Origin of the sequence: Tropicimonas isoalkanivorans (assembly GCF_900112335.1) — a bacterium.
GTDB lineage: Bacteria > Pseudomonadota > Alphaproteobacteria > Rhodobacterales > Rhodobacteraceae > Tropicimonas > Tropicimonas isoalkanivorans.
On the sequence record NZ_FOLG01000012.1, the window covers coordinates 111027 to 167902 of the forward strand.

At 64.9% G+C, this 56876-nt stretch carries 52 protein-coding genes, 1 tRNA gene and 1 riboswitch (1 of these 54 only partly in view); of the genes, 34 read left to right on the forward strand and 19 right to left on the reverse strand.

The window, feature by feature from the left end; translation table 11 throughout:
* The first annotated feature begins 21 nt into the window (after positions 1 to 21).
* Positions 22 to 438: a VOC family protein gene (locus tag BM075_RS17655; protein WP_093362020.1), complete on the forward strand. Its 417-nt coding sequence runs from the start codon at positions 22 to 24 to the stop codon at positions 436 to 438.
* A gap of 49 nt (positions 439 to 487) precedes the next feature.
* On the opposite strand, the gene BM075_RS17660 is transcribed toward BM075_RS17655, so the two are convergent.
* Positions 488 to 802, reverse strand: a complete 315-nt coding sequence (locus BM075_RS17660; protein WP_093362021.1) for a hypothetical protein — start codon at positions 800 to 802, stop codon at positions 488 to 490.
* A gap of 213 nt (positions 803 to 1015) precedes the next feature.
* Between BM075_RS17660 and trpA the strand changes: the two genes are divergently transcribed.
* The 10 genes from trpA to BM075_RS17710 all read left to right on the forward strand — a co-directional run bounded on the left by trpA (position 1016) and on the right by BM075_RS17710 (position 13480).
* A complete protein-coding gene (trpA, locus tag BM075_RS17665; protein WP_093362022.1) occupies positions 1016 to 1807 on the forward strand; it encodes a tryptophan synthase subunit alpha in 792 nt (263 codons plus the stop codon).
* A gap of 110 nt (positions 1808 to 1917) precedes the next feature.
* Complete coding sequence (locus tag BM075_RS17670) at positions 1918 to 3087, forward strand: alpha-hydroxy acid oxidase (RefSeq protein ID WP_093362023.1); 1170 nt, start codon at positions 1918 to 1920, stop codon at positions 3085 to 3087.
* A gap of 399 nt (positions 3088 to 3486) precedes the next feature.
* Positions 3487 to 5460 (forward strand): acetate--CoA ligase, encoded by a 1974-nt coding sequence (acs, locus tag BM075_RS17675; RefSeq protein ID WP_093362024.1) that lies wholly within the window; start codon positions 3487 to 3489, stop codon positions 5458 to 5460.
* 4 nt (positions 5461 to 5464) lie between these two features.
* On the forward strand, positions 5465 to 6145 hold the full coding sequence (locus BM075_RS17680; protein ID WP_093362025.1) for an adenylate kinase: 681 nt from the start codon (positions 5465 to 5467) through the stop codon (positions 6143 to 6145).
* 124 nt (positions 6146 to 6269) lie between these two features.
* Complete coding sequence (locus tag BM075_RS17685) at positions 6270 to 6509, forward strand: DUF4212 domain-containing protein (protein WP_093362026.1); 240 nt, start codon at positions 6270 to 6272, stop codon at positions 6507 to 6509.
* Between the two features lie 15 nt (positions 6510 to 6524).
* Positions 6525 to 8312 carry a sodium:solute symporter family protein gene (locus BM075_RS17690; RefSeq protein WP_093362027.1) on the forward strand — a complete coding sequence of 596 codons (1788 nt, stop codon included), beginning with the start codon at positions 6525 to 6527 and terminating at the stop codon, positions 8310 to 8312.
* A 119-nt stretch (positions 8313 to 8431) separates the two neighbouring features.
* Positions 8432 to 10273, forward strand: coding sequence for a DUF294 nucleotidyltransferase-like domain-containing protein (locus BM075_RS17695; RefSeq protein ID WP_093362028.1), 1842 nt, complete (start codon positions 8432 to 8434; stop codon positions 10271 to 10273).
* 162 nt (positions 10274 to 10435) lie between these two features.
* Positions 10436 to 10957 carry a hypothetical protein gene (locus BM075_RS17700; RefSeq protein ID WP_093362029.1) on the forward strand — a complete coding sequence of 174 codons (522 nt, stop codon included), beginning with the start codon at positions 10436 to 10438 and terminating at the stop codon, positions 10955 to 10957.
* Positions 10958 to 10962: 5 nt separating this feature from the next.
* Positions 10963 to 11364 carry a response regulator transcription factor gene (locus BM075_RS17705; RefSeq protein WP_093362030.1) on the forward strand — a complete coding sequence of 134 codons (402 nt, stop codon included), beginning with the start codon at positions 10963 to 10965 and terminating at the stop codon, positions 11362 to 11364.
* Positions 11357 to 13480 (forward strand): 3'-5' exonuclease, encoded by a 2124-nt coding sequence (locus BM075_RS17710; RefSeq protein ID WP_245758897.1) that lies wholly within the window; start codon positions 11357 to 11359, stop codon positions 13478 to 13480. Before BM075_RS17705 ends, BM075_RS17710 begins: the two co-directional genes overlap by 8 nt.
* Before the next feature lie 235 nt (positions 13481 to 13715).
* Here BM075_RS17710 and purD read toward each other — a convergent pair whose 3' ends face one another.
* On the reverse strand, positions 13716 to 14987 hold the full coding sequence (gene purD, locus BM075_RS17715) for a phosphoribosylamine--glycine ligase (RefSeq protein ID WP_093362031.1): 1272 nt from the start codon (positions 14985 to 14987) through the stop codon (positions 13716 to 13718).
* Positions 14988 to 15135: 148 nt separating this feature from the next.
* Here purD and BM075_RS17720 point away from each other — a divergent pair, with 148 nt between their 5' ends.
* Both BM075_RS17720 and xseA read left to right on the forward strand, forming a co-directional pair.
* Positions 15136 to 15369 carry a hypothetical protein gene (locus BM075_RS17720; protein WP_093362032.1) on the forward strand — a complete coding sequence of 78 codons (234 nt, stop codon included), beginning with the start codon at positions 15136 to 15138 and terminating at the stop codon, positions 15367 to 15369.
* A gap of 81 nt (positions 15370 to 15450) precedes the next feature.
* Entirely contained in the window at positions 15451 to 17001 is a 1551-nt protein-coding gene (gene xseA / locus BM075_RS17725) for an exodeoxyribonuclease VII large subunit (protein ID WP_093362033.1), read from the forward strand.
* A 51-nt stretch (positions 17002 to 17052) separates the two neighbouring features.
* On the opposite strand, the gene BM075_RS17730 is transcribed toward xseA, so the two are convergent.
* On the reverse strand, positions 17053 to 17457 hold the full coding sequence (locus tag BM075_RS17730; RefSeq protein ID WP_093362034.1) for a hypothetical protein: 405 nt from the start codon (positions 17455 to 17457) through the stop codon (positions 17053 to 17055).
* A gap of 181 nt (positions 17458 to 17638) precedes the next feature.
* Between BM075_RS17730 and ftsY the strand changes: the two genes are divergently transcribed.
* Positions 17639 to 18982 carry a signal recognition particle-docking protein FtsY gene (gene ftsY, locus BM075_RS17735; protein ID WP_093362035.1) on the forward strand — a complete coding sequence of 448 codons (1344 nt, stop codon included), beginning with the start codon at positions 17639 to 17641 and terminating at the stop codon, positions 18980 to 18982.
* Here the strand turns inward: ftsY and BM075_RS17740 are convergent, their stop codons facing one another.
* Entirely contained in the window at positions 18983 to 19483 is a 501-nt protein-coding gene (locus BM075_RS17740; protein ID WP_218152875.1) for an MgtC/SapB family protein, read from the reverse strand. It lies immediately after the preceding gene.
* A 150-nt stretch (positions 19484 to 19633) separates the two neighbouring features.
* On the opposite strand from BM075_RS17740, the gene BM075_RS17745 reads away from it, so the two are divergent.
* Positions 19634 to 20245 (forward strand): inner membrane-spanning protein YciB, encoded by a 612-nt coding sequence (locus BM075_RS17745; protein WP_093362037.1) that lies wholly within the window; start codon positions 19634 to 19636, stop codon positions 20243 to 20245.
* 13 nt (positions 20246 to 20258) lie between these two features.
* Here the strand turns inward: BM075_RS17745 and BM075_RS17750 are convergent, their stop codons facing one another.
* Positions 20259 to 21194 (reverse strand): alpha/beta hydrolase, encoded by a 936-nt coding sequence (locus BM075_RS17750; protein ID WP_093362038.1) that lies wholly within the window; start codon positions 21192 to 21194, stop codon positions 20259 to 20261.
* A 154-nt stretch (positions 21195 to 21348) separates the two neighbouring features.
* Positions 21349 to 21427, forward strand: a riboswitch (SAM riboswitch).
* A 43-nt stretch (positions 21428 to 21470) separates the two neighbouring features.
* On the opposite strand from BM075_RS17750, the gene metZ reads away from it, so the two are divergent.
* A complete protein-coding gene (gene metZ, locus BM075_RS17755; protein ID WP_093362039.1) occupies positions 21471 to 22649 on the forward strand; it encodes an O-succinylhomoserine sulfhydrylase in 1179 nt (392 codons plus the stop codon).
* Positions 22650 to 22694: 45 nt separating this feature from the next.
* Here the strand turns inward: metZ and BM075_RS17760 are convergent, their stop codons facing one another.
* The gene (locus BM075_RS17760) at positions 22695 to 22934 is read right to left on the reverse strand and encodes a DUF2061 domain-containing protein (protein WP_093362040.1); all 240 of its coding nucleotides are present in this window, start codon (positions 22932 to 22934) and stop codon (positions 22695 to 22697) included.
* 115 nt (positions 22935 to 23049) lie between these two features.
* On the opposite strand from BM075_RS17760, the gene BM075_RS17765 reads away from it, so the two are divergent.
* The 4 genes from BM075_RS17765 (at position 23050) to BM075_RS17780 (ending at position 27472) form a co-directional block, all read left to right on the forward strand.
* Entirely contained in the window at positions 23050 to 23913 is an 864-nt protein-coding gene (locus BM075_RS17765; RefSeq protein WP_342741262.1) for a helix-turn-helix domain-containing protein, read from the forward strand.
* 52 nt (positions 23914 to 23965) lie between these two features.
* On the forward strand, positions 23966 to 24712 hold the full coding sequence (locus BM075_RS17770) for a glutamine amidotransferase (RefSeq protein ID WP_093362041.1): 747 nt from the start codon (positions 23966 to 23968) through the stop codon (positions 24710 to 24712).
* Positions 24713 to 24815: 103 nt separating this feature from the next.
* Entirely contained in the window at positions 24816 to 25919 is a 1104-nt protein-coding gene (gene folE2 / locus BM075_RS17775; protein WP_093362084.1) for a GTP cyclohydrolase FolE2, read from the forward strand.
* 104 nt (positions 25920 to 26023) lie between these two features.
* Positions 26024 to 27472, forward strand: a complete 1449-nt coding sequence (locus tag BM075_RS17780) for a TrkH family potassium uptake protein (RefSeq protein WP_093362042.1) — start codon at positions 26024 to 26026, stop codon at positions 27470 to 27472.
* 34 nt (positions 27473 to 27506) lie between these two features.
* Here the strand turns inward: BM075_RS17780 and BM075_RS17785 are convergent, their stop codons facing one another.
* Positions 27507 to 29288: a serine protease gene (locus tag BM075_RS17785; RefSeq protein WP_245758898.1), complete on the reverse strand. Its 1782-nt coding sequence runs from the start codon at positions 29286 to 29288 to the stop codon at positions 27507 to 27509.
* A gap of 219 nt (positions 29289 to 29507) precedes the next feature.
* Between BM075_RS17785 and BM075_RS17790 the strand changes: the two genes are divergently transcribed.
* The 9 genes from BM075_RS17790 (at position 29508) to glmM (ending at position 41284) form a co-directional block, all read left to right on the forward strand.
* A complete protein-coding gene (locus BM075_RS17790) occupies positions 29508 to 30437 on the forward strand; it encodes a glycine--tRNA ligase subunit alpha (RefSeq protein WP_093362043.1) in 930 nt (309 codons plus the stop codon).
* A gap of 61 nt (positions 30438 to 30498) precedes the next feature.
* Positions 30499 to 31017, forward strand: a complete 519-nt coding sequence (locus BM075_RS17795) for a DUF6446 family protein (RefSeq protein WP_093362086.1) — start codon at positions 30499 to 30501, stop codon at positions 31015 to 31017.
* Positions 31018 to 31069: 52 nt separating this feature from the next.
* Entirely contained in the window at positions 31070 to 31957 is an 888-nt protein-coding gene (locus BM075_RS17800; RefSeq protein ID WP_177208403.1) for a DUF1206 domain-containing protein, read from the forward strand.
* Between the two features lie 84 nt (positions 31958 to 32041).
* Entirely contained in the window at positions 32042 to 34261 is a 2220-nt protein-coding gene (glyS, locus tag BM075_RS17805; protein ID WP_093362044.1) for a glycine--tRNA ligase subunit beta, read from the forward strand.
* 136 nt (positions 34262 to 34397) lie between these two features.
* The gene (locus BM075_RS17810) at positions 34398 to 36947 is read left to right on the forward strand and encodes a putative PEP-binding protein (RefSeq protein ID WP_093362045.1); all 2550 of its coding nucleotides are present in this window, start codon (positions 34398 to 34400) and stop codon (positions 36945 to 36947) included.
* Between the two features lie 321 nt (positions 36948 to 37268).
* Entirely contained in the window at positions 37269 to 37814 is a 546-nt protein-coding gene (locus BM075_RS17815; RefSeq protein WP_245758899.1) for a cell wall hydrolase, read from the forward strand.
* 160 nt (positions 37815 to 37974) lie between these two features.
* The gene (locus tag BM075_RS17820) at positions 37975 to 38889 is read left to right on the forward strand and encodes a dihydroneopterin aldolase (RefSeq protein ID WP_093362047.1); all 915 of its coding nucleotides are present in this window, start codon (positions 37975 to 37977) and stop codon (positions 38887 to 38889) included.
* A gap of 29 nt (positions 38890 to 38918) precedes the next feature.
* The gene (gene folP, locus BM075_RS17825) at positions 38919 to 39944 is read left to right on the forward strand and encodes a dihydropteroate synthase (RefSeq protein WP_093362048.1); all 1026 of its coding nucleotides are present in this window, start codon (positions 38919 to 38921) and stop codon (positions 39942 to 39944) included.
* Positions 39941 to 41284 carry a phosphoglucosamine mutase gene (gene glmM, locus BM075_RS17830; RefSeq protein ID WP_093362049.1) on the forward strand — a complete coding sequence of 448 codons (1344 nt, stop codon included), beginning with the start codon at positions 39941 to 39943 and terminating at the stop codon, positions 41282 to 41284. The genes folP and glmM overlap by 4 nt, the downstream gene beginning before the upstream one ends.
* Before the next feature lie 10 nt (positions 41285 to 41294).
* On the opposite strand, the gene BM075_RS24870 is transcribed toward glmM, so the two are convergent.
* Both BM075_RS24870 and ilvC read right to left on the reverse strand, forming a co-directional pair.
* Positions 41295 to 42083 carry a hypothetical protein gene (locus BM075_RS24870; protein WP_093362050.1) on the reverse strand — a complete coding sequence of 263 codons (789 nt, stop codon included), beginning with the start codon at positions 42081 to 42083 and terminating at the stop codon, positions 41295 to 41297.
* Between the two features lie 232 nt (positions 42084 to 42315).
* Positions 42316 to 43338 (reverse strand): ketol-acid reductoisomerase, encoded by a 1023-nt coding sequence (ilvC, locus tag BM075_RS17840; protein ID WP_093362051.1) that lies wholly within the window; start codon positions 43336 to 43338, stop codon positions 42316 to 42318.
* A gap of 133 nt (positions 43339 to 43471) precedes the next feature.
* On the opposite strand from ilvC, the gene BM075_RS17845 reads away from it, so the two are divergent.
* On the forward strand, positions 43472 to 43927 hold the full coding sequence (locus tag BM075_RS17845; RefSeq protein WP_093362052.1) for an Lrp/AsnC family transcriptional regulator: 456 nt from the start codon (positions 43472 to 43474) through the stop codon (positions 43925 to 43927).
* A complete protein-coding gene (locus BM075_RS17850; protein ID WP_093362053.1) occupies positions 43924 to 44379 on the forward strand; it encodes an Lrp/AsnC family transcriptional regulator in 456 nt (151 codons plus the stop codon). The genes BM075_RS17845 and BM075_RS17850 overlap by 4 nt, the downstream gene beginning before the upstream one ends.
* Positions 44380 to 44435: 56 nt before the next feature.
* Here the strand turns inward: BM075_RS17850 and BM075_RS17855 are convergent, their stop codons facing one another.
* From BM075_RS17855 to BM075_RS17865, 3 genes are all read right to left on the reverse strand, one after another.
* Positions 44436 to 45635 (reverse strand): FAD-dependent monooxygenase, encoded by a 1200-nt coding sequence (locus BM075_RS17855; protein WP_093362054.1) that lies wholly within the window; start codon positions 45633 to 45635, stop codon positions 44436 to 44438.
* 69 nt (positions 45636 to 45704) lie between these two features.
* Complete coding sequence (locus BM075_RS17860) at positions 45705 to 45941, reverse strand: hypothetical protein (protein ID WP_093362055.1); 237 nt, start codon at positions 45939 to 45941, stop codon at positions 45705 to 45707.
* Positions 45942 to 46040: 99 nt separating this feature from the next.
* The gene (locus BM075_RS17865) at positions 46041 to 46691 is read right to left on the reverse strand and encodes a pyrimidine 5'-nucleotidase (RefSeq protein WP_093362056.1); all 651 of its coding nucleotides are present in this window, start codon (positions 46689 to 46691) and stop codon (positions 46041 to 46043) included.
* A gap of 145 nt (positions 46692 to 46836) precedes the next feature.
* Here BM075_RS17865 and BM075_RS17870 point away from each other — a divergent pair, with 145 nt between their 5' ends.
* Positions 46837 to 47487, forward strand: a complete 651-nt coding sequence (locus tag BM075_RS17870; protein WP_093362057.1) for a GntR family transcriptional regulator — start codon at positions 46837 to 46839, stop codon at positions 47485 to 47487.
* Here BM075_RS17870 and BM075_RS17875 read toward each other — a convergent pair.
* Together BM075_RS17875 and carA are read right to left on the reverse strand one after the other, a co-directional pair.
* A complete protein-coding gene (locus tag BM075_RS17875; RefSeq protein WP_093362058.1) occupies positions 47484 to 49499 on the reverse strand; it encodes a glycosyltransferase in 2016 nt (671 codons plus the stop codon). The genes BM075_RS17870 and BM075_RS17875 overlap by 4 nt on opposite strands.
* Positions 49500 to 49586: 87 nt before the next feature.
* Positions 49587 to 50744: a glutamine-hydrolyzing carbamoyl-phosphate synthase small subunit gene (gene carA / locus BM075_RS17880; protein ID WP_093362059.1), complete on the reverse strand. Its 1158-nt coding sequence runs from the start codon at positions 50742 to 50744 to the stop codon at positions 49587 to 49589.
* A gap of 128 nt (positions 50745 to 50872) precedes the next feature.
* Here carA and BM075_RS17885 point away from each other — a divergent pair, with 128 nt between their 5' ends.
* Complete coding sequence (locus BM075_RS17885) at positions 50873 to 51349, forward strand: GatB/YqeY domain-containing protein (RefSeq protein WP_093362060.1); 477 nt, start codon at positions 50873 to 50875, stop codon at positions 51347 to 51349.
* A 61-nt stretch (positions 51350 to 51410) separates the two neighbouring features.
* Here the strand turns inward: BM075_RS17885 and BM075_RS17890 are convergent, their stop codons facing one another.
* The 4 genes from BM075_RS17890 to lipB form a co-directional block, all read right to left on the reverse strand.
* Entirely contained in the window at positions 51411 to 52385 is a 975-nt protein-coding gene (locus BM075_RS17890) for a hypothetical protein (RefSeq protein WP_177208404.1), read from the reverse strand.
* A 4-nt stretch (positions 52386 to 52389) separates the two neighbouring features.
* Positions 52390 to 52881 carry a DUF2244 domain-containing protein gene (locus tag BM075_RS17895; RefSeq protein ID WP_425445203.1) on the reverse strand — a complete coding sequence of 164 codons (492 nt, stop codon included), beginning with the start codon at positions 52879 to 52881 and terminating at the stop codon, positions 52390 to 52392.
* Between the two features lie 264 nt (positions 52882 to 53145).
* Entirely contained in the window at positions 53146 to 54819 is a 1674-nt protein-coding gene (gene ctaD, locus BM075_RS17900) for a cytochrome c oxidase subunit I (RefSeq protein ID WP_093362062.1), read from the reverse strand.
* 276 nt (positions 54820 to 55095) lie between these two features.
* A complete protein-coding gene (gene lipB, locus BM075_RS17905) occupies positions 55096 to 55809 on the reverse strand; it encodes a lipoyl(octanoyl) transferase LipB (RefSeq protein ID WP_281244961.1) in 714 nt (237 codons plus the stop codon).
* Positions 55810 to 56003: 194 nt separating this feature from the next.
* Here lipB and BM075_RS17910 point away from each other — a divergent pair.
* Positions 56004 to 56090: transfer RNA gene (locus tag BM075_RS17910), tRNA-Leu, on the forward strand.
* Positions 56091 to 56189: 99 nt separating this feature from the next.
* Here BM075_RS17910 and BM075_RS17915 read toward each other — a convergent pair.
* Positions 56190 to 56876, reverse strand: the 3' portion of a protein-coding gene (locus BM075_RS17915; RefSeq protein WP_093362064.1) for an ABC transporter ATP-binding protein. Its footprint extends 330 nt past the window's final position; 687 of the gene's 1017 nt are visible here — the last part of the coding sequence; the start codon falls outside the window, past its right edge — the gene reads right to left on this strand; its stop codon occupies positions 56190 to 56192.

A 56876-nucleotide genomic window follows, 5' to 3' on the forward strand; every position in this document is an offset into this window, starting at 1 on the left:
GCGAACAGGAGGAGACGCACCATGCCTTCCATCAGCCCGTACATTTTCTTCGATGGCACGTGCCGCGAGGCGATGACCGCCTACGCCGACATTCTCGGGGCGGAGATCCTTGCCATGATCCCCTACTCAGAGGCGCCGTCGACGGAAGGGATGCCGGATGTACCGCCCGAACACATCATGCACGCCGGAATTCGGTTTCACGACCAGCTGTTGATGGCGTCGGACGATATGCCGGGGCGCAACAAGGTGCCGGCCTCGACCTACATCATGGTCTCTCTGCCGGAAACAGAGGCGGCGCGGACGGCCTTTGACCGGCTGGCGGAGGGGGGCGAGGTTCTGGTTGCCTTCGGTCCGACGTTCTGGACGGAGGGCTTCGGCAGCCTGAGGGACCGCTGGGGCCAGCTCTGGATGGTTGGATCGGATACGACGGGCGTTTAATGGGGAGAGCAACGGGAGCAGCCGGTCCCTCGGCTGCAGGCGGTTGCCGTCACCCCGGAATGCCGAGATCGACCTTGGTGGGCGCGTCCTGCTTCATCCAGTTCCCGCCGGATGCCATGACGCAGCTTCTTCCGCTGGGGAGGGTCATCAGGATGGTCCATGTCCCGGTTTCCTCCGATGACCAGACCTCGACCATCCGTTGTTCGGATTCCAAGCCGAGCCCGCTTTGTTCCTCGCCGTAGAATGTCGCGAGGCGTTCCGCCACGATGGCCCGATCGCCGCAGTTCAGATCGTCCGACGCGGCCGGCGGGGCGGTGGCGGCGGTGCCGAAGATCACCGCCAGGGAAAGTGTGCGCTTGAACATGTGTGTCCCCTTACATGCCCGGGGCGGATCAAGTGCGGCCGGATACGCCGACGTGCCCCGTCTTCAAAGACAATCGCGACACGGCGGAGTTGTTCCCTGTCTGGGCGGGGCGCGCGAGCCGGCGCTGTGTGCCTGCGGCGCCGCCCTGGGCAAGGCCGCTTGATTTTCCCGGCGGCATTCTGCAAGTGGGCTGGAGCAAGTTGCGAGGATGCCATGACCCGGATCGACGACACGTTCCAACGCCTGAACGCCGAGGGCAAGAAAGCCTTTGTCGCCTACGTCATGGCGGGCGACCCGGACTACGACACGTCGCTTCAGGTCGTGAAGGGCCTGCCCGGCGCGGGAGTGGACATCATCGAACTCGGCATCCCCTTCACCGACCCCATGGCCGACGGCCCGACGATCCAGCGCGCCGGTCAGCGGGCGCTGGACGGGGGTCAGACGCTTCAGAAGACACTCGACATGGCGACGGCCTTTCGGGAAGGCGATCAGACTACGCCGATCGTCGCCATGGGCTACTATAACCCGATCTACAGCCGGGGTGTGGATCGCTTCCTGGAGGATGCAAAGGCCGCCGGGATCGACGGGCTGATCGTCGTAGACCTTCCGCCGGAGGAAGACGAGGAGCTTTGTATTCCGGCGCAGAAGGCCGGCCTCAACTTCATCCGCCTCGCGACGCCAACGACCGACGACAAGCGCCTGCCGCGCGTGCTGCAGAACACGTCTGGGTTCCTTTACTACGTGTCGATCACCGGCATTACCGGCTCGGCCGAGGCCCAGTCGGCTGACGTCGGCCCGGAAGTGGCGCGGATCAAGGCGGCGACCGACCTGCCGGTGATCGTAGGTTTCGGCATCAACTCCCCCGACAAGGCCGAAGCGATCGCCAGCGTCGCCGACGGCGCCGTGGTCGGCTCCGCAATCGTCAAGCTGATCGGCGAGGGCCGCCCTGTTCCGGAGATCCTCGACTTCGTGCGGGGTCTAGCAGAGGGCGCCCACCGGGCCTGACCCTCTGGCCGGGCTGTCGAAGCCATGGCGCTGCGGCGCCATCGGGGCCGTTGTGCACGATCCTCCTGATTGATACTCGATTGGTGTCAGTACCGCGGGGAGGAGCGCTCATGACCGTCATCACCAATATCGAGGACCTCAAGCGCATCTATCGCCGCCGCGCGCCGAAGATGTTCTACGATTACTGTGAATCCGGCAGCTGGAGCGAGCAGACCTTCCGCGAGAACGTTACGGACTTCGAGAAGATCCGCCTGCGCCAGCGGGTGGCGGTTGATATGACGGGCCGGTCAACGGCAACGCAGATGGTGGGGCAGGATGTGGCGATGCCAGTGGCGCTGGCTCCCGTGGGCCTGCTGGGGATGCAGCACGCCGACGGCGAGATCCTTGCCGCGCGCGCCGCGGAGGCCTTCGGTGTGCCCTTCACACTTTCCACGATGTCAATCTGCTCGATCGAGGATGTGGCGGAGCGCACCCAGAAGCCGTTCTGGTTCCAACTCTATACAATGACCGACGAGGACTACGTCCGGCGCCTGTTGCAGCGCGCGAAGGATGCCAAGTGCTCCGCGCTGGTGATCACTTTGGACCTCCAGATCATCGGTCAGCGGCACAAGGACCTGAAAAACGGCCTGTCCGCCCCGCCGAAGCCGACGCTCAAGAACTGGCTGGATCTGTCCCTCCGTTGGCGCTGGGGCCTGAACATGCTTCAGACGCCGCGGCGGCACTTCGGCAATATCGTCGGCCATGCGCAGGGGGTGGACGATCCGTCCTCGCTGTTCGAATGGACCGCCAAGCAGTTCGACCCGGCGTTGGACTGGAAGAAGGTCGCCAAGCTCATCGAGATGTGGGACGGCCCGACGATACTGAAGGGCATTTTGGACGAGGAGGATGCCCGCATGGCGGCCGAGGTCGGGGCCGACGCCATCGTGGTCTCCAACCATGGTGGCCGGCAGCTCGATGGCGCGCTCAGTGCCATCCGCATGCTGCCCCGAATCGTGGACGCGGTCGGGGACAGGATCGAGATCCACATGGACGGCGGCATCCGCTCCGGGCAGGACGTCCTGAAAGCCGTCGCTCTCGGGGCAAAAGGAACGTACGTGGGCCGCGCCTTCGTCTATGGCCTCGGCGCCATGGGGCAGCAGGGTGTGGAAAGCGCGCTCGAGGTCATTCGGAAAGAACTCGATACGTCCATGGCCCTTTGCGGGCGGCGCCGAATCGAGGACCTGGGGCGCGACGTTCTTCTCGTCCCGGAAGATTTCGAGGGGCGCTGGCAGGACGTGTGACCGCAAACGGTTCACGGACTGCGCGAGTCGTCGGCGCAACATTATTGCGGGTTCGCTGGCCGAATTTGAAGCCTATGGTTCCTCGGCCGAGGGACTGGGCCGGAAGATGTGCAAATCGCCCGGCGTCCGCCATTTGCAGCTCCGGCGCACCAGCGGTCTCTCAAGCCAATGTAATTGCGGGGGATTCTGCCCGCGTAGTGCAAAAAATTTACAGCATACAATGGTATGCCGTTAAAACATTTACAAAAAAAATGTTATCGAAAAAAGAGTTACACCCATTTTGACGACATCTGTTATGGTCCAGACAACGCATGGCTTGGGGAGGAGGTGCGGGCGGTAGGGCCATGGCCCGGAACCGGCTTTCCCCGCGTCGAAGTTGACAATTCAGGGAGGGACCCAATGACCGCCAAGGGAAAAACCACAGCCGACCAACAGATCGGTGCGATCCCCGCAGATTTTCAGGCCAACGCCCATATAGACGCCGACAGCTATGAGAAAATGTACGCGCAGTCGGTGCAGGATCCCGAAGCATTCTGGGGGGAGCACGGCAAGCGGATCGACTGGATCAAGCCCTTTACCAAGGTCAAGGACACGTCCTTCGAGCCTGGCAACATCTCCATCAAGTGGTTCGAGGACGGCACGCTGAACGTCGCGGCCAACTGTATCGACCGGCACCTGGCCAAGCGTGGCAACCAGACCGCGATCATCTTCGAGCCGGACGACATCCACGAGCCGGCGCAGTACATCACCTACCGACAGTTGCATAACCAGGTGAGCAAGCTCGCCAACGTGCTGGAGGACCTCGGCATCCGCAAGGGCGACCGTGTGGTCATCTACCTGCCGATGATCCCCGAGGCGGCCTATGCGATGCTCGCCTGCGCCCGCATTGGCGCCATCCATTCCATCGTTTTCGCGGGCTTCTCGCCCGAGGCGCTCGCCGCCCGTGTCAATGGCTGCGATGCGAAGCTTGTCATTACGTCCGACTACGCCCCGCGCGGCGGCCGCAAGACGCCGCTGAAGTCGAACACCGATGCGGCGCTGCTGCACTGCATTCACGACCCGAAGGTGCTCATGGTGCGCCGCACCCGTGAGCAGACCACCTGGGTCGACGGCCGCGACTACGACTACGGCGAACTGATGCTGGAAGCCGACGACCACATGACGCCGGTCGAGATGGACGCGGAAGACCCGCTCTTCATCCTCTACACCTCCGGCTCCACGGGTCATCCAAAGGGCGTCGTGCACACCACTGGGGGCTATCTCGTCTTCGCGGCGATGACCCACCAGTACACGTTCGACTACCACGACGGGGACGTTTTCTGGTGCACCGCGGACGTCGGCTGGGTCACCGGGCACAGCTATATCGTCTATGGCCCCCTCGCCAACGGCGCGACGACCGTGATGTTCGAAGGCGTTCCCACCTTCCCCGATCCCGGCCGATTCTGGGAAGTGTGCGAAAAGCACAAGGTGAACCAGTTCTATACCGCCCCGACCGCCATCCGCGCGCTGATGGGGCAGGGCGACGAGTGGATCGAAAAGCACGACCTGAGCTCGCTGAAGCTGCTCGGCTCCGTGGGTGAGCCGATCAACCCGGAGGCCTGGCACTGGTACAACGAGAAGATCGGCAAGGGGAAATGCCCGATCGTGGACACCTGGTGGCAGACGGAGACCGGTGGCCACCTGATCACCCCGCTGCCGGGCGCGATCCCGACAAAGCCAGGCTCCGCAACCAAGCCGTTCTTCGGGGTGCAGCCGGTCGTACTCGACCCGCACTCGGGTCAGGAGATCGACGCCACCGAATGCGAGGGTGTCCTCTGCCTCAAGGACAGCTGGCCCGGCCAGATGCGCGGCGTCTGGGACGACCACGGCCGCTTCGAGAAGACGTATTTCTCGGACTACAAGGGCTATTACTTCTCGGGTGACGGCTGCCGCCGCGATGCCGACGGCTACTACTGGATCACTGGTCGCGTCGACGATGTCATCAACGTCTCCGGCCACCGGATGGGCACCGCGGAGGTCGAAAGCGCACTGGTGGCTCACGTGAAGGTCGCCGAGGCCGCGGTCGTCGGCTACCCGCACAAGGTCAAGGGGCAGGGCATCTACTGCTATGTCACTCTGATGAACGACGTCGAGCCCAGCGACGAGCTTTACAAGGAGCTTCGTCAATGGGTCCGCCACGAGATCGGCCCCATCGCCACGCCGGATCTGATCCAGTGGGCACCCGGGCTGCCGAAGACACGCTCCGGTAAGATAATGCGCCGCATCTTGCGGAAGATTGCCGAGAACGACTACGGGTCCCTTGGAGATACCTCCACCCTCGCCGACCCCTCTGTCGTCGAGGAGTTGATCGAGAACCGCATGAACAAGGGATGACGTCATGAACGACGCACAAACCCCGCCCGTCCTGATACTGCTCGGCCCCCCGGGGGCCGGCAAGGGAACCCAGGCCCGTATGCTCGAAGAAAAATTCGGGCTGGTGCAACTGTCGACCGGAGATCTTCTCCGAGGGGCCGTTGCCGCGGGCACCGAGGCCGGCAAGGCGGCGAAGGCCGTGATGGAGGCCGGGCAGCTTGTCAGCGACGAGATCGTCATCGCAGTGCTCAAGGATCGCCTGGCAGACCCTGACGTCAAGAATGGCGTCATTCTCGACGGTTTCCCGCGCACAACGGCACAGGCCGGGGCGCTGGACGATCTGCTGAAGAAACGCGGACAGAAGATCAATGCCGCGATCAGCCTCGAGGTCGACGACGATGCAATGGTTGAGCGGATTTCCGGTCGGTACACCTGCGCCAACTGCGGCGAGGGCTATCACGACACGTTCAAGCAGCCGGAAGTTGCCGGCGTCTGCGACAAGTGCGGGGGCACGGAGTTCATTCGCCGCGCCGACGATACCGCGGAAACCGTTCGGTCGCGTCTCGTGGCCTACCACGAGCAGACCGCGCCGCTGATCGCGTTCTACCGGGAGCGGGGTCAATTGGTCGAGGTCGAGGCGATGGGGTCCATCGACGAGATCGCGAGCAGGCTCAACGATATCGTCGAACAGGCCAAGGCGGCCTGATCGAAAGGCGGGGCAACCGCCACTCGACGGACAGCGGCCCGCAACGGGCCTGTATATAGGGCCGTTCCGCGCAGGGCGCGCGGAGCGGGGAGGATACTTTTAACTTTTAACTGGGAGGGACCGCATGTCGGACAAACCTGAAAACAACGCATACTGGGCGGCGAACATTCGTATCGTCACCTGGTGTCTCGTCATCTGGGCCATCGTGCCCTTCGGCTTCGGCATCCTGTTGGAGCCGATCATGCCGGGTCTGGCCTTTTGGGTGGCCCAGCAGGGCTCCATCCTCGTGTTCCTGGCAATCATCTTTTTCTACGCCTGGCGCATGAACAGGCTCGACCGCGAATTCGGCGTCGACGAGCAATAAAGGGGGCAGGGACAGATGGATCAATTCGTACTCAACTGGATTTTTATCGGTGCGAGCTTCGCGCTCTACATCGGTATCGCAATCTGGGCCCGGGCGGGCTCGACGTCGGAATTCTATGCCGCCGGCCGGGGCGTTCACCCCGTGCTCAACGGCATGGCAACCGGGGCCGACTGGATGTCGGCGGCCTCCTTCATCTCCATGGCCGGCCTGATCGCTTTCGTCGGTTATGACAACTCCACCTTCCTCATGGGCTGGACCGGCGGCTACGTGCTGCTCGCGCTGATGCTCGCGCCCTACCTGCGGAAGTTCGGTAAGTTCACCGTGCCGGAATTCATCGGCGACCGCTTCTACAGCTCGACCGCGCGCCTCGTGGCCGTGATCTGCCTGATCGTCGCCTCGATCACCTACGTGATCGGTCAGATGACCGGCGTGGGCGTGGCCTTCGGCCGCTTCCTCGAGGTGGACAACACCACCGGCCTGCTGATCGGTGCTGCGGTCGTGTTCGCCTATGCCGTGTTCGGCGGCATGAAGGGCGTGACCTATACGCAGGTTGCGCAATACGTCGTTCTCATCACCGCCTACACCATTCCGGCGATCTTCATCTCTCTCCAGCTTACGGGCAATCCGATCCCCGCGCTTGGCCTCTTTGGCGACACCGCGGGCACCGGGCAGCCGCTGCTGGCCACGCTGGACCAACTCGTCACCGACCTGGGCTTTGCGGAATACACGACCCGCAACAGCGACACCCTGAACATGGTTCTGTTCACCCTGTCGCTGATGATCGGGACCGCGGGCCTGCCGCACGTCATCATGCGGTTCTTCACGGTGCCGACCGTTGCGGACGCTCGCTGGTCGGCTGGCTGGGCGCTGGTGTTCATCGCGCTGCTCTACCTGACGGCTCCGGCCGTGGGTGCCATGGCGCGCTTCAACATCACCAACCAGTTCTGGCCGGATGGCCCTCAGGGCGAGGCTGTTTCCGTCGAAACGATCGAGACCAGCCCGGAATATGCCTGGATGCAGACTTGGCAGAAGACCGGTCTGCTGAACTGGGAAGACCTGAACGGCGATGGCAAGATTCAGTACTATAACGATGCCAACGCGGACCTTCAGGCTCGTGCCGAAGAGAGTAGCTGGACGGGCAACGAACTGACGAAGTTCGACCGCGACATCCTGGTGCTCGCTAACCCGGAAATCGCCAACCTGCCTGGCTGGGTGGTGGCGCTTGTCGCTGCCGGTGGTCTTGCCGCTGCGCTCTCGACTGCAGCCGGTCTCCTGCTGGCTATCTCCTCCGCTGTCTCTCACGACCTGATGAAGGGCCAACTGACCCCGAACATGTCTGAAGCGTCGGAGCTGATGTCCGCACGGATCGCCATGGCTGTTGCCATCGCCGTCGCCACGTATCTCGGCCTCAACCCGCCGGGCTTCGCGGCCCAAACCGTGGCTCTTGCCTTCGGTATCGCAGCAGCCTCGATCTTCCCGGCGCTGATGATGGGGATCTTCTCCAAGCGGGTGAACAACACCGGGGCCGTGGCCGGCATGCTGGTGGGTCTGATCGTGACGGTGGTCTACATCTTCCTGCACAAGGGGTGGTTCTTCATCCCCGACACCAACAGCTACACGGACGCTGCTCCGCTGTTCCTCGGCATCAAGTCGACCTCCTTCGGGGCCGTCGGGGCGCTGCTGAACTTCGGAACCGCGATCCTGGTTTCCAACGCGACCGCCGCGCCGCCGAAGGAAATCCAGGAGCTGGTCGAAAGCGTCCGCATCCCGCGGGGCGCCGGCGCAGCCGCCGCGGATCACTGATCCCTCGGGTGCGGGCGGGGACCGTGACGGCCCCGCCCGTACCAAATATCGGCGCGTCCCTTTGCCTAAAGGGGGCGTGCCGCCTCGCAACCTCCGAGACCAAGCGCGATGGTGTGACGATGACTGACGCGACCCTCGACCGAGACTCCCGCATCCTGAGGTTCATTGAGCACGTCCATCCCTACGACAGCCTCGACCGTGACACTCTGAAACGGATCGCCGAGGCATTCTCCGACCGGACCGTGCCCGCCGGTTCCGAGATCTACGCGGCCGGCACGCCGCTTGAAGGGCTCTACCTTATCGAACATGGCACCGTGGAGGTGACCGACGCCAACGGCGCCCCCGTGTCCCTCCTGCGCGGCCGCAATTCCTTCGGCGAACGGGGGTTGATCCGCGACGGCATTGCGCAAACGACCGCGCGTGCGGCGGAGGAGACCCGGTTGCTGGTTCTTCCCGCCAAGACGTTTCGCGACCTCGTCAGGAACGACCGCGCCTTCGCCCGCTTCTTCGAGCGCGGCCGCGCTGCGGCCCGGGAGCGGCAGGGCGATCTGTCCACCCAGCGTGTCAGCGATCTGATGGCGCGACATCCCATTACGGTAGCGCCAGACACGCCGATCCGGTCGGCCGCCGAAACGATGCGGGACACCCGAGTTTCCTGTCTTGCCGTGACCGAGTCAGACGAACGCCTCGTCGGTATCGTCACCCTCCGCGACATGGCGACCAAGGCCGTTGCCTCCAGCCTGGCCGGAGAAACGCCGGTGCGGGAGATCATGACGTCGAATCCGGCCAGCCTGCCGCCCTCCGCGCTCGGCTCCGATCTGCTGCACCTGATGCTGGAGCGGAAGGTCGGCCACGTGACGGTCGTCGAGGGCGACCGGGTGGTGGGCATCCTGACCCAAACGGACCTGACGCGGTTCCAGGCACTCAGCTCGGCGTCGATGGTGCAGGAAGTTGCCGATGCCGCGTCTGCGGAAGAGATGGCCCGGGTCACCGCGCGCTTGCCCGCGCTCCTCGCCCAGCTTGTCGGGGCCGGGAACCGGCATGAAGTGGTGACGCGGCTCATCACGGACATCGCGGATGCGGTGACACGCCGCCTCCTCGCGCTGGCGGAAGCGGAGCTTGGCGCGCCCCCGGTGGACTATCTCTGGCTTGCTTGCGGCTCGCAGGGTCGGCAGGAGCAGACCGGGGTGTCCGATCAGGACAACTGCCTCATCATCTCCGACGCGGCCCGGGGCAAGGACGGCGCGTATTTCGAGAGCCTTGCGCGTTTCGTCTGCGATGGTCTCGCAACCTGCGGCTACTACTACTGCCCCGGAGACATGATGGCGTCCAACCCGCGCTGGCGTCAGCCGCTGGCCGTCTGGCGGCGGTACTTCCGGGGCTGGATCGACAAGCCGGACCCCGAGGCGCAGATGCTGGCCTCCGTCATGTTCGACCTGCGCCCCATTGGCGGGGCAGCCTACCTGCTGGAGGAGCTGAAGGCCGAAACCCTCGCCGCAGCGCGCAAGAACACGATCTTCGTCGGCCACATGATCGTCAACTCGCTGAAGCACACCCCGCCGCTCGGGCTGTTCCGCGGATTTGCCACGGTGCGCTCGGGCGAACACAAGAACCAACTGGACATGAAGATGAACGGCGTCGTTCCGGTGGTCGATCTCGGGCGGATCTATGCGCTCCAGGGCGGATTGACGGAGGTGAACACCCGCGCGCGGCTGGAGGCGGCGGAGGCCAACGGCACCATCTCGCGGTCCGGCGGACACGACCTTCTGGACGCCTACGACCTGATCGCTGAAACCCGCCTGAAGCAGCAGGCCGAGGAGATCCGCGCGGGTCGCAAACCGGACAACTATATGGCGCCGTCCGACCTGAGCGACCTGGAGCGCAGCCACTTGCGGGATGCCTTCGTCGTCGTGCGCACGATGCAGTCGGCGCTTGGCCACAACAAGGGGGTGCTCAGTTGATGCACTAAACGGCGACGCTGTCGGGGAAGGAGGCCCGGATGGCAGACAATGGCGCGCGGGGGCCGTGTGACGGCCGCCACCACGCCTTGCGTTCGGAGGCGCCTACATAGACACAGGTGCTGCCGCGTTCCGCGCGGCCGTGCTCATCGCGAGGGAGGAGCGATGTTTTTCGAATTGATTGCCGCGATCGTGGCCGGTGCGCTGGCTGCCGGTGTCGTCCTTGGCCTCAACAGGCTGACCGGCGGGCGACTGCCCCGTTGGGTGATGCCGGCCGCGGCGGGTGCGGCAATCGTCGCCTATGCAATCTTCATGGAGTATTCCTGGTACCGACGTACCGTCGACACGCTGCCGGAAAGCCTTGAGGTCACCTTTGCTCACGAAGCCAGGAACGTCTGGCGGCCATGGACCTTCGCGCGACCGGTGGTGGATCGTTTCGCCGCCGTCGACCGCGCCGCGATCGCCAACCCGGGCGCGGGCGCCGACCAGCGCCGCGCCGAGTTGTACCTGTTCGGCCGCTGGACGGCGCCGCACCGGGTGCCCGTCGTCTACGACTGCGGCGCCGGGCGTATGGCGCCGCTGCTTGAAACCGTTCAGATCGACGAAAACGGCGTCGTCACGCAGGCGGACTGGGAGCCCGTGCCCGCAGACGACCCCACCCTTTCCATCGTTTGTAAGGAGGCTTGAGCATCATGGCCACGGACCATCCTGCCCGCGTTCTGATCGTCGAGGACGAGGATAACATCGCTCTGGCGCTAGGCCACGTGCTCAAGCGAGAAGGGTTTGAGGTCAGTCGCGTTGTCGATGGCGAGACGGGACTGCAGGCGATCCGCGACGAACGGCCCGATCTGGTATTGCTCGACGTCATGCTACCGGGCATGTCTGGGTACGAGGTCTGCCAGAACGTGCGGCTGGAACCGGAGCTATCGGGCGTGAAGATCCTTATCATGACCGCACGCGGCAAGGCGATGGAGCGGCGCAAGGGGCTGGCACTGGGCGCCGACGGTTTCATCGCCAAACCGTTCGACCTGTCGGAACTGCTGCAGCGGACCCGCGCACTTTTGAAGGGCGAGGCGGAATCGAGCGATGCATGACTGGTTGGCACGGCGGTTGAACCTGCGTCTCAGGGTCTTCCTGTTCTTTGCCATGGTGGCCCTCGGCGGGCTCGCATCAGTCGGCCTCGGCCTTTGGCTGGGGTATCGGCGCGTGGAGGAGGCAGGACTTGGGTCCGGTTTCGTGCTGGCCGGGCTGATTTCCGGGGCCGGTATCCTCGCGCTCGTTGTCTGGGTCTGGATGCTGTTCGACGAGAACGTGGCGAAGGCGATCCAGAAGCTCGCCGGCGGCATCCGGGCGCGCGCCCATGCCGACGTCGCGGGGGAGCTCGACCACGAATCCGCGCGCTACCTCGGTGATCTGGCGCCGGCGGCCAAGGCCATCACTGGCACACTGGCCGAGACCAAGAACGCGCTGGCCGAGGCGGTGGAACGGGAGACCACGCGGCTCGCGGTGGAGAATGCCCGCCTGCAGTCACTGTTGGCCGACGTGCCTGCGGGCGTTCTGCTGTGTTCGCCCGATCACCAGATTGTCTTCTACAATGCCCATGCGCAGGAACTTCTGTCGGGAGAGGTTTCGGCCGGGTTGGATCGGTCGATCCTGGACTATATCCGCGCCGGACCGTTGCAGAACGCGTATGCGCGCCTGACCCAGAGCGAGGACGTGGACGCGGCCTGTTCCGTGCTCTGTGCGTCCACCCAGACCGGCGAGGTGCTGGCCGGGCGCATGCGTCTGGTCAACCTGCCGCAACGGAGCGCGGAGGCGGCGGGCTATGTGCTCACCCTGCGCGACGTGACAGCCGATCTGGCGCTCCGGGCGGGGCGGGAAGAGCTGCTGGACGAGATCTTCGACAAGGTGCGCCGGCCTGCCGCCAACTTGCAGACGGTGCTGGACTCCGGCGTTGCCGATCAGGACGCGGCGACGCGCAAGGCGCTGCTGGTCGAGGCGGCCGCGCTGACCCATGCGATTACGGACCTCGGCTCCCGCTACGACGACGCCCGCGGTGGGTGGTGGCCGATGGAGGAGATCCGGGCGAGCGAACTGGTGGAAAGCGTTGTCGCAGTGACGGCCCGCGAGGGGATCACCCTGATCGCGGAGGCGGAGCGGCTGATGTTGCGCTGCGATGCCTTTCAGATCGTGGCGTTACTGTCGCATCTATGCGGTCGGCTGGTGGAGGTCATCGGAGCCGCGGCCCTGTCGCTCAGGATCGCGGATGACGGCGAGGGAGGCGCGCTGGTGACGCTCGGCTGGAAGGGAGATGTCTTGCAGGTCGGGTTGCTGGAGGGATGGCTTGATGTTGCGCTGGAGGTCGGGCTGGCGAACGTGACCGGGCGCACTGTTCTGGCCGCCCACGGGACCGAGGCCTGGCCGGAGCCGGGCGCGGTGGGGCGGAACCTGATCCGCCTGCCCCTACGAGAGGCCTGGCCCGTTGGCACCCCCGCTCCCGCAGTCCGCCGCTCCGCGGTCTACGATTTCGACCTGATGGATCGGGAGCCCTCGGGAGAGCTTGCGATGACGCCTCTGCGGGAGCTGACCTGCGTGGTGTTCGACACCGAGACGACCGGGCTACTTCCGTCTTCGGGGGACGAGATCGTCCAGATCGCGGCGCTGCGGCTGCTGGGGGGCAAGCGCATTCATGGGGAAGCCTTCGAGAGCCTCGTGAACCCGGGGCGGCCGATCCCGGCAGTCGCCACGGAGGTCCATCACATCACCAACGAAATGGTTGCCGGCGCCCCCGACATCGGCACTGTCGGACGCCGTTTCCACGCCTTTGCCCAGGGGTCTGTGCTCGTCGCGCACAACGCGCCCTTCGACCTGGAGTTCCTGAGGCGGCGCGAGGCGGAGATTGGCAAGAGCTTCGATCATCCGGTGCTCGACACGGTGCTCCTGTCGGCGGTGGTGTTCGGCCAGTCGGAGGTGCACACGCTCGACGCCCTGACCGAGCGGCTCGGCATCACGATCCCCCCGGAGGCGCGGCACACGGCGATGGGGGATACAATCGCCACGGCGGCGGCGCTTGAGAAGATGATCCCGATGCTGGAGGGGCGCGGGTACCGCACGTTTGGCGAGGTGATCGCGGCCGTGCGGCAACACGGACGCCTGCTGAAAGACGTCAACAGCCCCGAACATGTCTCGCCAGTGAAGGCCGCAACGTAGGGCTCCCGCCCGTCAGGAACGCATCATAGATGCGCCCCTTCCCGTTGGGCCAAGCGCCGCCTGCGGCGGCGTGGACGAAAGGCGCGGTCGGGCGCCGGTGGGACCGGACCTTCCACGGGCGCGCGGATGTCACAATAGTCGAGACAATGGCAACACGCTGCGCGTGCGGAGCACGCGCCCGGCCCAACGGGATGAGGGGCCGGCAGGCCCTGAAGACGGGCGGGAGCCTTCCAGTTCAGCCTTCTCCGAGCGCCCGCCAGCCGATGTCGCGGCGGTAGAATCCGCCGGACCAGTCAACCGCCTCGGCCAGTTCGTAAGCGCGGTCGCGCGCTTCCTGCAGGGTGCGCCCGCGGGCCGTTGCATTCAGCACCCGCCCGCCCGTGGCCGTGATCTTGCCTTCGGCCTCCGTGGTGCCGGCGTGGAACATCATTTCCCAACTCGTCTCGGGCAGCTGCTCCAGCCCGCCGATCACCGACCCCTTCTCATAGCTGCCCGGATACCCTTTCGCTGCAAGAACAACGGTCATCGCGTGATCTTCCGCCCAGTTCACGGTGCGATCCGCCAGCCGGCCTTCGGCGGCCGCGAGCATCAGGTCGAGTGCCTGGGCGCCCAGCCGCATCATCAGCGCCTGGCACTCCGGGTCGCCGAAACGCACGTTGTATTCCACGAGGCGGGGAGCTCCGTCCTGGATCATGAACCCTGCGTAGAGCACGCCACGATAGGGCGTGCCCCGTCGGGCCATCTCCGCCACCGTCGGTTTGATGATCCGTTCGAGCGCAGCCTCGGTCACCTCCGGCGTCATCACGGGCGCCGGGGAATAGGCACCCATGCCGCCCGTGTTGGGCCCGGTGTCGCCTTCGCCGACCCTTTTGTGGTCCTGCGCCGTGCCGACCGGCAGCACGGTCTCGCCATCGCAGAGCACGAAGAAGCTCGCCTCTTCGCCCTCCATGAACTCCTCGATCACCACCTCCGCACCGGCCTCTCCAAAGGCGCCCGAGAACATCTCATCCACGGCGGCGAGGGCTTCGTCTTCCGTCATCGCCACGATCACGCCCTTGCCCGCGGCCAAACCGTCTGCCTTGACCACGATCGGCGCGCCGTGCGCGCGGATGTGATCCTTGGCCGGCTCCGCGGCGTCGAACCGCGCCCAGGCCGCTGTCGGCGCACCGGCTGCGTCGCAGACTTCCTTGGTAAAGCGCTTTGAGGCTTCCAGCTTTGCCGCCTCCGCAGAGGGGCCGAACACCAGAAGGCCAGCTTCCACCAGCCGGTCCGCCACGCCGGCTGCCAGTGGCGCTTCCGGCCCGATCACCACGAAGTCGATGGCCTCGGCCTCTGCAAACTCCACGACAGCGCCGCCATCGCAGATGTCGAGGCTTGCGCATTCCGCGATCTGCGCGATCCCGGCGTTTCCGGGCGCCACGATCAGCCGGTCGCATTTCGGGTTCTGAAGGATCGCCCAGGCCAGGGCATGTTCGCGGCCGCCGCCGCCAAGGACCAGGATATTCATGTCGCCTCCGTCGGTGCCGGTTGACCGTGGCGCCGGTTCTAGGGGGACGGACCCGGGGCCGCAAGCGCCCGACGTGATGTCTCGGCCGGGTCCTCCGGAACTTCCCCGGCCGGGAGCCGTTTGACCTCCGTATCCAAAGGAGAGCCTCGTGCAGCAACAGAATGCGGAAACCTACGTCGTCACCACTGAGCCGGTCACCGAGGGGTGGCACGTCGTGCACAGGGAGTCCTGCGAGGATCGGCGAGACGTCCTGATGGAGACGCTGGGGGCGTTCGAAGGCTGCGCTCCGGCAATGGAACGTGCGCGGGAGCGGTACCATCCCGTCAACGCCTGTCCCACGTGCTGCAGCGCGTGCCACGTCGCGGCGGACGAGGTGGAGTAAGCCGGTGACCGTCCTGTCGTGAGCGACCCTTTCGCCGCCGGTCGCCCGGGTCTAGGATGAGGGGCCTTGGCGGAGAAGACGATGGACCTGATTGACGACGAGTCCGGCCAGACCGGCCCGGGGTCGAACGCCCCCGAATATTCCGTTTCCGAGATCTCGGGAGCCATTCGGAAGACGCTGGAAGACGCGTTCGGCCGCATTCGCGTGCGGGGCGAGGTTGGGCGGGTATTCCGGGCGCGGTCCGGGCATCTTTACTTCGATATCAAGGACGACCGCTCTGTGCTCGCGTCGGTGAGTTGGAAGGGCCAGCTGTCCTCCCTGACGGTGCTGCCAGAAGAAGGCATGGAAATCGTCGCGACCGGCCGGCTGACCACCTTCGGCAGTCAGTCGAAATACCAGCTGAACGTAGAGCAGATCGAGCCCGCCGGCGCCGGCGCTCTCATGGCGCTGCTGGAAAAGCGGAAGAAGCAGTTGGAAGCGGAGGGGCTTTTCGCCCCTGAGCGGAAGCGGCAACTGCCGTTTCTGCCGGAGGTCATCGGGGTTGTGACCTCCCCGTCGGGTGCGGTGATCCGCGATATTCTGCACCGCCTGCGGGATCGGTTTCCGCGTAAGGTTCTGGTTTGGCCGGTGGCCGTGCAGGGGCGGGACTGCGCGGCCCAGGTTGCGGCAGCCATCAAAGGCTTCAACAGTCTGGCTCCCGGCGGCGCACTGCCGCGCCCGGATGTGCTGATCGTGGCGCGTGGCGGCGGCTCGATCGAGGATCTCTGGGGGTTCAACGAGGAAATCGTCGCGCGGGCCGCAGCGGCGTCGCAGATCCCCCTGATCTCCGCCGTCGGTCACGAAACGGACACCACGCTGATCGACTACGTCTCGGACCGCCGGGCGCCAACGCCAACGGCCGCCGCCGAGATCGCGGTTCCCGTGCGGCTGGACCTGCTCGCCCATATCGAAGGGCAGGGCGCGCGCCTCTCCTCTGCCCTCGCGCGCGGCATGTCGCGCCGGGGGGAGCGACTGCGGGATTTGTCGCGGGCCTTGCCGCGGGCGGAGGCCCTTCTGAGTGGACCGCGGCAGCGACTGGACCACGCGTCCCGCACGTTGCCTGCCGCCCTCCGCTCAGGCGTTCAAGCGCGGCATATCGAGTTCGCGCGCCGGGCATCGCTCTTCCGCCCGCAAGTTCTGTTTGACCGGCTCGGTTTGGCCCGCGAGCGGTTGGCGGCGCGCGCCGACCGGCTCGGGCCGGCGCTCAACCGCCGTGCAGAACGGGCGCGCGGGCGTTTCGACAGCGCGGCGCGCGTGGTGACGCCCGTGCCGGTGCGCCATCGGATTGGCCGTGAGCGACGCACTCTGGATGCGTTGTCGGCACGGCTCGCCGTTGCTGCGCTTTCTCAGCAACGCCGCCGTCGCGACAAGCTCGCGGCATTCGCCCGCATTCTCCAGTCGCTGAACTACGAGGAGACGCTCAAACGCGGGTTCGTGGTGGTGCGCGGCGACGGCGAGGTCGTCACCGATCGCGCGGCGGCGGAACGTGCGCGGGCGCTGGAGCTGCAGTTCCATGACGGGCGGCTGAAGATCGGCGGAGTGGCGAAACAGACCCGCGCGAAGGATACACCCGATCAGGGCTCGCTGTTCTGAGGCAGGCGTTTTGGCGGGGCGGCTGAATTTGGCCGGACCATTCGTTCGGCGTCAGACGCCCACTTCTGGCCCCACGCAGGCGAGCGGTTCCTCCGTCTCACCGGCCTCGTAGAGTTCGGTGGCGCCCTCCCGATCCTCGAACAGCGCGCGGAGGCGGCTACCCGTGTCGAAGAAGGTCCAGCATTGCGGGTCGGGCAGATCGTCGTAGACGAAACAAATGAACTGACCGTCCTGATACCAGTGGCCTTCCTTGCACTGGCCGTCCAGAAAGGTCCACGTCACCTGCCGGTTGCCGTGATAGCGCTCTGCGCCGTACGCCGCGCCGCCGGAATAGAAATACAGGGTACGCCCCTGGGTGCGGGCATCGAACTGTTCCGCCGTCAGGGGCTCCTCCGCCGCGGCCGCGGCCATCGGGAGCAGCAACAGAAGACTGCCAAGCAAGGTACGCAGCGGCATGGCCACTCCATTGTCGCAAGGGATGCGGGCGGTGTGCCCGGAATCGCGGACCCACCATGGCAGAATGCCCCGACTGCTGCCAGTCACCATCCTGTCAGGTGCCGATGCCTTCAAGCGCACCCTTTCAAATTCGCCGCCATGCGATTAGGTGAATTCTGCGGCATTTTCGAAAGGGCGAGGCATGGCGTTCTTCAAGAAACTCAAGGATCGTCTCTTCAAATCCTCCTCGAAGCTCGAAGAGGGTCTGGATGCGATCGTTCAGGACGGGGGCGAGGAGGAACTCCTGCAGCCCGCCGCCTCCGACGACCAAGACCCGAAGCCGGGCGAGGAACCGGTTGTTCCCGACCCGCAGGACCCGCAGCCGGAGCCTGCGCCGACGGAGACGCCCCACAGGCCCGAGCAGCCCGAGCCGATCCCGACCGATCCAATCCCCGAGCCAGTCGAGCCGGTTCCGGACCCGGTGGAGCGCCCGCAGCAGCCCGAGCCGGAACCGGTGACACCGCCGGATGAGGCGCCGCAGCCCACTGACCCCGTTCCGCAAGACCCCTACCCGGACGAGGCGCCTCAGCCTGCCGACCCGATGCCGATCGAGCCCTTCCCGGAGATCCCGTCGGGCACGCCCACGATGGAGGCCCCCCGCTCGGGTCTTCTGAACCGCATCCTCGGGCGAAATGCGCCCAAGACAGTGGTGCGCCGGGTGCTCGACGACGACATGCTGGAGCAACTCGAAGAGTTGTTGATCGCCTCCGACATGGGGGTCGATACCGCGCTCCGGGTCACGGCGAACATGGCGGAGGGCCGGTTTGGCAGGAAGCTCTCGACCGACGAGATCAAACGGCTTCTGGCGACGGAAGTCTCCCGGATCATGGACCCGGTCGCGCGCCCTATGCCGCTCTATCCGAAGAAACCGCAGGTCGTGCTCGTTGTCGGTGTCAACGGCTCCGGCAAGACGACCACAATTGGCAAGCTCGCCAGCCAGTTCCGCGCCGCGGGCAAGAGCGTGGTGATCGCCGCGGGCGACACCTTTCGCGCGGCCGCCGTGGAGCAACTCCAGATCTGGGGGGAGCGCGCTGGCGTACCGGTCCTGACCGCGCCGCAGGGGTCGGACCCCGCAAGCCTTGCCTTCGAGGCGATGGAAAAGGCCCAGGCGGAGGGCGCGGACCTGCTGATGATCGACACCGCCGGGCGGTTGCAGAACCGCGCCGACCTGATGGAAGAACTGGCCAAGATCGTCCGCGTCATCCGCAAGAAGGACCCGGATGCGCCGCACAACACGCTGCTGGTGCTAGACGCGACGACCGGGCAGAACGCTCTGTCTCAGGTGGAGACGTTCCAGAAGCTGGCCGATGTGACGGGCCTCGTGATGACGAAGCTCGACGGCACGGCCAAGGGGGGCGTGCTGGTGGCGCTGGCCGACCGGTTCGGCCTTCCGATTCACGCTATAGGAGTCGGCGAGCAGATCGACGATCTGCAGCCCTTCGACCCCGACGAGTTCGCTCAGGCGCTGACCGGGGCTGCTGCCTGATCAGCGGTCGTCTCCCAACGATTTCTCGAGCCACTTCAATGGCTCCAGCACGATGATTGCGAGCGCCGTCGCCATCACCGCCAGACCCGCCTGACCAATCCCGACCGCCAGCCCGACCGCGCCGGACAGCCACATGCCCGCGGCCGTGGTCAGCCCATGCACCTTCTTGGTGGAAACGATGATGGTGCCGGCGCCGAGGAACGCGACCCCCGCGGTGACCCCTTCGATCAGCCGGAGGGGGTCCAGGCGCAGCGCGCCCGTCGCCGCGCCGACTTCGGCGGTTTGAACGATCTCGAAGGCCACTAGGGTAAACAGGCACGCGGCCATGGAGACGATGATATGGGTCCGCATTCCGGCGGCTTTTCCCTTCCACTCCCGCTCGAACCCGATGATGGCCCCGAAAAAGCAGGCCAGGCACAGTCGGGTCAGCGCAACTTGCCAGTCGCCGGTGACGAAGGTGCTGGAAAGCTCCTGTCGGAAAATGTCGATGAGCTCGCCCATGGTGCCCCGTTCTAGCATGACCAGCGCATGCACGTCAGCCGTGCAGATAGGATGGGGCCTGCCGCCGTATATCCGGCCGCTTGCCAGTTGACATTGTCCGAGAAACAATGATGTCCCATCCGATACGATGCTCAACGCAGGCTGGACTGGATGGAAGAGAAAACTGTCAACCCGATGTTGAAACAGGCCCTGGAGCTGGGGCCGCCGCTGGCGTTCTTTGTGGCTTACCTCTACATGCGCGACGAGGTCTACTCCGTCGGTGGAACGGAGTACGACGGTTTCATCGTCGCCGCTGCGCTCTTCGTCCCCGTTCTTCTTGCGTCGATGGCGCTTCTGTGGCGCCTCACGGGTCGCCTGTCGCGGTTGCAGGTCGTCACGGCCGTGCTGGTCATCGTCTTCGGCGGCCTGACGGTCTGGTTCAACAATGAAACCTTCTTCAAGATGAAGACGACCATCGTCTACGGGTTGTTCGCGGCATTGCTCGGCGTCGGGTTGTTGCAGGGCAAGAGTTACCTATCCTGGGTCTTGGGCGACCTCATGCCGATGGAGGAGGAAGGCTGGATGAAGTTGACCTGGCGCCTCGCGGTGGGGTTCGCGGCGCTGGCGGTGGCAAACGAAATCGTCTGGCGCACCATGTCCACCGACGCTTGGGTGAAGATCGAGACATTCGTCTTCCCCATCGCGCTTATCCTCTACTTGTGGCTACAGATCTTTGCGCTGCAGAAGTACATGGATCTGGAATCCGACAGCCAAAGCGAGTGAGACGGGCGCGCGTTCACGACGCTTGGCGCGATCCCATGGGCCGCGCTCGCGTGAGGGTCTGCGCGATGCGCGCCCAAACCGTGCGGGTTGGCGCTTCCGCTGCAGGGGTCCGCAGCGCTGCGAGCGGCAGGGAGCGGTCTAGCACGGCGCGATAGACCGAGAATATTCCCGGCCGCAGGTAGACCGACCAGTGGCAGATCCGCCGCTCGGCCGCGCCAACCGGATAGCCCAGCCGCGCAAGCAGGTGTCGCGTCCGTGGCGCGTCGATGTCCACATCGATCCAGCCGTGGATCCTGCGCCCAAGCCCTGCGCCCAAGGCGCGTTCCCCGATCCGGTGGGGGGCGATCAGCCATTCCAGCGCGCGGTCAAAGACACGGTTCGCCCGAGTGGTGACGTTAAGCACCTCCACGGTGCGCCCCGCAGGGGTATCGAGGCACTGCAGGGCCGTCGACCGCATGTCGGCCGCAGCCATCAGGACAGCGCGCCCCATGGCCCCTGCAGGCAAGTGGGGCAGGGCGCAGAGCGCCACCCGGCAGCCGAGGGAATGGGCGAGCACGTCGACGGGCCGGCCGGGCCGCGCGGCGCGTACCATCGCGATCAGCGCCGCCAGCGCCCGCCCGGTTTCGGCGGCACGCGCATAGGCCTGCCAGAGCGAGCCCCGCGCCTCCCAACCGATCGCGATGCAGAGCGGTTCGTCTGGATGGCCACGACCCAGACCCAAGGCCCGTGGCCAGGACAAGACCTTCCAGCACGCACTCACCGGGCTGAGCGACAGGATGTGTGTATGGGGGGAGGTGTGTTCGGTTTCGGGCGAAAACTTGTAGCCGTGGATCAGGACGATGACGGGAGCACCCTCTGCCGTGGCGTCCAGCGCCGTTTGCAGGTCGGCCTGCGCCGTCCGCGGGTCGGCCAGTCCGTCGCCCAAGGTGTTGATCAGGCAAAGCGGCATCGTCAGCTTCCACAATATCTGGTGGCTGCCTACCAGCCGCCTGCTAAAGGCAGGTGACGCGTGGGTTACGGTTCTGCGACGGGTGGGTGACGGAGCGGTGACGCTCGCACCTCCGTGGCGAGGGCGCCTTGACGACGGTGCCGCCGAGGGGATACGTGGGCGGCGTGGCGATTTGTTCACCGGATTGCGGGCCACGTTAAACATGCCGCTAAAGAGGTCAGATGCGGGACGCCCCGCCGCTGGCTGCGGTGGGGCTTTTTGATTGGAGGTCCTCGCATGGACGACTGGAAAACACGCACCAAACTCATCCACTCCGGCATTCGTCGCAGCCAGTACGGCGAAGTGGCCGAAGCGATTTTCATGACCCAGGGCTTCGTTTACGACAGCGCCGAGCAGGCAGAGGCCCGCTTCCAGAAGGCGGGGCCGGACGAATTCATTTATGCCCGCTATGGCAACCCCACGGTCCGGATGTTCGAAGATCGGATTGCGGCGCTGGAGGGCGCGGAGGATGCCTTCGCGACTGCGTCGGGCATGGCGGCGGTCAACGGCGCGCTGACCTCCATGCTGAAGGCGGGCGACCACGTCGTCTCCTCGCGGGCGCTGTTCGGGTCCTGCCTGTATATCCTTGAGGACGTTCTCAGCCGCTTCGGCGTGGACGTGACCTTCGTCGACGGCACGGACCTTTCGGCGTGGAAGAACGCCATCCGGAAGGACACGAAGGCGGTGTTCTTCGAAACCATGTCGAACCCGACATTGGAGATCGTTGACCTGCGCGCGGTCGCGAAACTTGCGCGCCGTGTCGGAGCGACGGTTATCGTGGACAACGTCTTTGCCACGCCGGTCTTTTCGCGCGCGCTGGAACAGGGGGCGGACGTGGTCGTGTACTCCGCCACCAAGCATATCGACGGGCAGGGCCGGGCGCTCGGCGGGGTGGTTCTGGGCACCAAGGACTTTATTCGCGGCACGGTGGAACCGTACCTCAAGCATACCGGCGGTTCCATGAGCCCCTTCACCGCCTGGATCATGCTGAAGGGGCTTGAGACGCTCGACCTCCGCGTACGGGCGCAAGCGTCCGCGGCGCAGGCAATGGCCGAGGCATTGCAGTGGGATGCGCGGCTGGAGCGGGTGATTTACCCGGGGCTGGAGCAACACCCGCAGCATGGTCTTGCAATGGAGATGCTGGAGCGGCCCGGGACCATGCTGGCACTCGACATAAAGGGCGGGCGCGATGCGGCCTTCCGCTTCCTGAACGCGCTGAAGATCCTCGTGATTTCGAACAATCTCGGCGACGCCAAGTCCATTGTTACCCATCCGGCAACGACGACGCACCAACGCCTTCCCGACGAACAAAAGGCCGCGCTCGGAATCACGCCGGGACTGGTCCGGATCAGCCTCGGGATCGAGGATCCCGAGGACCTGATTGCTGACGTCAAACAGGCGCTCGACGCCGTCTGAACGTTCCTGTGGTGGTGCCCGGCCAGCGGAACGTGGGCCGGGCTGTCAGCCCCAGGTATGGGTTTGACCATCCTCGCTGCCGGGCGTGAAACCCCAGCGTACGTGCGCCCAAAGCCGTTCGTGCAGGACGTAGGTCACGAGGCCCACGGCCATTCCCAACAGCGCAATCGCACTGCCTGCCGTGACGGAGCCGGTGACGGCCCATGAAATGAACGTCATCACCACAAGGCCGAGCCCCTGCCAGGTGGCTGCTTTCACGATACTGCGCATGGGCGTTTCGGTCATACCTCTCTCCGGCGTCTACAATCTTTTCAGGCCCTTAATCGCCCCAGACGCGGCAAGAGGAAATTCTGATTATTCCCTTGCTTTACTCCCCACCTGGGTAGAAAAATCTACACCCATGACTTTCATGGACAAACGTGATCGGGCGGAGATCTTCCGCACGCGCCTCTCCGCACAGATGGCGGTGGCTGGTCTGAACCGCAGTTCCCTGGCCCGTGCCACCGGGGTCGACCGTTCGACCGTGGCGCAGATGTTGGAAAAGGGCGCCGCACGGTTGCCCAATGCCCATCTCGCGGCGGAATGCGCCCGGGCGCTCGGCGTTTCTTCCGACTGGCTGCTGGGGCTTACGGACCGTCCGGAAAGGCCAGGCGATGTGCTGGCCGCCGCGATGACGATCACGGAGGCGGCCCGCAGTATGGCCGACGCGCAACTCAACGCGTGGCACCGAGAGGCCGCAGGGGCGAAGATCCGTCACGTCCCCGCAACGCTCCCCGATATCCTGAAGACCGAAGCGATGATGAACTGGGAATATCATCGCGCCCTCGGGCGGACGGCCGAACAGGCGATTGGCGCCTCGCAGGACCGGCTCGGCCTGTTGGGGGACGAAATGTCGGACTATGAGATCGCCGTCTCGATGGGCGAATTGCGCGCCCTGGCCGCCGGAGCGGGTTACTACCGCGGGCTCGATGCGGCGACGCGACGGGACCAGATCGACAGCATGGCCCGCGCCGCGTCGGAGTTGTTTCCGTCACTCAGGCTCTATCTCTACGATGCGCGCCGCGTCTTCAGCGCGCCGGTGACCGTGTTTGGGCGGTTTCTGGGCGTGGTCTACATCGGTCGCATCTACCTGGCGTTCCGGTCCCGGGATCGTGTGCGGTCTCTGACGGAGCATTTCGACGGCTTGATCCGCGAAGCGGAGGTGGACGCGCGGGACGTGCCGGCGTGGTTGACCGCGCTCGCGGACGAGGTCGGGAACGCTTGACGCCGGCCGCGCTCGCACCCCAGATGCGTCAACCGCACGAGGAACCGCCACGATGAAGCCCTTCCTGATCCTCCAGTTGCGCCCCGAACCGGAGGCGTCGGACAACGAGTACGAGGCGTTCCTCAGCCGCGGTGGCCTGAGGCCGGAGGAAACGCGGCGGATACGGCTGGAGCGGGAAGAGGTCCCGGGCGACCTCGACCTGACGGCGTTCTCGGGCATCATCGTCGGTGGCGGGCCGGGCTGCGTCTCCGACCCCGACGACACGAAGCCGGTGATCGAAAAGGCTATCGAACGGGAGATCCTCGGCATGATGCCGCAGATCACGGAGCAGGACATTCCCTTTCTGGGGTGCTGCTACGGCATCGGCATCTTGGCCCATCACCTGGGCGCGGAGGTGTCCAAGGCGCGCTATGGCGAGCCGGTCGGGGCGGTCTCCTGCGAGGTGACGCCGGACGGCAGGAACGATCCCGTGCTTGCCGGGCTGCCGGAGCGGTTCGACGCGCTTGTCGGCCACAAGGAGGCGGTGCAGACGCTGCCGCCCGGGTGCGTCCACCTGCTGGCCTCCGACCCGTGCCCGTTCCAGATGATCCGGTACGGGCGCAACGTCTATGCCACCCAATTCCACCCCGAAGCGGACGGGGCGGTCTTTGCCCTTCGGATCGCGATCTACAAGGACAAGGGCTACTTCCCGCCCGAGGAGGCGGACGCCCTGACGGAGACGGTGCTGGCCAGCAAGGTCGACCTGGCGCCGCGGCTGCTCCGAAACTTCGTCCAGACCTACCGGCAGTCGCGTGGTTGATCCGCTTCGGCCTCCGCCGCGTAACAATCTGGAAGGGCGCACTGGACAAAGCGTGGCCGTGCACCAACCTAAGTCGGGCGCACAACCGAAGGGTGGGGTGGAGATGAACTATCATGCGACCGATATCCAGCAGGAGCCGACGCGGGAAGACGCTCGTCGCGCGCTGGAGGTTTTGCGCGCCTGGGCGAATGGCGCCTCCGAGCTGGAGATCACCGATCTCGATCCGGTGGTCGGCCGCTTGCGCCCCGCGGCTCAGGGGAATTTCTACCCCGAGTTGAGCCGCACCTACGACGACGATTTCGATGTCGACGAGGCCTATCGCGATACCCTGCCGGACCTTCAGAACGGCCCGGAGAGCCTTATCCGGGGTGCAAAACGGTTGATTCAGCATGTCGGCATCTCGAACTTCCGCATGCCGATCCGTTTTCACACCCGAAATGGCGCCGCCCTGACGCTGGAGACATCCGTCACGGGAACGGTCAGCCTGAGCGCGGAACGCAAGGGCATCAACATGTCCCGCATCATGCGCAGTTTCTATCGGTCTGCGGAGCGCACATTCAGCTTCGAGGTGATCGAGGAAGCGCTGGACGCCTACAAGGTCGACCTGGACACGTTCGATGCGCGGATCGTCATGCGCTTTTCCTTCCCCATGGAAGTGGCCTCGCTCCGGTCCGGCCTGAACGGCTACCAGTATTACGACATGGCGCTGGAGGTGGTGGACCGTGGCGGCGTCCGGCAAAAGATCCTGCACATGGACTACGTCTACTCCTCCACCTGCCCGTGTTCGCTGGAACTCTCCGAACACGCCCGCCGCACGCGGGGCCAACTTGCCACGCCGCATTCGCAGCGATCCGTGGCGCGGCTGTCGGTGGTGGTCGACCCCGACGCCAAGTGCCTGTGGTTCGAGGACGTGGTGGAGCTTTGCCGCCGGGCCGTTCCGACCGAGACGCAGGTGATGGTCAAGCGCGAGGACGAGCAGGCGTTCGGCGAGATGAACGCGGCTCACCCTGTCTTCGTGGAGGATGCCGCGCGTTTGTTTGCGGAGCAACTTCAGGCGGACCCGCGGATCGGTGACTATCGCGTGGTGGCCAGCCACCAGGAGAGCCTGCACAGCCATGATGCCGTGAGCGTTCTGGTGGAGGGGCAGACGTTCGACGCCCCAGGGCTGGAGCCGCATCTTTTCGATAGCCTGATCCACAAGCGTTAGGTCCTTGTCACATCGCGCCCGAAAGGTCGCGCCGCGGCTTTCGTCGGCGTGGACCCCGAAGGTGCGCTTGACAGTGTGACTGGGTGACGCCAACCCTTCCGCCCATGTTTGACGTTCGCCCTGTGGGATATGTCATCGGCCTGCTGGTGGCCACGCTCGGGGCGACGATGCTGTTGCCGCTGGGGATTGATATCTCGATGCGTAACGGCCATTGGCCGATCTTCGCGGAAAGCGCCATCATCACCGTCCTGACCGGCGGCTTGGTGGCCTTGGCGTGCCACAACGGGGTGGGGCCAAGCCTGACTCTGCGCCAGACGTTTCTTCTGACCACGTTGGTCTGGGCGGCTCTCCCTATCTTCGGCGCTATTCCGTTCATGATCGGGGAGACGAAGGCCAGCTTCACCGACGCTTATTTCGAGGCGATGTCCGGCCTCACCACGACAGGCTCCACCACATTCTCGGGGCTGGACACGCTGCCGGAAGGGCTGTTGCTCTGGCGGTCATTGCTGCAGTGGCTCGGAGGGATAGGGATCATCGTCGTCGCCATGGTCTTTCTGCCGGAATTGCGGGTGGGCGGGATGCAGATTTTCCGCTCCGAAGCGTTCGACACGATGGGAAAGATCCTGCCCCGCGCGGCCCAGATCGCCTCCCAGATCACGTGGATCTATCTTGGCCTCACGGTTATCGCGACGCTCGGATACCTGGTTCTGGGCATGGGGCCGTTCGACGCCGTGAACCACGCGCTGACGTCGATTTCGACAGGCGGATTCTCTACCCACGACACCTCTTTCGGCGGATTCCAGGGGGCGCCGGAGTATTTCGCTTCCGTCATCATGCTCGTAGCCAGCATGCCGTTCGTCCGGTACATCCAGCTTATTTCCGGTCGCGCGGAACCGCTGTTCCGGGATTCCCAGATCCGTGCGTACCTCGCATTCGTCGCCGCCGTCAGCGTGGTCCTGGCTCTGTTTCAGGTGTTCTATGACAAGGAACCGCTGGAACCGAGCCTGCGCGAAGCGCTGTTCAATGCGACCTCGATCATTTCCGGGACGGGCTACGCCAGCGTGGACTATCAGGAGTGGGGCAGCTTCGCGATGGTGGTCATCTTCTTTGCGGGCCTGGTCGGCGGATGTGCGGGCTCCACAGCGTGTTCGGTCAAGATTTTCCGCTACCAGCTTCTGTTCGCCTCCATCCGGCAGTTGGTAAGGCTGTTGCACACCCCTCGCGGCGTCTTCATGACACGCTACCAAGGCCGCCCGGTGGGGCAGGATGTACTGAACTCCGTCATGTCGTTCTTCGTTCTGTTCACGGTCAGCCTCGGGCTGCTGTCCGTGGGGCTGGCGATGACGGGGCTGGACTTCACGACCTCCATTTCCGGCGCGGCGACCGCACTCGGCAATATCGGCCCGGGGCTGGGCGATATGATCGGCCCCTCGGGCAATTTCGAAGAGGTCAACGTGACCGCGAAATGGCTGCTGTCGGCGGCCATGCTGGCGGGGCGGCTGGAATTGATGGCCGTCTACGCGCTGTTCACCGTCGCCTTCTGGCGGAGGTGAACAGCGGCCGGGCACTGGCCGCCCGGCCAGAAGCTTAATTCCAGCAACTGATCCGCACTGTCACGTCGCTGGCCAAGGTAGTGAGATCCTCCGGTGCCAATTGTGCCATGCGTTCTGAGGCCCTCGGCGAGACGCCCGCGCCGTCGAGGAAACCCGCGATTGCGGGAACGTCGACGGAGAAGCTGACGTCCGGAGGCAACTGCCGCGCCCCGTCCTCGCTTGCCCGCAACATACCAAGGACGGACCCCGTCTGATCGAAGACGGGTCCGCCGATGTCGCCGGGCAGGGCGCTCAGGTCCAGCCGGTCCACGAAGTCCTCGCCGCCGAGACCGCGCACGTCGGCCAGCTTGCCGTAGGTCAGCACGGGCAGGCTCAAAGCGTCTTCATAAGAAAACCCCGCCAGCGCCACTTCGGTATTCAGGCGCGGCGCGTCGGGGCGGAATTCGGCCACGGCGATCGGCGCAATGGTCTCACGCGGCTTAAGCAGCGCGAGGCCGAGCGATTCGTCCTGCGCGGAAACGTCAGCCTCGACCTCCTCTCCGATGGTCAGCCGGGAGCACTGGGCGAGCACGTCGGTCGTGGTCAGGACGCTGCCGCCATCGTCGACGTAAAAGCCGCTGCGCGACCGTTCGGGCCGGCGCAGTTCCAGGCCTGCCAACAGGTCGATCTGCTGGTCTGCACCCTCGCTGGTGGTCGCCGTGTCCGGCAGCACGATGCCGGGGATCGGCGTGAAGCTGTTGCGCATGGTCTGGACGACCCGTTGCATCACCTTCTCGTCGCCGGGTTTCCAGATCATCGTGAAGCCCTTCACCGCCCCGTCGGCGAGTTGGGCGAAGGTGTAGGAGTGCAGCCGCGCCGACTGGCCAGTCAGCACGAAGCTGCGGCCCTTGCGCTCCCGAAAGCCGCTAAGGGGGACGATCTCCAACGTCTGCATGATGTCGTAGAGACCGAACAGGGTGGCCTCGTTGCCGGATTGGCTGATGAGCAGGACTCGCACGCCGTCGTCATCGGTACTGTCGTAATGGACGAAGGGCGCCTCGGTCCGGGCATAATCCACCTTGCCGGTGGGCAGGATCATTTCGATCCCGGCAGCGTCGTCCCGTACGGAGGCGAGTCCGAGGCCGGCGAAGGCGTCGCGGTAGCCCTTGATCAGCGCCGCCCGCTGACCGGTTGTCAGAACGCCAGTCGCGTCATGGCCCTGCGCCGTCTGCCACGAGGCCATGGCATTGCGCGTGCCGGGACCGAAGGCACCGTCGATGGCACCCTGGTAGTGACCTTCCCATTGCAGCGCCTCCTGCACCTCCTGTCGGTCCTGTGGCAACAGGCTGCGCTCGCTGGCGCGGGCTTCCGCCGGCGTCTGGTCCGGCGCCGCACGCGGCGTGGCGGGCGTCGCCGGCTGGGCATCGGGCTGAGGTGCGGTCTGCTGTTGCAGGCCCACGTTCTGGTTCGCCGACGGGCCGGGTTTCGGCGCGGCGGCGAGCGAACTGCCGCCCTCGGGCCAGAACTGCTGCTGGTACTGTCCGGACGTCGCGATGTAGCTATCCGACGGGATCAGCCCATCCCCGCGCAGGGCGCGAAGCTCGGACTCCGCCGTCGCGCGGGTGTAGGGGCCGAGCGCGATGGCATACCATCCCGCGCTCGTGCGGAAACCGGCGAGGTCGGGCAGGGCGCGGGCGTAGGCCTGAACCCGCTCCTGCGCCAGCGCGAGCGTCCGCACCGCCTCGATCTGAACCCACGCCGTTTCCTGCTGGGCGCGCGCGCCGGGTGCGGCCCCGCAGAGCATACAGGTCAAAACGATGAGAAAGAATGTCTTCACGGCTGATGTTCCTGTAAGTGTCCTGCGCGATTTCCGGGCTGATGCCGGTTTTGCGCCAAGATAGCAGAGGTGCTGTCGGGCGCACTTCAATTATGCCAGAACCGGCGGAACGTGGCAGGGCTGCATCGCCGTCTTGCGGGGTGAGATTGACCCTCGTGCGCCTGCCGCCTATGCAGACCCTCAAGCGCCACGACCGACCATCTCCGACGGGGGCATGCCATGACCGAGACCAGCCGACCGACCTGTTTCCAGGAGGTGATTCTGCGGCTTCAGACCTACTGGGCCGAGAAGGGCTGCGCGATCCTGCAGCCGTACGACATGGAGGTCGGCGCAGGCACTTTCCATCCGGCGACGACGCTGCGGGCGCTCGGGCAGAACCCATGGGCCGCGGCCTACGTCCAGCCGTCCCGCCGCCCGACTGACGGACGCTATGGCGAGAACCCGAACCGGCTCCAGCACTACTATCAGTACCAGGTGCTCATCAAACCCTCGCCGCCAGACCTGCAGGACCTGTATCTCGGCTCCTTGGCCGCCATCGGCATCGACATGGACCTTCATGACATCCGCTTCGTCGAGGACGACTGGGAGAGCCCGACTCTGGGCGCCTGGGGGCTTGGCTGGGAGGTCTGGTGCGACGGAATGGAGGTGAGTCAGTTCACCTATTTCCAGCAGGTCGGCGGGCACGACTGCAAGCCCGTGTCGGGCGAGCTGACCTATGGCCTGGAGCGGCTGGCGATGTACGTTCTCGGCGTGGATCACGTCATGGACATGCCGTTCAACCGCCCCGACGCGCCCATCCCGCTCACCTATGGCGACGTGTTCCGCCAGACGGAGGCAGAGTATTCGCGCTGGAACTTCGACGTGGCCAATACCGACGTGCTGCTCAAACAGTTCGAGGAGGCGGAGTCCCACTGCGACTTCATCCTCTCCCACCCGGAGGTGGACCCCAAGACGGGCAAGCGGATCGTCATGGCGCACCCGGCCTACGACCAGTGCATCAAGGCCAGTCACCTGTTCAACCTGCTCGACGCGCGCGGCGTGATCTCCGTCACAGAGCGGCAGGCCTATATCGGCCGCGTACGGGCCCTTGCCAAGAAATGCGCCGAAGCCTTCGTGCAAACGGAGGCGGGTGGCTGGCAACCGTCGTGACCGGCGCCGCTGTCATTCGGGTATGGGCTGTGCAACCGGTCTGGACGGGGCGGGCGCCATCATGAGCGGCAAGCTGACCGGCGCGGGGATCCTGACCATCGCGCTCGCTGTGGGTCTGCTGATTTATTACATGCAGGTCTACTATTATTACGAAACGCTCCCCGCCGAGGGCGAGGTCGTCGAGCTGACGATGACCAACGGCGCAACCGCGCCCATTGCCGCGGACGACATCCGCGCCATCGACGCGAATTCCTCGCCCATCCGCTATCGCGCCTGTTTCACCACGCCCCTGCCGCTTGATGTGCTGAGCGAAGCCTATCTGCCCTACGAGGCGGCGGAACCGTTGACGGCCCCATCCTGGTTCGATTGCTTCGACGCGCAGGCGATCGGCGCGGCGCTGGAAAAGGGAATCGCGCGCGCCTTTCAGGGGACGAAGAACATCACGCGGGGGGTGGATCGCGTCGTCGCGATTTTCCCCGATGGGCGTGGATACGTCTGGCACCAACTCAACGATTGCGGCGAGAAGACCTATGACGGCACGCCCATCGAAGACAACTGCCCGCCGGAGGTAGCCGAATAAGTCGGGAACTTAGGGCTCCCCCGTGCGCTGTATAGCGAAAGGAGGTACCCCAATGTCCGACAAAGCACCCGCATGGGTCGTTCCAGTGATGCGCGCGGGCTATGCCGCCCGCGGTATCGTCTACACGGTCGTGGGCGGTCTTGCCCTGCTCGCTGCCGTGCGCGGCGGGTCGGCTGAAGGTACGCGTGACGCGCTTGCCGAGCTTACCTCCAAAAGCTGGGGCACCGCGCTGTTATGGGTGATCGGGATTGGCCTGTTCTGCTATGCCGCCTGGAGGCTGATCGATGCATGGATGGACCTCGACAACCTTGGCACGGACGCGAAGGGGATTGTCGGCCGCATTGGGCAGGTGGTGACGGGCATCATCCACGCGGGGCTCGGCCTCTCCGCAATCAAGCTTGCGATGGGCGGGGAGTCCGGCGGGTCGGGCGGCGGTGGCGGCGAGGGTGGAAGCGACAAGGCGGAAACCATGACAGCCAAGGTTCTGTCGTGGCCGGGTGGCCCCTACATCGTCGGGGCGGCGGCATTGTGTATCATCGGGGCGGGGATCTACTATGCCTACAAGGGCTATAGCGGGAAGTACCGAAAGCACATCAGCGATACGGACATGACCCTCAAGCTCGACCCCATGATGAAGGGCGGACTTATCGCTCAGGGCGTGGTTATCGGGATGGTGGGCATCTTCATCCTGATCGCCGCCATGACATTGAACCCCGAAAACGCGGGTGGCGTGGGCCAGGCGCTGGACCAGATCCGCTCGTTCGCATTCGGGCGCATCCTGCTGGGCGTTATGGCGGTCGGGCTGCTGTTCTTCGCGCTGGAGAACTATGTGCAATCGATCTATCGCATCTTGCCCCGCCGTGCGGGAGACGACGTGTCAACGTTGGCGAAGCGCGTGAAGGCGCGCGCCGAATTCGAAGCGCGCCGCGTGACCACCTGAACCGCGATGTGGGACCACTCCCCGGGGCTGGACCCCGGCGGCAGGGGCGGGTAACACCGCCCCTGCAACAGTTTGGGGTCACCAATGCCCGATCTTCTGATCGAACTTCTGTCCGAAGAAATCCCTGCCCGGATGCAGGCCCGCGCCAGCGCTGACCTGAAAAAGCTTATCACCGACGGGCTGGTGGACGCCGGATTGACCTATGCCTCGGCCCAAGCGTTTGCCACGCCACGTAGGCTGGCACTGACGGTCGAGGGGGTGACGGCTGAAAGCCCGACGGTGACGGAAGAGCGCAAGGGGCCTCGGGTTGGCGCTCCGGACAAGGCACTGGAGGGGTTTCTCCGGGCCACTGGGCTCACGAAGGACCAACTGGAGGCGCGGGACGAGAAAAAGGGCCAAGTCTGGTTCGCCCGGGTCACGAAGCAGGGCCGACCGGCGGCCGAGATTGTGGCAGAGGTGCTGGAACAGACGATCCGCACGTTTCCCTGGCCGAAATCCATGCGATGGGGCGCGGGGACGCTGCGTTGGGTGCGGCCGTTGCATTCGATCCTCTGCCTCCTGACGGACGACGCGGGCAGCACGGTCGTTCCGCTGGAAATCGACGGGATCGTCGCTGGAAATACCACCCGCGGTCACCGCTTCCTCGCGCCGGAGCCGTTTGCCGTGACCGGGTTCGACGACTACGTCACGTCGCTAAAACGCGTCTACGTCATCCTGGACCCGGCCGAGCGCGCGGAGGCCATCTGGCACGACGCCACCAACCTCGCCTTCGCACAAAGTCTGGAGGTCATCGAGGACCGCGGGTTGCTGGCCGAGGTGGCTGGCCTCGTGGAATGGCCTGTCGTCCTGATGGGGCAGATCGGCGAGGCATTCCTTGGTCTGCCGCCCGAAGTTCTCAAAACGTCGATGAAGGAGCACCAGAAGTTCTTTTCGGTGCGCAACCCCAAGACGGGCCGCATCGAGCGGTTCGTGACGGTCGCGAACACGGTCACCGCCGACAGTGGAGCGGCGATCCTGGCGGGCAACCAGAAGGTTCTTTCCGCGCGCCTGTCGGATGCGAAGTTCTTCTGGGAGAACGACCTGCGGGTGGCGAAGGCAGGCATGGGACCATGGCTCGAGAGCCTTGGCCATGTGACCTTTCAAAGCGACCTCGGCAGCCAGAAGCAACGCATCGACCGGATCGCGGCACTGGCGCGCGCAGTTGCGCCGATGGTCGGGGCCGATCCCGACCTGGCGGAGAAGGCCGCCGAGGTGGCCAAGGCCGATCTGAGCTCCGAGATGGTTTACGAATTCCCCGAACTGCAGGGCACAATGGGGCGGTATTACGCGGAGGCGGCCGGGCTTCCGGCGGAGGTTGCTGCCGCGGCCGAGGAACACTATTCGCCGCTCGGCCCGTCGGACGACGTGCCGACTGCGCCCGTCTCGGTTGCCGTGGCGCTTGCCGACAAACTGGACACGCTCACCGGCTTTTGGGCGATCGGAGAGAAGCCGACGGGTTCGAAGGACCCGTTCGCGCTGCGCCGTGCCGCGTTGGGGGTGATCCGGCTGATCCTGTCGAACGACCTGCGCCTCCATCTCGACCGGTTGATCGACGCGCAATTGCTGCGCCACGGGATTTCGCCCGAGAGCGAGGATGAGGCGGCGCTGCGAGATGCGGTGCTGCATGAAATCGCCCGACACGGGATTTTCGGCTCCGCCGTGCGGGGTGTGATCGACGAGATCGAAGGCGACGCACCGGGCTGGATCGAGAACGTCACGGAACACAGGCCGGACACGAGCGACGATCTGCTCGCGTTCTTCCACGAGCGGCTCAAGGTTCACCTGCGGGACGAGGGCATCCGCCACGACGTAATCGACGCCTGCCTCGCCTTGCCCAACCGGGACGATCTGACCCTGCTGGTCAAGCGGGCGAAGGCGCTGTCGGAAGTGCTGAAGACCGACGACGGGGAAAACCTGCTGCAGGGGTTCAAACGGGCGAACAACATCCTCACCCAGGCGGAAGAAGCAGACGGCGTGGCCTACGAATTTGGCCCGGATCGCAAGTTCGCGGAGACCGACGAGGAACGCGCGCTGTTCGATGCGCTGGACCGAGCGGGGGGAGCGATCTCTTCCGCCATCGAGGCGGAAGATTTCGCGTCGGCCATGGCAAGCATGGCCTCCCTGCGCGCTCCGATCGACGCTTTCTTCGAGGCGGTGCAGGTCAACACCGACAACCAGATCATTCGCCGCAACCGGCTGAACCTCTTGCATAGAATTCGCGAGATTTGCCTGTCCGCCGCCGATCTGACGCGTATCGAAGGCTGACGCGACGGGGCAAATGTGATATGCTGCATTGCAGCATGGCGTTTGCGAGACTATTTGGGGTGCAGCGCGTGCCGAATTTTGGCGCGACCGGCGTCGGCGCGGTCTGCGCTGTGCCGTCTGAGCGGAGGAACTCCTCGTGCTGAACCCGTGTGTGTTAAAAGATTTCACCTTGATCACGCCCACCGCGGAAGTGCGGGTGCGCACCCATGGCGGTCGGGCGAAGTGCCTGCAACGGCTGATCCGGCTTGGCATACCGACGCCCCGCACCGTCGCCCTGTCGTTCGAGGCCGTGCACGAGATCGCAGAGGGCGGGCGACCGGACACATCGCGGCTGCTGTCGGCCTTCGGCCGGACACCGCTCGTTTCCGTCAGGCCATCGAGTGCCGACCCGGACTGGGGCGGCCCCGGCGCCGTTCTGAATATCGGGATGAACGATGAACGGTGCGCAGAGTTGTCGCGGACGTTGGGTAAGGACGTTGCCGAAGCGATCTACCTGAAATTCATCCAGGCCTATGCCATCGAAGTCGCCCGGCTGGACCCGGAACCCTTCGAAGAAGCCGCGGAGGCCGATCACCCCGTCCAGGCCGCGCTTGCGGCCTACGAGGCGGAGACGGACGAGGGATTTCCCCAGGACCCGGCGCATCAATTGGCCGAGGTTCTGCGCTCCATGGCCCGCGCCTGGGAAGGGGTGAGCGCGCGTCTGCTCCGCCAGGCCCGTGGCGCGCCCATTGACGCCGGACTTGGGCTGGTGGTGCAGGACATGGCACCGGGCCTCGGGGCGGGTGAGAGCGGCTCCGGTGTGATCCGGATGATCGACCGCATCACGGGCGAACGGCAGGTAACCGGTCGGTACAAGCGAAAGGGGCGGTCCGGCAGCAAGCGGGACATCATATACCTCGCTCGCGATCCGCGGGGTCCGTCGATGGAGCAGGAAGCGCCGGCGCTTTACGAAGAGCTGGTCGGCATCCTCGAAGTGTGCCGGCGGCGCCTGCGGGAAGAAATGGAGATCAAGTTCACCGTCTCCCAGGGAAACCTGATGGTCCTGGACGCGGTGAAAGTCGATTGCAGCACCCGCGCCGCCGTGAAGGTGGCGGTAGCACTGGCCGAAGATGGCATTCTGACGCCGCAGGAAGCCTTGCTTCGGATCGAGCCGATGTCGCTGACGGAACTGCTTCATACCCAGGTGGACCCGGCTGCCAAGCGCGATGTGATCCTGAAAGGGATCGCCGCCAGCCCCGGCGGTGCGACGGGCCAACTGGTATTTTCAGCCCGCGCGGCCCAAACCTCCGCCAGCCACGAGATTCCCTGCATCCTCGTGCGGCGGGAGACGACACCGGACGACATCCGCGGCATGCACGTTGCGCAGGCGATCATCACGGAACGCGGCGGCATGACCAGCCACGCCGCGGTGATCGCGCGCGGCCTTGGTCTGCCCTGCATCGTCGGCGCTTCCGGCCTGACGGTTTCGACGCGGGACAAGACGATCACCACAAAGACCGGCCGCATCTTCCGCGAAGGTGACCTGGTGACGGTGGACGGCAGCGCGGGCGAAGCGCTCGCCGGTGCCGTGCCCATGCTGGACCCCGCGCTCGACGGCCCGTTCCGGACCCTCATGCGATGGGCGGACGAAGTCCGCGACATCGGCATCCGCGCGAACGCGGACACGCCCGACGATGCGCGCATGGCGGAGACTTTCGAGGCCGACGGCATTGGCCTTTGCCGGACCGAACACATGTTCTTCGAACCCGCGCGCCTGATGGTGATGCGCGAGATGATCTTCGCCGATTGCGAAACAGACCGGCAAGCGGCGCTCGATCAGCTGTTGCCGATGCAGCGCGAGGACTTCGTGGAACTGTTCCGCATCATGGCCGGGGAGCCGGTCTGCATCCGGCTGTTTGACCCGCCTCTCCACGAGTTTCTGCCCTCGGATCGCGAGGGAATGATGGGCCTGGCGGAGTCCCTGGACATGCCACTCAGCCGCGTCACGCGACGGGTGGAGGCGCTGTCCGAGTTCAATCCGATGCTGGGGATGCGCGGGGTCCGGCTGGGTGTGACCATGCCCGAGATCTACGACATGCAGGTGCGCGCGATCTTCGAGGCGACCGTTCAGGCCAGCCGGCAGGCCGGCGCGGCGGTCGTGCCGGAGATCATGATCCCCCTGGTCTCGGCGAAGCGCGAGGTGGAGCTGGTCAAGACGCGGATCGACTCCGTGGCGGCCGCCGTTCGGAACGAGACGGGGCAGAGTTTCGATTACCGCCTTGGCGTGATGGTTGAAACGCCGCGCGCCGCGCTTCGGGCGGGGGAGATCGCGGCCCACGCGGCTTTCCTCAGTTTCGGCACGAACGACCTGACGCAGATGACCTACGGGCTGTCGCGGGACGATGCAGGGCGGTTCATGGGAACCTACGTGAACAACGGTGTGTTCCATGAAGATCCGTTCCACAGTCTGGACCGGGAAGGGGTGGGGGAACTGCTCCTCCTGGGGGCGGAACGCGGCCGCAAAGCGCGCCCTGATGTGACGCTTTCGGTCTGCGGAGAACATGGTGGCTCGCCGGACACGATCGCCTTTTGTCGCGATGCGGGGTTCGACTATGTGTCCTGTTCGCCCTACCGTGTTCCCGTTGCGCGACTCGCCGCAGCGCACCTCGCGATTCGCGATGCGCAGAAGGCGGAATCAGAGGCTTGAAAACACGCAATTTTTCGCCGGTCACTGGCAAGAAACCGCTTACCTTTGCCTTCATTTCGCCACGATTCACGCGGTAAGTCAGCATTGTTGACGGTTCTTCCGGGGGGCGGGATTTACACTTCCTCACGGGCTAGGCTATCGCCCCACTTGGCTTGACGCGGTCTGTCGCGTTGCTGGGTGGGACTGATAATGCTGTATCTACGACTTTTGTGTTTGTCGTTTGTGGTTTGCTTTGGCCTTGCCACATCCGTTCATGCCGAGGCGCGTCTGTCGACCTCGACCAATCCGACGGGGTCCAGCGCCGATCACCTGGAAAGGCTGATGGGTATGGAGAACCGCGCTCTGGATGCGCTCGGCAGCGAGCGACTGGAACTGCTCAGCCCGAAGACCTCGGTGCGCGCAAAGCGGCGGCCGCACGAGTTTACCGTCGTCAAATACGATCGCGCCTGGCTCGACGATCAGGACTTCGTCGCGGGTGGTGAAGAATGGGAATGCCTGACCGAGGCGCTCTACTTCGAAGCCCGTGGGGAGAGCGTGAAGGGCCAGTTCGCTGTCGCCGAAGTGATCCTGAACCGGGTCAAGAGCGCCCGCTTCCCGAGTACCGTCTGCGGCGTCGTCAATCAGGGAACTGGCAAGAGGTATCAGTGCCAGTTCACGTACAACTGTGACGGGAAAGCCGAACATATCAGTGAGCCGGCGGCGTATCGCCGTGTTGGAAAGGTCGCGCGGTTGATGCTCCAGGGCGCGCCGCGTCTGCTGACGGGCGGGGCCACATACTATCATACCCATGCGGTTCGTCCGTCTTGGTCGCGCAAGTTCTCGAAAACCGCGTCGATCGGCGATCATTACTTCTACAGCCGCGGCTGATCGCGACGCTTTCCGTCCGGAACGGGCCCAAACGGCGTACGCCCGTAAGCGGTCCAGAGCTCGCCAGCACCAGCCAAAATGCCAGCGCGCGCCCCGTTTCTTGCGCGAGAAGTGTCGTTTCGGGCGTGGCAACGCCGACTGAACATGACATGTAGGGGCCATGACCTCCGAGTTGTCCCTCGCCTTTTCCCATCCAGAGAGACGTGCCGCCGCGACCGCATCGGACGACGATCCGCGCGACCGTATTTCCCTTCGCGACTATGTGCGGGAGGCCGAGATCGGTGCATTCCAGGAAGAACGCGGTGTCGCGCAGCGGCTGCGGTTTAACGTGGTGGTCGAAGTGGGCCATGCGGCCGCACCCCTGACGGACGATGTGGATCGGATCCTGAGCTACGACGTTATCGTCGAGGCGATCGACACGGTGCTCTCCGAGGAGCGGATGAGCCTTCTCGAGACGCTGGCGGAACGGATCGCCGAGCGCCTGCTGGCAGAACCGCGGGCTCGACGCGTGTTCGTCCGCATCGAAAAACTGGACCGTGGGCCCTTTGCGCTTGGGGTCGAGATCGAGCGGGCACGCGCGTCCACGCGCCCTGTTGAGGCTGAGCCGGGCACCCATCCCCGGCCGCTGGTGCTTTACCTATCAAACGCCGCGATTACCGATGCACGACTCCCGACTTGGCTGGACCAGCTGGAGCGCCTTGAGCGGCCCGTGGTGCTGACCGTCGGATTGCCGGAGCGCGACCCGCCCAAGGCCGGCGCGGCGATGCCGCAACGGCGGATCGACCTGTTGGCGCTGGAGCAAAATGCCTGGGTGCTGGCTGCACGTGATCGGCGTTGCCTTGTGGTCAGCAGCCGCACGGAGATTACCCATGCCATTCACGAAGGCCGCATCGTGGTCTGGGCGCCGTCGAAGATCGTGCTGGATGCCGTCGAGAAGCCCGATGCCGGGCCCCGCGCACCAGAGGAACTCGCACGCTGGTTCGCCGAAACCATGCGGGCCGAGCGCTTCCTGGGGCTGGGCAGTGAGGTGCCTGGAGGAGATAGGCTGGCGCTCGTTGACGCGTTGGCGCTCTGAGGTCGGTTGACTTGAACGAAGGAACTGAAATGCGAGTCTACTACCGTCCGATCCCGAGCGCGGACCCCGCCCGGCCACCTGAGGCGGTGACTTTGGCAGGCGGCTGGTGCTGGTTCGACCGGGTGGAACGCCTGCGCCGGGGCGCACCGGCTGAGGTTCTGCCCGTCTCGGATGTTCCGCAAAAGGCGCTGGAGCCGTTGCTCGCGCCTCGGATGCCGCTGGCGGGCCTTCGCCTCGACCGGCCGTCGGTCATGGGCATTCTGAATGTCACCCCTGACAGCTTCTCCGACGGCGGTGTGCATGCCGAACGGATGATCGCCCTGACCCGTGCGGCCGAGATGGCGAGTGAGGTGGAGATCGTCGATATCGGAGGGGAGTCCACGCGACCCGGCGCGGACGAGGTGCCTGTCGCCGAGGAGATCGAGCGAACCTGCCCGGTCATCGCGGACATGCGGGCGGCCCATCTGGACGTTCCGATCTCCATCGACACCCGAAAGGCCGCCGTCGCTCGCGCCGCGCTCGCGGCCGGGGCGACCATGGTGAACGACGTCTCCGGGCTTGGCTTCGACCCCGCCATGGCGCCGCTGCTTGCAGAGACCGGCGCGCCCCTTTGCCTGATGCACTCCATCGCCACACCCGCCACGATGCAGGTCGACCCGCGGTACGACAACGTCCTGCTCGACGTCTACGACGCTCTCGAGGCGCGCGTGGCCGCCGCCGAAGCCGCCGGGATCGACCGCTCCCGGATCGTGGTGGATCCCGGCATCGGCTTTGGAAAGACCGTGGATCACAACCTGGCCCTCCTCGCGCGCCTGTCGCTGTTCCACGGCCTCGGCTGCGCGGTGCTCCTCGGCGCCTCACGCAAACGGTTCATCGGTGTGGTGGGGCGGGCGAACCGCACTGAGGAAAGGTTACCGGGTTCGGTCGCTGCGGCGCTTGCGGCAGTGGGGCAGGGCGTGCAGATAGTGAGAGTGCATGACACCACCGCGACGGTCCAGGCCCTGCGCCTGTTTCGCGCGGCAACGGGCGGAGTACAGCCCGAGGAGGACAGATGAGCAGAACCCTGTTCGGCACGGACGGCGTGCGCGGGCGCGCGAACGCGCATCCCATGACAGCGGAAATGGCCCTGAAACTCGGCGCTGCGGCCGGCCGTTACTTTCGGCGCGACGGCAAGTCCGGCCACCGGGTGGTGATCGGCAAGGACACGCGTTTGTCGGGCTACATGTTCGAGAACGCGCTGACGGCGGGCCTGACCTCTACCGGTATGAACGTGCTCCTTCTTGGGCCCGTGCCGACGCCGGCGGTTGGCTATCTCACCACGTCCATGCGCGCGGATGTGGGCATCATGATTTCGGCCAGCCACAACCCCCACGAGGACAACGGGATCAAGTTCTTCGGTCCCGATGGCTACAAGCTGTCCGACGAGGCGGAGGCGGAGATCGAGACCCTTGTCGCCAACGGCGTGGAGCCGGCCGTTGCCGCCAACATTGGCCGTGCGAGGCGGATCGACGACGGGCGGTTCCGCTATGTCGAACGGGCCAAGGCGAGCTTCCCGACCCATTTGCGGCTCAAGGGGCTGAAGGTGGTGATCGACTGCGCGAACGGCGCGGCCTATCGCACGGCGCCTGAGGTGCTCTGGGAACTGGGGGCGGAGGTGATCCCGCTTGGCGTCACACCGGACGGACTCAACATCAACAAGGGCTGCGGCTCCACCCATCCGGAAGCGGCGGCGGAGGCCGTCGTGGCCCATGGCGCGGATGTGGGCATCAGCCTTGATGGCGACGCCGACCGTTTGATGATCATCGACGAGACGGGCAACGTGGCCGATGGCGATCAGATCATGGCGCTCATGGCTTCCCGCTGGGCCGAGGAGGGCCGCTTGCGTGGCGGTGCCCTGGTAGCGACGGTGATGTCCAACCTCGGGCTTGAACGGTTCCTGCAGGGCCGCGGGCTGCGTCTGGAACGTACGCCGGTCGGGGACCGCTACGTCGTGGAACGGATGCGTGCAGGGGGCTTCAACCTCGGCGGCGAACAGTCCGGCCACATCGTCTTTACCGACTACGCCACCACGGGCGACGGACTTATCGCAGCGTTGCAGTTTCTTGCCGGGATGGCCGAGACCGGCAAGCCTGCGTCGGCGCTCTCAAAGAGCTTCGACAGGGTGCCGCAGCTCCTTCGGAACGTGCGCTACGACGAGGGGGCCACACCTCTCGAGACGCTAACGGTGCAAAAGGCGATCGCCGCCGCGGAGGCGCGATTGGACGGCAACGGGCGCCTGCTGATCCGCAAGTCGGGCACGGAGCCGCTCATCCGCGTCATGGCCGAAAGCGAGGATGCCACCCTGATGGAGACCGTGGTCGGCTCCGTGGTCGAGGCGGTGGAAGCCTCTGCCTGACGCCCTCGGATTACTTCGGGAACATGAACGTCACCTGGAACCGGGCGCCCCATCCGTCCGGCCCGGTCTCAGGCGCGTCGGCCCAGTATCGGGCCCCGAGCGCGAACTGCACCGGCTGCTTGCCGAATTCCACGACTTGGCCGACGACGAAATTGATCGGGACCGACCACTGTTCCGCCTCCCAATCGTAGGTCGACTCCGTATTCACCGTGAAAGACATCGCCTTGGGGGTCGTGTAGCTGACGAACGGTTGCAGGAAAGTTTGATTGATCTCCCCATAGTCGTCGCCGCCGCTCAGCGACCAGATGTGGTTGGCAAGCCCGCCGTACGTCCAGCCCCCGCTTTGCTTCAACGCCACTCCGGTCAGGCCTGCGCCCCACTGGTCGGTGCCGATGTCATCTGTCCCGGTAGGAAGAAGCAGGACAGGTCCGGCACCCCAGATGAGCCCGCCCGGGCCCGGATCCTTGGGCGAGAAGAAGAAGCTCTGCGTGGTTGGGCCAAAGCCGATCTGGCGCCCGTAGAGGTCCGACACGTTCTGGTTGTAAATGGGCAGAATCGTGCGGGAGATCAGATTCCAGTTCTCGCCGATCGAGATCGGGATCACCGGCTGGATATTGAGATAATACTGCTCGCCCTTGCCGCCGGGAAAGCCCTGGTTGTAGTTGAATTGCAGCGGCACCGAGACAAGGCTGGCCACCGGGTTGGATAGCTTTTTGGCGAGGTCCGCGCCGCCGTCTTGAGCTGCGGCGGCGCCGGATATGGCCGCAAGGCCGGCGCAGAGTGCGAATTGACGAAACATGGAAGACCTCCAGAGACAATGCATAAAAGGCAGTTCCAGGGGCACACTCAAATATAAGTCCGCGTGCCTATCGCATTCTAGCACAGCACCGCACTATTTGCGCCGAGTCTCGTCACCCAATGAAAGCAATCCGAGAGCTAGGGCCTCCGGGCGCGAACCACTACCTCCAAAGGAAACGCCCCGGGGAATCTTTTCCCCAGGGCGCCATTCCCATAAAAGCCGTGGTTAACCGTCAGTTCCGCGACTTGTCCACCATCTTGCCGGCGGTGATCCAGGGCATCATGTCCCGAAGCTTCTGACCGACCTGTTCGATCTGGTGCGCGTCGTTGTTGCGCCGGACGGCCTTGAACGACGGCTGGCCAACCGAGCACTCCGCCATCCAGTCGCGCACGAAGCGGCCTTGCTGGATGTCGTCCAGCACCGCCTTCATCCGCGCCTTCGTCTCGTCGTAAGGCAGAACGCGCGGGCCGGAGACGTATTCGCCGAATTCCGCGGTGTTGGAGATGGAGTAGTTCATGTTTGCGATGCCGCCCTCGTAGATCAGGTCCACGATCAGCTTCACTTCGTGCAGGCATTCGAAATAGGCCATCTCGGGGGCGTAGCCCGCCTCGACCAGGGTCTCGAAGCCGCAGCGGATCAGCTCCACGAGGCCGCCGCAGAGCACGGCTTGCTCGCCGAAGAGGTCGGTCTCGCACTCTTCCTTGAAGGTCGTCTCGATGATGCCCGAACGGCCGCCGCCGATGGCCGAGCAGTAGGACAGGCCCAGTTCCAAGGCCTTTCCAGTCGCGTCCTGATGCACGGCCACGAGGCAGGGCACGCCGCCGCCCTTGGTGTACTCACCGCGCACCGTGTGGCCCGGTCCCTTCGGCGCCATCATGATGACGTCCACGCCCGCGGGCGCTTCGATCAGGCCGAAATGCACGTTCAGCCCGTGGGCGAAGGCAATTGCGGCGCCATCGCGGATGTTGTCCTTGACGTATTTGTTCCAGGTCTCGGCCTGAAGCTCGTCCGGCATGGTGAACATCATCAGGTCGCACCACGCGGCGGCCTCGGCGATGCCCATGACCTGCAGGCCCTCGCCCTCGGCTTTCTTCGCGGACGGCGACCCCTCCCTGAGCGCGACCGCCACGTTCTTGGCGCCGGAATCCCGCAGGTTCAGCGCATGGGCATGGCCCTGGCTGCCGTAACCCAAGATCGCGATCTTTTTGTCCTTGATGAGATTGATGTCGCAATCGCGGTCGTAATACACGCGCATGGTATTGCCCTTCCTTTGGCGTCGTTGATGGGCGCATCCTAGCCAATATTCCAGAATAGCCGTTTCGTTTTCACGGTACTGCGGGTATTTTGCGCGACATCAATTCGTTGAATAGAAGAATTTGCGATGAACCATGCTTGACGATCTCGACCGCCGCCTGCTCCGCCAGCTCCAGTCCGACCCCGAACTCGGGACCGCCGCGCTGGCGGAGGCCGCCGGCACGACGCCCGCCGTCTGTTCCCGCCGTCTCGCCCGGATGCGGGACCGAGGCATCCTGCGCGGGCAGGAGGCCGTAATCGACTGGCACCGTTTGGGCTATGCCGTCCACGTCTCCCTGCGATTCACCCTCGACAAGACGCACACCAATGCCTTCGACGTGTTCATTCGGGAGGCGCGCAAGGTGCCGGAGGTTCTCGAGATCCAGACCTTTCTCGGCGGTGTCGACGTGAGGCTCGCGATGATCGCCCGCGACATGGCTCATTACCAGCACCTCTACCGCAGCCGCATCCTGACCCTGCCCCACATCGCGGATATCGAAGCATTGGTCCACGTGGCCAGCATCAAGGACGAAGAGGCGTTGCCGCTATGATCGACCTCGACGAGACGGACCGCCAGATCCTCCGCGCTCTGCGGCAGGACGCATCCCTGAGCGCGGGCGAGCTCGGCCGTCGCTTCGGCCTGTCCCAACCGGCGTGCTGGCGCCGGGTCAAGCGCCTGACGGAAGCCGGCGTGCTCACGGGCAGGCGGCTGGTGCTGGACCGCGAGGCTCTGGGCTTCGGCGTTACCGTCTTCCTGGGTGTGAAGCTCGCCACCAAGGGGCGTGTGTCCCTCGACGAATTCGAACGCGCCGCCTCTGCGATCCCCGAGGTGCAGACGGTCGAGCACGTGCTAGGTCTCTTCGACTACCGAATCCGCGTCGTCGCACGCGACCTTCCGGACTTTGAGCGTGTGCTGCGCCGTCGGATCATGACGCTTCCGGGCGCGGGCAATGTCGAGGCCAACGTCATGCTCAGTGAGGAGCGGTTGCCAGGGCCGTTGTGATTGCTGTTGGAGACGTCCGGACGTCTTGAGCCATTTCCAGAAAGTCTGCGAGGCGGCTACCCGCCCATGCCGACGCGCATGATCGTCTCGCGCAGTCCATTCACGTCATGCACGGCCTTCATGCCTGCCAGCCTCAACATCTGCACCTGAGGGTTCCCCGAACGTGTCACGCGGTTGAACACGTCGATCGCAGCCACGCGCCGGCGGATATCTGCTGCACGCTGGCGGTCGTATTTTGCGAGCATCCGGTCTCCGCCGAGCCCGGCCCGGCCTGCCATCAGCGCGAGGTCACGCAAGAGGATCAGGTCGTTCAGCGAGGTATTGAGTCCTTGCGCGCCGATCGGCGGAATGACGTGAGCGGCTTCCGCCATCAGAGCGACGCGCGGCGCCGACAGGTGATCGGCCCGCTGGCTGATGATCGGCCAGAGACGGCGCTCCGATTTCAGGCTGAGCGGCCCAAGGATGTAGGAGGACCGCTCGGAGATCCTGGTCTCGAACGTCTCCCGGTCCAATGCTGCCATTTCCTCCGCCCGCTGGCCCGGGTTCATCCAGACAACGGCCGAGGCGTGTTGGCCATCGAGGTCGGGCAGGGGCACAAGGGTGAAGGGACCGCCCTCGTTGTAGATCTCGGTGGAGACGTTCGCGTGCGGCTTGGGATGGCCGACGACGAATGCGAGCGTCTTCTGGCCGTAGCGTGTGGTGTGCACACCGATACCAGAGGCCTCCCGCACAGCGGAGTTGCGCCCGTCGGCGCCGATCACGAGCTTGGCGGAAACGGAATCGCCGTCGCTCAGCCGCACGATCGCGCCGGTATCCCGGGCCACCATGGAGGCGAAGGCGGTTCCAAAGCGCAGCTCGACCGTTTCCAGCCCGTCCAGAACTCGTGACAGGCCCTGAAGGACGCGCCAGTTCATCAGGTTCCACCCGAAGCTCGCCTCGCCCAGATCGCTGGCCATGAACTCCCGACTGTCGCGGATCTGCGGTGGCCAGTTCACGGTATCGACCACGCGCAGGACGTTGAGCGGCGTGGCGGTGTCAGCGAGATCGTCCCAAAGACCGATCTGCTCGAACAACCGTTTTGCGGGCTGGAGGAAGGCCGTGGAGCGAAGGTCCGACCCGTCGTCTTCGCCGCGCGTTACAGGCGGTTCGGGCGACACGAGGATCGTGCGGAACCCCGCCTTGCCAAAGGCCAAGGCGGCGGTCAGGCCGGCGATACCACCGCCGGCGATCAGAATTTCGGTCTCGGTGCGTGCCATTCGCAAGCCCTCCTTGGCCCCTGCATGTAGGGCGGACCGGGCCTGAGGCACAAGCGGCAAAGGCGCGCGTCAGCCGCCCATGCTGATGACGACCAGAACCGCCAGCGACGCAAAGGTCAGCAGAAGGAACACCAGCCCGATGCCGACGCCGCCCAACGTGAAGACTGCAAGCACGGCGATCACCAGAAGCACCGCCACGACAATGAAAAAGAACCCCTCGCCTTCGCTGCGTTCCAGCCCCTTCCACCCGCGGTCACCGGAGAAGGGTTCAAGGCTTTCTTCGGGGGCTTTGTGAGGGTCGGTCATGGCGGATCTCCAAGTGCAAGAGTGATTAATCGCGTTATCGCATAGAAGCGGCCGGGTTTGGAATGCATCATGCCGCAGCCCTCCGGGTGCGGGTGTCTGTCAGTCCGGCCGCAGGTGGGAGAGAAAGCCCACGAGGTCGTCGGTATGGTGATGAATATGCGGCCAGACGACGGGTTCGGCCGCGACATGCACAGTTCGCAGCCCCATCTCGTGCGGTGCGGCGAGGTTTCTGGGGTCGTCCTCGAAGATGGCGGCGGCCTCAGGAACCAGGCCGTCGGCAGTGAAGACCGCCTCGAATGCGACGCGCTCGGGCTTGGGGTGAAATTGGGCGTGCTCCACGCCATAGACGGCATCGAAGATTCCTCCGAGACCTCGCGCGGCGAGCACCCGTTCCGCATAGGGCCGCGACCCGTTGGTGAAGACGATACGGCGCCCGGGCAGCGCGGCGATGGCATCGGCAAGTCCGGCGTCTGGTTTCAGGTGGCCTAGGTCAATATCGTGCACCTCGACCAGGTAGGATGCCGGATCGGCGCCGTGCTCCCGCATGAGGCCCGCCAGCGTGGTGCCATACCGCGCCCAATAGTCCTTGCGCAGGCGGTTCGCCTCCTCCCGGTCCACTCCGAGTTCCCGCATCACCCAGGTCGTCATCCGCGCCTCGATTTGGTCGAAGAGTCGGGCCGTGGGGGAATACAGTGTATTGTCCAGGTCGAAGACCCAGGTCTGAACGTGGGAGAAGCTCGCGCGGATCATGTGCGGACCCTATGACGGGGCGATGGCCTGCTCAAGCGGGAGCGCGGTCATGGGCCGCGTCTCGGGTAGCCTGCGGGCTGTTTGATCGGCAGGCGGTTTGCGGTAGTTTTCGCGTGCTATAGCGCTACCACACGGGGAAAGAGCGATGCCTAGCGACAAATCCGGCCACAAGGATGCCTATGAGTTGATCCTGGAGGCGATCGACGTGGGTGTCTACAAGCCGGGCGACCGGCTGGTCGAGAGCGAGCTGGCAGACCGCTTCGGGGTGTCGCGCACGCCGATTCGGGAGGCACTGCAGCGGCTGGAAACGCAGTCGCTCCTGTCGCGGGACGGCCGCAGCCTGATCGTTGCCTCGCTGGACCACAACCAGCTTGCGGAACTTTACGTCGTGCGCTCGGAACTCGAAGGGCTGGCGGCGCGGCTCGCGGCGCGCCACGCGGCGGCCGAGGAGGTGCACGTGCTGGAGAACATGATCGAGTCCGACCGCGCGCTTGTGGATGACCCGCCGGCGCTTGCACGGGCGAACCGGCGGTTTCACCGCCAGATCCACCTCGCCTCGCACAACCGCTACCTCGTGCAGCAGCTGGATCTCGTCTATCGGTCCATGGCGCTGATGGCGACCACCTCGCTGGCAGCGGAGGGGCGGGGCGAGGTGGCTTTGCGGGAGCACGAGGCCATCGTTGCGGCGATCAAGGCGCGAGACGAACAGGCCGCATACGACGCCCTCAAGGTCCACATTTCGGAGGCCTTCGTGCAGCGGCTCACCTCGAACAGCAAGGCGACGTCGCTGCCCTAGACACCCTCGGTAACGATCTGCGGCGCCTGGCGGACACTGCGAACGGCCTGCGGTTCCTCGCCGTTCGGCAGGTCGGCGGGGACTTCGTCGTATCGACCGTGACGCGTTTTGTCCCAGAAAAACGGCCGGGTCAGGATCTCGTAGAACGCCTTGTAGGACGCAAATGCCGCGAGCGGGAAGTAGAAATGCATCGTGGGAATCCACGGCATCAGGAACTTGCGCCGCCCGTCGCGTACGGCATAGGCGCTCACCGTTATGTTGATCAGTTCGGACGATACGAATAGCGCCATTAACAGATACGAGCAGGCTGGGGGGAGCAGTCCAGCCAGCGGGTGCGGCAAGCCGACAGCGAGCAACCAGAAGGACCAGAGGACAGGCGCGAGCATGAACTGGGTCAGCGTCCCGAGGAACAGGATTTGGAAGCCCGCGAACTTCCAGGCGCCAAGCTCCTGCCACAGACGCCGCGGCGCCTTCATGTGAACGGCCCAGGTCATTGCGTAGCCCTTCAGCCACCGGGAGCGTTGCTTGACCCAAGGCAGGATGTGGCAGTTGGCCTCCTCCATGGTCACGGTGTCGACCATCTCCGTCCGGTATCCCATGCGGGACAGGCGGATGCCGAGGTCGGCATCTTCGGTAACGTTGTGTGCGTCCCATCCCCCCAGTTTCTCCAGCGCCGCTCGGCGGAAGAACAGGGTTGTCCCGCCGAGGGGGAGAGCCAGACCCAGCCTTTGCAGGCCCGGCAGCATCACCCCGAACCAGCTTGCATATTCGACCGTGAAGCAGCGGCTGAGCCAGTTGCTCCGCGCGTTGTAATAGTCGAGCCGCCCTTGCAAGCAGGCGACCTCGGGGCCGCATTCGTGGAACCGGCGCACCACGGCATGGAGTTGGTCGGGTTCCGGCGCGTCCTCCGCGTCCCAGACACCGACAATCTGGCCGCGGCAGAAATCGAGCGCATAGTTCAGCGCGCGCGGCTTGGTCCGAACGCCACCCGAGGGGACGGTCACGACTCGCATCCACCGCGGCAAATGGGTGTTGCGAAGGACGTCGGCCGTAACAGCGTCCGTCTCTTCCATCACCAGAAGGATGTCCATCAGCTCCTTGGGGTAGGCCAGCCGGGAGAGGCGGTCCACGAGGCGGCTGACGACGTCCTCCTCGTGGAAGAGTGGCACCATGACGGAGACCATGGGCAGCCGCGCGATGGTGGGCACCGCGCTGTGCGAGGCATCCGGCGGGGTGGCGGGCACGGTGCGTTCGTGCCGGATGACGGTGACGAAGCCCGCCACCTTCAAGAGCGCGGCCGCGGTCAGGGAAAGCACCGACCAGGCGGTCAGAAGTGCGACGACCGTGATAGGGAAGCTCAGGGCCAGAGCCAGGACGCTCAGCAGTCCGGCCAGAAGCAGGCGGGCCTTGTGCGGGCCGACCGATCCGCGACAGGAAAGGTCCTTCGGCACCCTGCATTCCGCCATGGCGGCCAATGTCGGGTTTCGGGCATCCGTCAGGGCGCGGTGCAGCTCGCTTTCCGTAGTCAACGCCATCGCCACCGGCCCGAGGACCTGTTCCAGGTCTGGTCGAAGGGCTGCGAACTGTTCGGGGTGGGAAGTAGCCACTGTCACGACGCTGCCGTTACGCTGCCAGGGCAGGACGCCATGACGGAGGCAGCGAACCGACCCGAAGGCATCAATCAGGCGGGTATCGGGCGGCAGGCGTCGCAGGTCGGCCACCTCCGCCGCCCATTGTTCGGTCAGCGCCGACATGAGGTCCGCCTCGCTGATCATTCCGTTGCTGAGCAAAATGTCTCCCAGGCGCGCATCCTGTCTGGCCTGCAGGGAGAGGGCCTTCACCAGGTCGCCGGGGTCCAGGCAGCCGCGGTCGACAAGGCGTTGTCCGATTGGCGTGTGGGGTAGGGGGGTGGTGCGGATGAGGCGGGGTGCGGTGCCGGCGGTCGGGCGGCTGCTCACCGTCCACGATTGCGCTGGCACCGGTTTGAGCGGCTGTCGCGTCGGTGCCGTCATGTAACCCCTCACCTCTTGCACGCGTTAAGTCCCGCGCACCTTGGGAGAAGCTTAGTTAACAGTGTGTTAAAGGGAGTGACCCATACGTCAGGCTACCGCGTTTCGTGTCGCCATGGCAGCGGCAAAGCGTTCGAACAGGTAATAGCTGTCTTGCGGGCCCGGGCTGGCTTCCGGGTGGTATTGCACCGAGAACACCGGCCGATCTGCCAGCCGGATGCCGCAGTTCGAGCCGTCGAAGAGCGAAACGTGCGTCTCGAGCACCCCTTGGGGCAGAGTCTGGCTGTCGACGGTGAAACCATGGTTCATTGACGTGATCTCGACCTTGCCGGTCTCCAGATCTTTCACCGGGTGGTTCGCACCGTGATGCCCGTGGTTCATCTTGATCGTCTTGGCGCCGAGGGCCAGTGCGAGCATCTGGTGGCCGAGGCATATACCGAACACTGGCAGGTCGGTGCGGTCCAGCACTTCGCGAATCATCGGGACGGCGTAGGCGCCCGTGGCCGCAGGGTCGCCGGGGCCATTCGACAGAAAGACCCCGTCAGGCGCATGGGCCAGGACGTCTTCGGCCGTGGCGGTGGCCGGAAGGACGGTCACGTCGCACCCGGAGGAGGCGAGGCAGCGCAGGATATTGCGCTTCGCGCCGTAGTCGATCGCGACCACCTTGTGCTTCGGCGCTTCCTGCGGAGCGTAGCCCTCGGGCCAGGCCCACCGCATCTGGTCCCAACGATAGGACTGTGCGCAGGTCACGTCTTTCGCGAGGTCGAGTCCGACCAGTCCGGGGAAACTGCGGGCGGCACTGACCAGCGCCTCGAGATCGAAGGTGCCGTCGGGATTGTGGGCGAGGGCAACATGGGGCGAGCCTTGCCGGCGGATGGCGCGGGTCAAGCGGCGCGTGTCCACGCCGCCGATGCCGATGCGGCCGCGCCGTTCCAGCCAGGCCTTCAGCGGTTCGGCCGCGCGCCAGTTCGACGGCGTCGTTGGATCCCATTTCACCACCATGCCGGCAGCGACAGGGTCCGCCGTCTCATCGTCTTCGGGATTGACGCCGACATTGCCCACGTGGGGGAAGGTGAAGGTCACGACCTGACCGGCATACGACGGGTCAGTCATGATCTCCTGATATCCGGTCATCGCCGTGTTGAAGCACAGCTCGGCGACCGTCTGTCCGGTGGCCCCGAACCCGGTGCCGTAGAACAGCGTGCCGTCGGCAAGCGCAAGGCAGGCAGTGGGGGTCGTCGGGGGCATCGGGCAACTCCTCGGGGCAAATCGGCGGCAACCTATGGACGGTCCATTGGGTCGTCAAGGCGTGGTTGCCAGACCGTTACAAAAACCTTACATTCGGTCTTCGAGGTTGGGGAACCCAGAGGAAAATCATGACACAGCTGAGAAACCGGGTGAACGCGGGTCTCAAGGATGCCATGCGCAATCGTGAGACCGACAGAGTGTGCACCCTGCGGCTCATCAATGCCGCCATCAAGGACCGGGATATCGCCACGCGCACCGAAGGCGCCACCGAAGGTGCTACCGACGCCGATGTCCTGCAGATCCTCGACAAGATGGTGCGTCAGCGCCAGGAAAGCGCGCGAGCCTATGAAGAGGGCGGGCGGCTGGAGCTTGCCGAGAAGGAACGCGCCGAAATTGTGGTGCTGGAAGAGTTCATGCCGCGCCGGCTCAGCGACGATGAAGTCGGTGAGGCCGTGGACAAGGCCATTTCCCAGACCGGAGCGCAGAGCATACGTGACATGGGGAAAGTCATGGGTGTGCTGAAAACGAGATATGCCGGTCAGATGGACTTTGGGTCCGTGGGGCCGAAGGTCAGAGAGCGGTTGAGCGCGGAACAGCGCGCCTGACTTGTAGCGTTCGGCCGGCGCGGCGGTTGCATCGCGCCGGCTGGCAAGGCGCACCGTCCGCCTAGGACGAGTCGTGGGACGCCGCGCAGGGTGCCGGGCTGGCGTCGTCGCGTATCTTTCCGACCATCGGAAAATCCTCCTGGATTCGCGCCAACGTGGTTTCGTCGGTTACCGGAAAACGACCGACGTAGCGCGTTTTGAATGCCACCCGGCCGCGGCGCACGCCGAAGTTCTCCCCGTGATTGACGATATACATCGCTGCTTCCTGCCGCAGGGGTCTGAGCGGCCGTCCGGCGAGCGCTGCAAGGTACGGAAACATCCGGTGTTCGTGCGCCGTGATAGCACCGAGAAACTCGGCATCGCGGTGCGGTTCCGCGCTCAGATCGAAGCGAAAGGCCGCGCAGCTTCCGCACATCTTCCAGAACGGCTTGCGGCCGGGTGCAAACGGCGTTTGCGGCGCACAGAGGCCCAATTGCCGGCTTTGCGCGTCCATCACCAGACCTCGGGTGACCAGATACCCGTAGGGGTCGCGCCGTCGCACCATCTCTTCGACTGTGCGGCGATTCAGCAGGTCGTCTGCGTCGAAGCTCATGGCGTAGCCCGACGTCACGCCCAACTTCGGCAGGTGATGGCACAGCATCTCCAGCTTCGCCCACTTGTCGTTCCCGTCGACCCGACGGGTGAAGGGCAAAAACCGGATCTGATCGTCGAACGCGATTCCCGCCGGTTCGTCCTGACCGCAGATCACGGCCATCCAGCGGTCGGATGTCTGGCGGCGAAAGCTCGCGACGGTATCGGCAAGCCGCGCCTCCACCTCGTGCCACTCGTTGACGTGGTGGCGCCCCACCAACGGCAACAGGAATACCACCGTGGGGTCGGAGATCGGGCCCGGTCGCCCGTTCACCCGGCGTTCCAGCGCTTCCTGCTCGGAGGGTTGGAGGTCGCAATGTTCATATGTCCACCGCGGGCCGAGCGTTGTTGCGTAAAGCCGCCTGAGAATGCGTTGCGACTTCGGTGTCGCTGGAGCCTGTGCCATCTGCTCACTCCCTTATGGGGAGATATCGCGTGAGTTCACCGTAGAGGTCAACGCGCTCATCGTCGCTGAGAAAAGCTCCGATCTCGACCTCGCGTCCGGCCCCGCGCAATGTCACGTAGTTCGCCACTGGCCCGCCCGTTTGGTGCAGCGCGACTAGGACCCAATGAGGGTTGGCTTCCCATTCCTGCGTCGCGTCGCGGCGCGAATGGCGTTCCAGGCGTACGTTGTCCGGCCAGATGCGGAGTTCTTCAAGCACTTCGCCGTCGCGGTAGCTGCGTTGAATTGCCCAGTAGAGAAGCCAGAGCGTGCCCATCAGGAATGGCAGCAGCCCCCAGAGCACCGGCGAGCCAAGCGCCGGGTAGAGCGGCACGAGCAGCAGTACGAAGGTGCCGGCAATGAAGCCGGCGAACCCGCGTTTCGGCAGCGAACGGTGGGGCCAGAGATGCAATTCGTGTATCGGCCCGCCCGGCTCGGGGGGGATCCATTCGTAGGGCAAGGCGCGTTCCATCGTTTCCTGAGATGATCATAGATCCGTGTGGAGGCCGCAGGAAGCGTGGTCGGCCAGACCGGGCAAATGGCGGACTGCGCACGATGGAAACCCCAGCTTTGGCGGCGGCCAGCAGCGGCAGGGCGATCCCCGCAAGGCCTCTCCGCAATGGACCCGAAATGAAGGACCGCCGACGATTCTTCGCCAGCGGTCCCTTTGTTCTTCAGCGTTTTCTCGGTCGGCGGGGCTCAGCGGCAGCTACCCCGAACGTCGTCAGTGTGCGTGGCTTTTGTCCCAGTCGCTTTGCTTGGGGAGCGTCTCGAAGGTGTGCTCCGGGGGCGGCGACGGCAGCGTCCACTCCAAGGTGTCCGCCCATTCGTTCCACGGGTTCGGCCGGGTTTCCTTCGCTCCGGACCGAAGCGCAGAGAAGACGATGTAGAAGAACAGCAGGAACGAGGCGAAGGACAGAAGGGCGCCAATCGACGAGACGTAGTTCCAGGTGGCAAACGCCTCCGGGTAGTCAATGTAACGGCGCGGCATGCCTTGGCGGCCCAGGAAGTGCTGCGGGAAGAACGTCAGGTTCACGCCGATGAAGAACAGCCAGAAATGCACCTTGCCAAGCATCTCGTTGTACTGCCTGCCCGTCATCTTCGAGAAGTAAAAGTAGACGCCGGCAAAGATCGTGAAGGCCGCTCCCATCGACATGGTGTAGTGGAAGTGCGCGACGACGTAATAGGTGTCGTGGTAGGCGCGGTCGATACCGGCCTGGCTAAGCACAATTCCGGTCACGCCGCCGACTGTGAAGAGCAGCAGGAAGCCGATAGCGAAGAGCATCGGCGTCTTGAACTCGATGGAGCCGCCCCACATGGTCGCGATCCAGCTGAAGATCTTGATACCGGTGGGCACCGCAATGACCATCGTGGCGAGCATGAAGTAGCTCTGCTGACGCAGGGACATGCCGACGGTGTACATGTGGTGCGCCCAGACGACGAAGCCCAGAACGCCGATTGCCACCATCGCGTAGACCATCGGCAGGTATCCGAAGATCGGTTTGCGCGAGAAGGTCGCAATGACGTGGCTGGCAATGCCGAAGCCCGGCACGATCACGATGTAGACCTCCGGGTGGCCGAAGAACCACAGGATGTGCTGGTAGAGGATCGGGTCACCGCCGCCGGCCGGATCGAAGAACGTCGTGCCGAAGTTGCGATCCGTCAGCAGCATGGTGATGGCGCCGGCCAGAACCGGCAACGCCAGCAGAATCAGCCAAGCCGTCACGAAGATCGACCAGGCGAAGAGCGGCACCTTGTGCAGGGTCATGCCCGGCGCGCGCATGTTCAGGAAGGTCGTGATCATGTTGATCGCGCCGAGGATCGAAGACGCGCCCGACAAGTGGACGGCAAAGATCGCCAGGTCCATGGAGAACCCGCCTTCGTTAACGCTCAGCGGCGGGTAAAGCACCCATCCGACACCGGACCCGAGCTGGCCGTTGCCCCCCGGCGAGAAGACCGAGGCGACGGCGAGCGAACTGCCGGCGAAATAGAGCCAGAAACTCAGGTTGTTGAGCCGCGGGAAGGCCATGTCCGGCGCGCCGATCTGCAACGGCATGAAATAGTTGCCGAAACCGCCGAAAAGGGCGGGAATCACGACGAAGAACATCATCAGGATGCCGTGCGCGGTGATGAGCACGTTCCAGAGGTGACCGTTCGGCGTGCAGTTTTCGGTCGAGCCGCCGAACAGGCGGAATCCTTCGAGGCACATGTGCTGCACCCCGGGGTTCATCAACTCCATCCGCATCAGGACCGTGAAGAGCACGGCGATGAAGCCGAGCGCGGCCGATGTCACCAGGTAGAGGATCCCGATGTCCTTGTGGTTGGTGGACATGAACCAACGGGTGAAGAAACCCCGATTGTCCTCATGGTCATGCCCGTGGATGGCTGCATCGGCCATGCGTTTCCTCCGGATGAAAGTGTCCCGTTCCAGTAAGGCGCCCGCGTCGTGGCGGCCTTCGCGTCCCGCCTCACATTAAGGGGATCGCGCGGGGCCAGCAACAAGCAATGCGCGGCTCACATGGTCAATATGCAATAATTGGAATGGTAGCCTCGACCCAAGCAGACAGGTGCCTTGGCAGGTTTTGGCCGCGCGCCATGACGCTAGGCTGGGCGTCTCAGGCGGACTTGCTCCGCAGCTACATGTTCGGCCGAGTCACCCTGACGCTGCTCGCGGTCAGGCGTCCTCCGGCAGCGGCAACGCAGTCGAGAATGTCTGGCGAAGCGCCACGTCGAGGTCGTCCATCGTGACCGGCAGGCCGAGATCCACGAGGCTCGTCACGCCATGCCCGGTGATTCCGCAGGGCACGATGCCATTGAAGTGCTCCAGCTCCGGTTCGACGTTGATCGAGATGCCATGGAAGCTCACCCATTTTCGCAGGCGGATGCCGATGGCTGCGATCTTGTCCTCTCGCGGAGTTCCGTCCGGCAACGGCGGCTTTTCCGGCCGCGCCACCCACACTCCGACGCGACCCGGGCGAATCTCGCCCTTGACGTTGAACCGATCGAGCGTGGCGATGACCCAGGTTTCGAGTTGCTCGACGAAGGCGCGCACGTCGCGTCCGCGCCGGTTGAGATCGAGCATGACGTAGACGACGCGCTGGCCAGGGCCATGGTACGTGTATTGACCGCCGCGCTTGCTCTCGAACACCGGGAACCGGTCCGGGTCGCGCAGGTCCGAGATCCGCGCTGAGGTGCCAGCCGTGTAGAGAGGGGGGTGCTCGAGCAGCCACACAGCCTCACCCTCCGTGCCCGCGGCAATGGCGGCGGCGCGGTGCTCCATTATGGCAACCGCATCGGGATAGGCGACCAGCCCGTCCGACGTTATCCATTCGACCATGGGGACCTCCTGTCTTTTCGTCGAATCGGGTCCTCCACGAGGACTACCCAAACGTCGGCGTCGCGACCATGGAGAGAATGGTTGCGGCGCGGCGGGAAGGGTGTGGGCCCGGGTCAACCTTTCACGCGAACAGCGTGTTTTGCTGGGCGTGAAGCCACCTTCCACATCGTATCGCGACAGACGCAAAAAAACGCTTTTCAACGCCGCGCGCCTTCGCTATCTACGCCCGGCCTACCTGATCACGTGCGGTCGTGGCGGAATTGGTAGACGCGCAGCGTTGAGGTCGCTGTGGGGTAACTCCCGTGGAAGTTCGAGTCTTCTCGACCGCACCAATCACCCCTGAGACTGCAGGCGGAGTGACGTATCAGGGCGCGTTTCCACCAACGGATCGCCTGATGTCATGCGTTTATTCCAGCGCGTGACCGAAGCCGTTACTGCAGAGCCCGTCCAGCCTCATCGAATTGATGCAGCCGTTTCGGAGGGATGTGCAGGCCGGTTTCCGTGCCCACCTTCGTTTCATCGTCACCATCGACGCGCGCAACCAGACTCAGGTTTTCCGGCGTCGTCAGGTGAAGGAGACATTCGCCGCCAAGCTGTTCCTTGACCGCGACAGTCGCATCCAGATTTCCCGTTCCTGGTGGCACCAGTTCGAAATGCTCGGGCCGGCAGCCAACGAGCCGGGTTTTTGCGTTGAGTTCCAGGTCTTTCACGGCGCCCGAGGCAAAGACGTTCATCGCTGGCGATCCGATGAACTCCGCCACGAAACGCGAATTCGGGTGGTGATAGAGTTCCATCGGCGTGCCGAACTGCTCCACGCGCCCGGCGTTCAGGACGACGATCTTGTCGGCCATGGTCATCGCCTCGACCTGATCGTGCGTGACGTAGACCATCGTCACGCCAAGATGCTTGTGTAGCGCCTCCAGCTCGACGCGCATTTGGATGCGTAGTTTGGCGTCCAGGTTGGAAAGCGGCTCGTCGAACAGGAAGACCTTCGGATTCTTGACGATGGACCGGCCGATGGCCACCCGTTGCCGCTGGCCGCCGGACAACTGCCCCGGCTTGCGGTCGAGATAATCCTCAAGTTGTAGGATGCGCGCGGCTTCGGCGATGCGTTTTTC

Coding starts and splice junctions, on each gene's coding strand:
- acs (WP_093362024.1), top strand. CDS start 3,487: ATGACCGCCAAGGGAAAAACCACAGCCGACCAACAGATCGGTGCGATC.
- BM075_RS17710 (WP_245758897.1), top strand. CDS start 11,357: ATGCATGACTGGTTGGCACGGCGGTTGAACCTGCGTCTCAGGGTCTTC.
- BM075_RS17885 (WP_093362060.1), top strand. CDS start 50,873: ATGACACAGCTGAGAAACCGGGTGAACGCGGGTCTCAAGGATGCCATG.
- ftsY (WP_093362035.1), top strand. CDS start 17,639: ATGGCGTTCTTCAAGAAACTCAAGGATCGTCTCTTCAAATCCTCCTCG.
- BM075_RS17700 (WP_093362029.1), top strand. CDS start 10,436: ATGTTTTTCGAATTGATTGCCGCGATCGTGGCCGGTGCGCTGGCTGCC.
- BM075_RS17770 (WP_093362041.1), top strand. CDS start 23,966: ATGAAGCCCTTCCTGATCCTCCAGTTGCGCCCCGAACCGGAGGCGTCG.
- trpA (WP_093362022.1), top strand. CDS start 1,016: ATGACCCGGATCGACGACACGTTCCAACGCCTGAACGCCGAGGGCAAG.
- BM075_RS17730 (WP_093362034.1), bottom strand. CDS start 17,457: ATGCCGCTGCGTACCTTGCTTGGCAGTCTTCTGTTGCTGCTCCCGATG.
- ctaD (WP_093362062.1), bottom strand. CDS start 54,819: ATGGCCGATGCAGCCATCCACGGGCATGACCATGAGGACAATCGGGGT.
- BM075_RS17860 (WP_093362055.1), bottom strand. CDS start 45,941: ATGACCGACCCTCACAAAGCCCCCGAAGAAAGCCTTGAACCCTTCTCC.
- purD (WP_093362031.1), bottom strand. CDS start 14,987: ATGAATATCCTGGTCCTTGGCGGCGGCGGCCGCGAACATGCCCTGGCC.
- BM075_RS17655 (WP_093362020.1), top strand. CDS start 22: ATGCCTTCCATCAGCCCGTACATTTTCTTCGATGGCACGTGCCGCGAG.
- BM075_RS17745 (WP_093362037.1), top strand. CDS start 19,634: ATGGAAGAGAAAACTGTCAACCCGATGTTGAAACAGGCCCTGGAGCTG.
- BM075_RS17790 (WP_093362043.1), top strand. CDS start 29,508: ATGACCGAGACCAGCCGACCGACCTGTTTCCAGGAGGTGATTCTGCGG.
- folE2 (WP_093362084.1), top strand. CDS start 24,816: ATGAACTATCATGCGACCGATATCCAGCAGGAGCCGACGCGGGAAGAC.
- BM075_RS17685 (WP_093362026.1), top strand. CDS start 6,270: ATGTCGGACAAACCTGAAAACAACGCATACTGGGCGGCGAACATTCGT.
- BM075_RS17850 (WP_093362053.1), top strand. CDS start 43,924: ATGATCGACCTCGACGAGACGGACCGCCAGATCCTCCGCGCTCTGCGG.
- BM075_RS17680 (WP_093362025.1), top strand. CDS start 5,465: ATGAACGACGCACAAACCCCGCCCGTCCTGATACTGCTCGGCCCCCCG.
- BM075_RS17690 (WP_093362027.1), top strand. CDS start 6,525: ATGGATCAATTCGTACTCAACTGGATTTTTATCGGTGCGAGCTTCGCG.
- BM075_RS17875 (WP_093362058.1), bottom strand. CDS start 49,499: ATGACGGCACCGACGCGACAGCCGCTCAAACCGGTGCCAGCGCAATCG.
- ilvC (WP_093362051.1), bottom strand. CDS start 43,338: ATGCGCGTGTATTACGACCGCGATTGCGACATCAATCTCATCAAGGAC.
- folP (WP_093362048.1), top strand. CDS start 38,919: ATGCGAGTCTACTACCGTCCGATCCCGAGCGCGGACCCCGCCCGGCCA.
- BM075_RS17780 (WP_093362042.1), top strand. CDS start 26,024: ATGTTTGACGTTCGCCCTGTGGGATATGTCATCGGCCTGCTGGTGGCC.
- BM075_RS17660 (WP_093362021.1), bottom strand. CDS start 802: ATGTTCAAGCGCACACTTTCCCTGGCGGTGATCTTCGGCACCGCCGCC.
- glmM (WP_093362049.1), top strand. CDS start 39,941: ATGAGCAGAACCCTGTTCGGCACGGACGGCGTGCGCGGGCGCGCGAAC.
- xseA (WP_093362033.1), top strand. CDS start 15,451: ATGGACCTGATTGACGACGAGTCCGGCCAGACCGGCCCGGGGTCGAAC.
- BM075_RS17760 (WP_093362040.1), bottom strand. CDS start 22,934: ATGACCGAAACGCCCATGCGCAGTATCGTGAAAGCAGCCACCTGGCAG.
- BM075_RS17870 (WP_093362057.1), top strand. CDS start 46,837: ATGCCTAGCGACAAATCCGGCCACAAGGATGCCTATGAGTTGATCCTG.
- BM075_RS17890 (WP_177208404.1), bottom strand. CDS start 52,385: ATGGCACAGGCTCCAGCGACACCGAAGTCGCAACGCATTCTCAGGCGG.
- metZ (WP_093362039.1), top strand. CDS start 21,471: ATGGACGACTGGAAAACACGCACCAAACTCATCCACTCCGGCATTCGT.
- BM075_RS24870 (WP_093362050.1), bottom strand. CDS start 42,083: ATGTTTCGTCAATTCGCACTCTGCGCCGGCCTTGCGGCCATATCCGGC.
- BM075_RS17845 (WP_093362052.1), top strand. CDS start 43,472: ATGCTTGACGATCTCGACCGCCGCCTGCTCCGCCAGCTCCAGTCCGAC.
- BM075_RS17795 (WP_093362086.1), top strand. CDS start 30,499: ATGAGCGGCAAGCTGACCGGCGCGGGGATCCTGACCATCGCGCTCGCT.
- BM075_RS17865 (WP_093362056.1), bottom strand. CDS start 46,691: ATGATCCGCGCGAGCTTCTCCCACGTTCAGACCTGGGTCTTCGACCTG.
- BM075_RS17740 (WP_218152875.1), bottom strand. CDS start 19,483: ATGGGCGAGCTCATCGACATTTTCCGACAGGAGCTTTCCAGCACCTTC.
- BM075_RS17820 (WP_093362047.1), top strand. CDS start 37,975: ATGACCTCCGAGTTGTCCCTCGCCTTTTCCCATCCAGAGAGACGTGCC.
- BM075_RS17855 (WP_093362054.1), bottom strand. CDS start 45,635: ATGGCACGCACCGAGACCGAAATTCTGATCGCCGGCGGTGGTATCGCC.
- BM075_RS17695 (WP_093362028.1), top strand. CDS start 8,432: ATGACTGACGCGACCCTCGACCGAGACTCCCGCATCCTGAGGTTCATT.
- BM075_RS17765 (WP_342741262.1), top strand. CDS start 23,050: ATGACTTTCATGGACAAACGTGATCGGGCGGAGATCTTCCGCACGCGC.
- BM075_RS17815 (WP_245758899.1), top strand. CDS start 37,269: ATGGGTATGGAGAACCGCGCTCTGGATGCGCTCGGCAGCGAGCGACTG.
- glyS (WP_093362044.1), top strand. CDS start 32,042: ATGCCCGATCTTCTGATCGAACTTCTGTCCGAAGAAATCCCTGCCCGG.
- carA (WP_093362059.1), bottom strand. CDS start 50,744: ATGCCCCCGACGACCCCCACTGCCTGCCTTGCGCTTGCCGACGGCACG.
- BM075_RS17705 (WP_093362030.1), top strand. CDS start 10,963: ATGGCCACGGACCATCCTGCCCGCGTTCTGATCGTCGAGGACGAGGAT.
- BM075_RS17800 (WP_177208403.1), top strand. CDS start 31,070: ATGTCCGACAAAGCACCCGCATGGGTCGTTCCAGTGATGCGCGCGGGC.
- BM075_RS17750 (WP_093362038.1), bottom strand. CDS start 21,194: ATGCCGCTTTGCCTGATCAACACCTTGGGCGACGGACTGGCCGACCCG.
- BM075_RS17670 (WP_093362023.1), top strand. CDS start 1,918: ATGACCGTCATCACCAATATCGAGGACCTCAAGCGCATCTATCGCCGC.